The organism is Xenorhabdus sp. SGI246 (assembly GCF_040838225.1).
Classification (GTDB): domain Bacteria; phylum Pseudomonadota; class Gammaproteobacteria; order Enterobacterales; family Enterobacteriaceae; genus Xenorhabdus; species Xenorhabdus indica.
In genome coordinates, this window is sequence record NZ_JBFPEZ010000042.1 from 1 (window position 1) to 49,527 (window position 49,527).

At 42.2% G+C, this 49,527-nt stretch carries 42 protein-coding genes and 1 tRNA gene; 19 read left to right on the plus strand and 24 right to left on the minus strand.

Annotation, left to right across the window (positions count from 1 at the left end; translation table 11 throughout):
* Positions 1-372: 372 nt before the first annotated feature.
* The 3 genes from ABLA85_RS10765 to gloB form a co-directional block, all read right to left on the minus strand.
* The gene (locus ABLA85_RS10765) at positions 373-903 is read right to left on the minus strand and encodes a MepB family protein (protein ID WP_367963946.1); all 531 of its coding nucleotides are present in this window, start codon (positions 901-903) and stop codon (positions 373-375) included.
* Positions 904-1,042: 139 nt separating this feature from the next.
* Positions 1,043-2,374, minus strand: coding sequence for a murein transglycosylase D (mltD, locus tag ABLA85_RS10770; RefSeq protein ID WP_367963948.1), 1,332 nt, complete (start codon positions 2,372-2,374; stop codon positions 1,043-1,045).
* A 72-nt stretch (positions 2,375-2,446) separates the two neighbouring features.
* Positions 2,447-3,202 carry a hydroxyacylglutathione hydrolase gene (gene gloB, locus ABLA85_RS10775; RefSeq protein ID WP_367963951.1) on the minus strand — a complete coding sequence of 252 codons (756 nt, stop codon included), beginning with the start codon at positions 3,200-3,202 and terminating at the stop codon, positions 2,447-2,449.
* 48 nt (positions 3,203-3,250) lie between these two features.
* Between gloB and ABLA85_RS10780 the strand changes: the two genes are divergently transcribed.
* A complete protein-coding gene (locus ABLA85_RS10780) occupies positions 3,251-3,967 on the plus strand; it encodes a methyltransferase domain-containing protein (protein ID WP_367963953.1) in 717 nt (238 codons plus the stop codon).
* A 12-nt stretch (positions 3,968-3,979) separates the two neighbouring features.
* On the opposite strand, the gene rnhA is transcribed toward ABLA85_RS10780, so the two are convergent.
* Positions 3,980-4,450, minus strand: coding sequence for a ribonuclease HI (gene rnhA / locus ABLA85_RS10785; protein ID WP_367963956.1), 471 nt, complete (start codon positions 4,448-4,450; stop codon positions 3,980-3,982).
* Positions 4,451-4,513: 63 nt separating this feature from the next.
* Here rnhA and dnaQ point away from each other — a divergent pair, with 63 nt between their 5' ends.
* Both dnaQ and ABLA85_RS10795 read left to right on the plus strand, forming a co-directional pair.
* Positions 4,514-5,257, plus strand: coding sequence for a DNA polymerase III subunit epsilon (gene dnaQ, locus ABLA85_RS10790; protein WP_047683818.1), 744 nt, complete (start codon positions 4,514-4,516; stop codon positions 5,255-5,257).
* 144 nt (positions 5,258-5,401) lie between these two features.
* Positions 5,402-5,478: transfer RNA gene (locus ABLA85_RS10795), tRNA-Asp, on the plus strand.
* A 57-nt stretch (positions 5,479-5,535) separates the two neighbouring features.
* On the opposite strand, the gene ABLA85_RS10800 is transcribed toward ABLA85_RS10795, so the two are convergent.
* Positions 5,536-6,081 carry an N-acetyltransferase family protein gene (locus ABLA85_RS10800; RefSeq protein WP_367963959.1) on the minus strand — a complete coding sequence of 182 codons (546 nt, stop codon included), beginning with the start codon at positions 6,079-6,081 and terminating at the stop codon, positions 5,536-5,538.
* Between the two features lie 88 nt (positions 6,082-6,169).
* On the opposite strand from ABLA85_RS10800, the gene ABLA85_RS10805 reads away from it, so the two are divergent.
* The 5 genes from ABLA85_RS10805 to fbaA all read left to right on the plus strand — a co-directional run bounded on the left by ABLA85_RS10805 (position 6,170) and on the right by fbaA (position 12,651).
* Positions 6,170-6,700 (plus strand): O-acetyl-ADP-ribose deacetylase, encoded by a 531-nt coding sequence (locus tag ABLA85_RS10805; protein WP_367963961.1) that lies wholly within the window; start codon positions 6,170-6,172, stop codon positions 6,698-6,700.
* Between the two features lie 212 nt (positions 6,701-6,912).
* Complete coding sequence (tkt, locus tag ABLA85_RS10810) at positions 6,913-8,907, plus strand: transketolase (protein WP_367963963.1); 1,995 nt, start codon at positions 6,913-6,915, stop codon at positions 8,905-8,907.
* 372 nt (positions 8,908-9,279) lie between these two features.
* The gene (epd, locus tag ABLA85_RS10815) at positions 9,280-10,299 is read left to right on the plus strand and encodes an erythrose-4-phosphate dehydrogenase (protein WP_367963965.1); all 1,020 of its coding nucleotides are present in this window, start codon (positions 9,280-9,282) and stop codon (positions 10,297-10,299) included.
* A 51-nt stretch (positions 10,300-10,350) separates the two neighbouring features.
* Positions 10,351-11,517, plus strand: a complete 1,167-nt coding sequence (gene pgk, locus ABLA85_RS10820) for a phosphoglycerate kinase (protein WP_367963967.1) — start codon at positions 10,351-10,353, stop codon at positions 11,515-11,517.
* A gap of 57 nt (positions 11,518-11,574) precedes the next feature.
* Positions 11,575-12,651, plus strand: coding sequence for a class II fructose-bisphosphate aldolase (fbaA, locus tag ABLA85_RS10825; RefSeq protein WP_367963968.1), 1,077 nt, complete (start codon positions 11,575-11,577; stop codon positions 12,649-12,651).
* 106 nt (positions 12,652-12,757) lie between these two features.
* Here fbaA and dtpB read toward each other — a convergent pair whose 3' ends face one another.
* The 5 genes from dtpB to ABLA85_RS10850 all read right to left on the minus strand — a co-directional run bounded on the left by dtpB (position 12,758) and on the right by ABLA85_RS10850 (position 18,853).
* A complete protein-coding gene (dtpB, locus tag ABLA85_RS10830; RefSeq protein WP_367963970.1) occupies positions 12,758-14,224 on the minus strand; it encodes a dipeptide/tripeptide permease DtpB in 1,467 nt (488 codons plus the stop codon).
* A gap of 931 nt (positions 14,225-15,155) precedes the next feature.
* Positions 15,156-15,557, minus strand: a complete 402-nt coding sequence (locus ABLA85_RS10835; protein WP_367963972.1) for a hypothetical protein — start codon at positions 15,555-15,557, stop codon at positions 15,156-15,158.
* Positions 15,558-15,955: 398 nt separating this feature from the next.
* Positions 15,956-16,474 (minus strand): 4-hydroxyphenylacetate 3-monooxygenase, reductase component, encoded by a 519-nt coding sequence (hpaC, locus tag ABLA85_RS10840; protein ID WP_367963975.1) that lies wholly within the window; start codon positions 16,472-16,474, stop codon positions 15,956-15,958.
* A gap of 21 nt (positions 16,475-16,495) precedes the next feature.
* Positions 16,496-18,058, minus strand: a complete 1,563-nt coding sequence (hpaB, locus tag ABLA85_RS10845; protein ID WP_367963977.1) for a 4-hydroxyphenylacetate 3-monooxygenase, oxygenase component — start codon at positions 18,056-18,058, stop codon at positions 16,496-16,498.
* A 219-nt stretch (positions 18,059-18,277) separates the two neighbouring features.
* Positions 18,278-18,853, minus strand: a complete 576-nt coding sequence (locus ABLA85_RS10850) for a hypothetical protein (RefSeq protein ID WP_367963980.1) — start codon at positions 18,851-18,853, stop codon at positions 18,278-18,280.
* 395 nt (positions 18,854-19,248) lie between these two features.
* On the opposite strand from ABLA85_RS10850, the gene ABLA85_RS10855 reads away from it, so the two are divergent.
* Positions 19,249-20,355: an AAA family ATPase gene (locus ABLA85_RS10855; RefSeq protein ID WP_367963982.1), complete on the plus strand. Its 1,107-nt coding sequence runs from the start codon at positions 19,249-19,251 to the stop codon at positions 20,353-20,355.
* Positions 20,348-21,028: a DUF4276 family protein gene (locus tag ABLA85_RS10860; RefSeq protein ID WP_367963984.1), complete on the plus strand. Its 681-nt coding sequence runs from the start codon at positions 20,348-20,350 to the stop codon at positions 21,026-21,028. The genes ABLA85_RS10855 and ABLA85_RS10860 overlap by 8 nt, the downstream gene beginning before the upstream one ends.
* A 280-nt stretch (positions 21,029-21,308) precedes the next feature.
* Here ABLA85_RS10860 and hpaA read toward each other — a convergent pair whose 3' ends face one another.
* The 10 genes from hpaA to ABLA85_RS10910 all read right to left on the minus strand — a co-directional run bounded on the left by hpaA (position 21,309) and on the right by ABLA85_RS10910 (position 31,323).
* The gene (hpaA, locus tag ABLA85_RS10865) at positions 21,309-22,217 is read right to left on the minus strand and encodes a 4-hydroxyphenylacetate catabolism regulatory protein HpaA (RefSeq protein ID WP_367963986.1); all 909 of its coding nucleotides are present in this window, start codon (positions 22,215-22,217) and stop codon (positions 21,309-21,311) included.
* 28 nt (positions 22,218-22,245) lie between these two features.
* A complete protein-coding gene (gene hpaX, locus ABLA85_RS10870) occupies positions 22,246-23,628 on the minus strand; it encodes a 4-hydroxyphenylacetate permease (protein WP_367963988.1) in 1,383 nt (460 codons plus the stop codon).
* Between the two features lie 239 nt (positions 23,629-23,867).
* Entirely contained in the window at positions 23,868-24,674 is an 807-nt protein-coding gene (gene hpaI / locus ABLA85_RS10875; protein ID WP_367963990.1) for a 4-hydroxy-2-oxoheptanedioate aldolase, read from the minus strand.
* 17 nt (positions 24,675-24,691) lie between these two features.
* Positions 24,692-25,495, minus strand: coding sequence for a 2-oxo-hept-4-ene-1,7-dioate hydratase (gene hpaH, locus ABLA85_RS10880; RefSeq protein WP_367963992.1), 804 nt, complete (start codon positions 25,493-25,495; stop codon positions 24,692-24,694).
* Between the two features lie 22 nt (positions 25,496-25,517).
* Positions 25,518-26,990, minus strand: a complete 1,473-nt coding sequence (locus ABLA85_RS10885; RefSeq protein WP_367963994.1) for an NAD-dependent succinate-semialdehyde dehydrogenase — start codon at positions 26,988-26,990, stop codon at positions 25,518-25,520.
* A gap of 71 nt (positions 26,991-27,061) precedes the next feature.
* On the minus strand, positions 27,062-27,457 hold the full coding sequence (locus tag ABLA85_RS10890) for a 5-carboxymethyl-2-hydroxymuconate Delta-isomerase (RefSeq protein WP_367963996.1): 396 nt from the start codon (positions 27,455-27,457) through the stop codon (positions 27,062-27,064).
* A gap of 12 nt (positions 27,458-27,469) precedes the next feature.
* Positions 27,470-28,345 (minus strand): 3,4-dihydroxyphenylacetate 2,3-dioxygenase, encoded by an 876-nt coding sequence (hpaD, locus tag ABLA85_RS10895; protein ID WP_367963998.1) that lies wholly within the window; start codon positions 28,343-28,345, stop codon positions 27,470-27,472.
* Positions 28,346-28,451: 106 nt separating this feature from the next.
* Entirely contained in the window at positions 28,452-29,918 is a 1,467-nt protein-coding gene (gene hpaE / locus ABLA85_RS10900) for a 5-carboxymethyl-2-hydroxymuconate semialdehyde dehydrogenase (RefSeq protein WP_367964000.1), read from the minus strand.
* Complete coding sequence (locus ABLA85_RS10905) at positions 29,915-30,679, minus strand: fumarylacetoacetate hydrolase family protein (RefSeq protein WP_367964002.1); 765 nt, start codon at positions 30,677-30,679, stop codon at positions 29,915-29,917. The genes hpaE and ABLA85_RS10905 overlap by 4 nt, the downstream gene beginning before the upstream one ends.
* Positions 30,676-31,323, minus strand: a complete 648-nt coding sequence (locus ABLA85_RS10910) for a fumarylacetoacetate hydrolase family protein (RefSeq protein WP_367964004.1) — start codon at positions 31,321-31,323, stop codon at positions 30,676-30,678. Before ABLA85_RS10910 ends, ABLA85_RS10905 begins: the two co-directional genes overlap by 4 nt.
* Before the next feature lie 395 nt (positions 31,324-31,718).
* Between ABLA85_RS10910 and hpaR the strand changes: the two genes are divergently transcribed.
* Positions 31,719-32,168, plus strand: coding sequence for a homoprotocatechuate degradation operon regulator HpaR (gene hpaR / locus ABLA85_RS10915; protein WP_047679839.1), 450 nt, complete (start codon positions 31,719-31,721; stop codon positions 32,166-32,168).
* Between the two features lie 347 nt (positions 32,169-32,515).
* Here hpaR and ABLA85_RS10920 read toward each other — a convergent pair whose 3' ends face one another.
* A complete protein-coding gene (locus ABLA85_RS10920) occupies positions 32,516-33,691 on the minus strand; it encodes an MFS transporter (protein ID WP_367964006.1) in 1,176 nt (391 codons plus the stop codon).
* Positions 33,692-33,929: 238 nt separating this feature from the next.
* Complete coding sequence (locus ABLA85_RS10925) at positions 33,930-34,763, minus strand: MurR/RpiR family transcriptional regulator (protein WP_367964008.1); 834 nt, start codon at positions 34,761-34,763, stop codon at positions 33,930-33,932.
* A 270-nt stretch (positions 34,764-35,033) separates the two neighbouring features.
* On the opposite strand from ABLA85_RS10925, the gene ABLA85_RS10930 reads away from it, so the two are divergent.
* The 8 genes from ABLA85_RS10930 to iolB all read left to right on the plus strand — a co-directional run bounded on the left by ABLA85_RS10930 (position 35,034) and on the right by iolB (position 46,695).
* Positions 35,034-36,545, plus strand: coding sequence for a CoA-acylating methylmalonate-semialdehyde dehydrogenase (locus ABLA85_RS10930; RefSeq protein ID WP_367964010.1), 1,512 nt, complete (start codon positions 35,034-35,036; stop codon positions 36,543-36,545).
* 4 nt (positions 36,546-36,549) lie between these two features.
* Positions 36,550-38,514 (plus strand): 3D-(3,5/4)-trihydroxycyclohexane-1,2-dione acylhydrolase (decyclizing), encoded by a 1,965-nt coding sequence (gene iolD / locus ABLA85_RS10935; RefSeq protein WP_367964012.1) that lies wholly within the window; start codon positions 36,550-36,552, stop codon positions 38,512-38,514.
* Between the two features lie 403 nt (positions 38,515-38,917).
* Positions 38,918-39,904, plus strand: coding sequence for an inositol 2-dehydrogenase (gene iolG / locus ABLA85_RS10940; protein ID WP_367964014.1), 987 nt, complete (start codon positions 38,918-38,920; stop codon positions 39,902-39,904).
* A 102-nt stretch (positions 39,905-40,006) separates the two neighbouring features.
* On the plus strand, positions 40,007-41,695 hold the full coding sequence (locus tag ABLA85_RS10945) for a solute:sodium symporter family transporter (RefSeq protein WP_367964016.1): 1,689 nt from the start codon (positions 40,007-40,009) through the stop codon (positions 41,693-41,695).
* A 66-nt stretch (positions 41,696-41,761) separates the two neighbouring features.
* Positions 41,762-42,895, plus strand: coding sequence for a Gfo/Idh/MocA family protein (locus ABLA85_RS10950; RefSeq protein WP_367964018.1), 1,134 nt, complete (start codon positions 41,762-41,764; stop codon positions 42,893-42,895).
* Between the two features lie 56 nt (positions 42,896-42,951).
* Complete coding sequence (gene iolC, locus ABLA85_RS10955) at positions 42,952-44,910, plus strand: 5-dehydro-2-deoxygluconokinase (RefSeq protein ID WP_367964019.1); 1,959 nt, start codon at positions 42,952-42,954, stop codon at positions 44,908-44,910.
* 28 nt (positions 44,911-44,938) lie between these two features.
* Positions 44,939-45,829 carry a myo-inosose-2 dehydratase gene (gene iolE, locus ABLA85_RS10960; protein ID WP_367964021.1) on the plus strand — a complete coding sequence of 297 codons (891 nt, stop codon included), beginning with the start codon at positions 44,939-44,941 and terminating at the stop codon, positions 45,827-45,829.
* Between the two features lie 35 nt (positions 45,830-45,864).
* A complete protein-coding gene (gene iolB, locus ABLA85_RS10965) occupies positions 45,865-46,695 on the plus strand; it encodes a 5-deoxy-glucuronate isomerase (protein ID WP_367964023.1) in 831 nt (276 codons plus the stop codon).
* A 56-nt stretch (positions 46,696-46,751) separates the two neighbouring features.
* Here iolB and ABLA85_RS10970 read toward each other — a convergent pair whose 3' ends face one another.
* On the minus strand, positions 46,752-48,035 hold the full coding sequence (locus ABLA85_RS10970; RefSeq protein ID WP_367964025.1) for a cytosine permease: 1,284 nt from the start codon (positions 48,033-48,035) through the stop codon (positions 46,752-46,754).
* 26 nt (positions 48,036-48,061) lie between these two features.
* Positions 48,062-48,751 carry a helix-turn-helix transcriptional regulator gene (locus ABLA85_RS10975; protein WP_367964027.1) on the minus strand — a complete coding sequence of 230 codons (690 nt, stop codon included), beginning with the start codon at positions 48,749-48,751 and terminating at the stop codon, positions 48,062-48,064.
* Positions 48,752-49,527 lie beyond the last annotated feature (776 nt).

Consider the following 49,527-nt stretch of genomic DNA (forward strand, 5'->3'; position numbering starts at 1 on the left):
TACCTTAATGGCGATTTGAAAAGTGCTCTTCGCCACTCATCGCCCGCAAGAAATCAGCAAGAATTAGAAAAAAAGACAAAAAGTCATCTCAGGAAGCTGCAAAGAAGAAATAAACATGTTGCTCGCTTTTTTCTGCACCCCAAAATTAATTATGCTGCATGATGGGAGTATGGGTATTTGCACACCGGGTTAATAACTATATCAAGATCTATGTTTTCTTTAGCTCTAATTTCTGCTGTGACAAAATATCCATTTTTATACATAGTATTGTTACCTTTTTTGTTTGAGGTTCTTTATATAACCAAGTTGAAATGATATTTCAAATTATTTTATTAGGATTATATTTTTAAATAGTATTGAAAAGTTACTGTTTTAGATAGAAAATATTTTATTAAACTTTTCAATGGAAAGTAATTGGCTTTCTAAATTTATAAAATATGAAGATTGCCATTTTTGTGTTTTAATTGCTTGTTTTGAATCAGGATATATCCAAGAAGGATACACTCGTATAGCCCTTTTTCCTTCTTTATTTCTAGTGGAAAATATGCCTTGTCTGGTCAGAATATCTGAATCAAACAGGAAGATACCTTTCTGGCTCTCTGAATAGGTTGCTATTATGCAAAAATCAATTTTATCTTTTTGTTCAAACGGCATTATTTCTGCGTTAGGGAAAGGCCTTTTCCACAATGTGACAAAGTAGCCTACTTTGCGTGGAGTAATTTTGGCTTGGCGAAAAAGAATTGATTTTCCACTGAGCCCGAATCGTATCGCTTCATACTCATGGCTTTCATTTTCCCGATAGGGAGTAACACTAAAGTGGTATCCGGCAGCGAGTAGCAGATGTTTGTATATTTCATTGAAGCTATCAGGGAAATTATCTGTATCACTGGCAAATGATGACAAGCTGAGATTCCTTTATTGAACTTGAAATATATTGAGTATATTCGAATTATTATGTGTTTTATACAAGGTTATAAAATCTGGCACAGTAAAAACTCCCTGCCTGAAAGGCAGGAAGCTATACGCTGGTGGATAAGATAAATCAGTTAATATAAAGCGTCAGAGCGATACCGGGTTTAATGTCTTTGATCTTGATGTTTTTATTCCAATTCATCAGATCATTAAGATTTACCCCATGCCGTTTGGCGATGCTGGCAAAGGAATCACCTTTGCGAACCTGATACGTAACAGAATCGCTAGTATTAACCTTCAAAACTTGTCCAACCCTGAGTCTATCAGCGGTCTTCAAGCCATTTAACCTTTGTAGCTGATGGTGGGATGTCTTAAAACGTTTTGCAATTGCTGATAACGTATCACCAGAACGGACAGTATAATGATTCTGTTGTTGTAGCTGATGAATATTTCTGGCAACAGACAGGCGGATATTTTTTAAAACATTTTCATCTGCCAGCGAGTGTTTAAGCTGGCTGGCATTCTCTCTTGGCAACATAATGTAATGTGGCCCATAGGGAGATGTCATACCTTGCTTATAACCAGGGTTATAGGTTTTGATGGAAGTCAGTGATAACCCGGATAACTCAGCAGCTTGTGATAGTGTGATTTGTTGCCCTACTTCAACTTTGGCAAGAGCCTGTTGATTGTTGGGTTTTGGCAATTTAAGGTCAAATTTTTCGTTGTGACGAATAACATTACTGAGCGCCAGTACTTTGGGGACGTAATGCATGGTTTCACGAGGTAATGCTAATGACCAAAAATCTGTCGGTTTTCCCCGCGACTGATTGTCTTTGATTGCACGTATGATCCGGCCTTCGCCGCTGTTATAAGCTGCGATAGTTAATAACCAATCCCCATTAAAACGCACGTTCAAACGTTCAAGAATATCTAAAGCTGCGGTTGTAGATGCAGCGACATCACGACGAGCATCGTACCATTTATCCTGTGTCAAACCATAATGGCGGCCTGTACTGGGGATAATCTGCCACAAACCTGCTGCTTTGGCGTAAGACGTAGCATGAGGATTAAAAGCACTCTCCACTATGGGAAGTAAGACCACTTCCATGGGCATATTTCGTTGATCAATCTGCTCAACGATCCAATATATATATGGCTCTGCTCGTAACGCCACATTTTGGAGATAGCTCTTGTGTCTCAGATAATAATTTTGTTGTTCACGTACCCTGTTATTGTCAGGAATTTCCATCTTCAACTCATCACGGATATGTCCCCACAAATCTTGTTGGGCTGTTGGACTTATCTTCCAGTTTGCAGTCTCGTCTGGCTCTGCAATACCTTCTGCTTTTTGATTAGTCGAAGACATTTTCTGTGTATGCTGCTGGGAGGGAGACTTTGGTTGGAGACCCGATTGACACCCGGCAAGCAAGACAGACGCGAACAAGATCGCTTTTGTCTTCATATTTTCTTTTGATGTATGCCTAAAAGGTGAGCAATCATACTGACCTATTACGCAGAAGACAACCCAACAAAATCAAAATCGATCTTTATAAGCCCTTAATTGCTGAAAAACAGAAGAAAGTGGTATTGAATTAGGTTTAATACCGATATTTTTTTGTAAATCAAGATCGTGACAATTTAGGAAAACGTTAATTTTTCTCTCTGTCTGTAAAGTCGTGGGCACTGTTGCCTGATTGTTTTCGCGTAACTCAATAATTTTTTTATAATAACCGTGAATTGTTTGATTTTCAGGTAATACTGACTGCGCAAATTTCAAATTTGCGGCGGTATATTCATGAGCACAACAAATCAAGGTGTCATCGGGTAGCGATGCAATTTTTTCAAGAGAAGAAAACATTTGTTCAGCAGTCCCTTCGAACAGTCTGCCACAACCTCCTGAAAACAGGGTATCTCCACAAAACAGGTAAGGTGCCTGATAGAAAGCGATGTGACCAAGTGTATGACCCGGTAATGCTATAATCTGAAAAGAGAAATGACCAATATTGATGACATCATGTTCATGGATAATATGGGTTGCCCCTTTACTTCGGGTCTCTTCTGGACCATACACAGGTAATTCAGGATATTGTTTACACAAGCCAGCGACACCACCAACATGGTCGTAGTGATGGTGTGTCAGCAAGATAGCAACGGGAATAAGTTGGTTAGTTGTTAAAATTTCCATGACGGGATGTGATTCAGCAGGATCGATAACGACACAACGTTTGTCTTCATCACAAAGTAACCAAATATAGTTATCTGAAAGGGCGGGGAGCCTGATAAGCTTCATTATATACCTCATTTTAACAATAGCTTTGTAGGTTGAAAGGAAGATGACATGCAATCAGTACATGCAATCAAACAAATAACTCCTCCTGAATCTTGGGCTGAGTTACCTTGGGGGGAATATTACCGTGTCGCTTTGGAACGTCAATTGGAACCGTGGTGGCCAAAAATTTTTGGCTTTCATTTAGTTAAGGTCGGTAATTTAAGTGCAGAAATTGACAGTCGCTCTTGCCTAATCAGCCACCAGGTCAATGTAGGATTGGCAGGAGAAGGTATGGATGTGATTGCCGATCCTCATTATCTTCCTTTCGAAGCGAAATCGGTTGATGCCTGTTTATTGGCTCATATGTTGACTTATAGTGTTGATCCTCATTGGCTGCTTCGGGAAGTGGATCGGATTATGATTGATGACGGCTGGTTGATCATTTCTGGTTTTAATCCAATAAGCTTATTAGGGCTGAGAAAAGTGATTTCACTTGTATGTCGCAGGCAACCTTACCGTGCCCAAATGTTTTCCAGTTTTCGTCAATTGGACTGGCTTCGCTTGCTTAACTATGAAGTTCTTTACCATGCTAATTTCCATGTCTTACCGTGGAAGAGTGGAAATAGTTTCGATGAGCATACGACATCAATAGTTGGTTGTCTGAATGTGATTATTGCCCGCAAGCGGACAATACCTTTAACTATCAACCCTATGCGGGCCAGATTGTTGAAACCTAAATTCAGTAATGCGTTAGGGGCAGCGAAAAATTTTCACCAACGCTATTAATTTCTTATTAGGTCAGTTTTCCTTTTCGATATAGCCATCATCATGTTGGGTCGGGGAATTGGCTGCTGTGCGAGCCAATTCATCACATAATTCATTTTCCCGATGGCCTGTATGCCCTTTAACCCAATGCCAGTCAATATCATGGGATGAAATGGCTTTATCCAGTCGTTGCCACAGATCAACATTGATCACGGGCGATTTGTCCGCTTTTTTCCAGCCACGTTTTTTCCAGTTGTAGATCCATTGGGTAATACCCTGGCGGACATATTGGCTATCGGTGGTCAGAATGACGTTACAAGGTTCTTTGAGTGCTTCCAGCCCGATAATGGCGGCCATAAGTTCCATTCGGTTGTTGGTCGTGCGGAAGTAACCTTGACTTAGTTTTTTTTCCTTTTGTTTATAACGAAGTAAAACACCATATCCACCAGGGCCGGGATTACCGAGACAAGAACCATCGGTGAAAATTTCTACCTGTTTGCTCATATTTGGTAGACTCTTCCTATATTATCTTCAATCAAAACTCTAAGTCTGACACAAAAAAACACTATGAGCACTGCAATTACCCGTCAAATCGTCCTCGATACCGAAACAACCGGTATGAATAAACTGGGAATTCACTACGAGGGGCATAACATCATTGAAATCGGTGCGGTGGAAGTCATCAACCGCCGCCTTACAGGGCGTCATTTCCATATCTATATTAAACCTGAACGCTTGGTTGATCCGGAAGCGTTTGAGGTTCATGGTATCAGTGATGAATTTTTGCTGGATAAACCTAAATTTGCTGATATTGCTGACGAATTTATTGAATTTATCCGTGGGGCTGAGCTGATCATCCACAACGCGACGTTCGATATCGGCTTTATGGATTATGAGTTCAGCAAACTTAATCGTGATATTCCGCCAACCGCGGAATTTTGTACGATTACGGATAGTTTGATGCTGGCAAGGCAGCTTTTCCCCGGTAAACGTAACAACCTTGATGCGTTGTGCGATCGTTACCATATTGATAACTCGAAACGTACTCTCCACGGCGCATTACTTGATGCCGAAATTCTGGCTGATGTCTATCTGGCAATGACTGGCGGTCAGACATCACTGGCTTTTTCGATGGAAGGAGAAGTATCCAACAATGCGCAGGTTGCAGAAATTCAAAAAATCACTCGTCCTCAGGCGGGGTTGAGGGTTATTTATGCTTCTGACGAGGAATTGATTCAGCATGAGTCCCGTTTGGATCTGGTGCAAAAGAAAGGGGGAAGTTGCTTGTGGCGAACAGAACCTGAACAATGACATTGACGGAGAGTATGATAAGTGGGAATTAATTTGCTATTAAGGTGAAAAACTGTGCAAGTGCACTATTTTATTATAAAAAGCGATTGACGGATTGTGCGGGGGCTCGTATTATCCATCCCGTTCTCAACCAGAACGCCCTGCGGTGCGGTAGTTCAGTTGGTTAGAATACCGGCCTGTCACGCCGGGGGTCGCGGGTTCGAGTCCCGTCCGCACCGCCAGAATTTGTAAGCCCTGAGTTAAAAACTCAGGGCTTTTTTCTTTGATTACCAAAGACTTCAAATCAACTTATAGAAATAGGTTGTTGCGGAAAATTCACCGATAGAATTAATAACATAATTTGGGATTTCACCGACTTCAACAAAGCCAAGTTTTCGATAAAGGGCAGAAGCTGGATCATTGGTGCGTGTATCCAACACCAGCAAACTACGCTGGTATTGCTTTGCCAGCTCTTCCAGCTCATTCATTAACATTCTGCCAATCCCACGCTGGCGATAGTCTGTATGTACCATTAGCTTTTCCACATCAGCACGATGCTGTCCATTCTTTTTCCGGCAAAGAGAAAGTTGCACTGAACCTGCAATATGCTCATCTTCCAACGCCACCAACAGTAAACGATGACCAGATACGAGGTCTTCTTCGATATCCTGCCAATAATGTCCTGCTTCATTTGCTTTTAGTGGTGCAATAAAACCGATGGAAGCATCATTTTCGACACAGTTATTCAGTAAGTTAATAAGTTCATCACGTCTGGCATTGATGGAATGCAATAGCATGATGTTTGGGACTGATATTGAACTTAGTGTAGGGTTGGATTTTGTCATTTATTATTAAGTCTGAGATAAGTGATGATTAAATACTATACAAGAGAATTTATTCTGGATATAAGAAAATTATGGGGGAGGTGACGAAATGAGCAGCAACAGAATCAATATCATTCAGGGCGATATCACCACAATTGCGGTTCAGGCAATTGTTAATGCCGCCAACAGTTCTTTGCTAGGTGGTGGCGGTGTTGATGGAGCCATTCACCGTGCTGGTGGAAAATCTATTCTGGAAGAGTGTATGCAAATCAGGGCAAGACAAGGTGGTTGTGAAGTTGGTGATGCGGTGATCACCGGAGCCGGGAATTTACCTGCTAAGTATGTGATCCACACTGTAGGTCCTCGCTGGAATGGAGGAATGCATGATGAACCAGAATTATTGAAAAAGACTTATTTGAGTTGTTTTGAGATTGTTAAACAATACAATATTGCAACTGTCTCTTTTCCTAATATTAGCACAGGCATTTACCGGTTTCCGAAGAAAATGGCAGCAGAAATCGCTTTGGAAACAATTCATTCAAACCTTTCTATTAATCAAAATATATTACAAGTGAATCTTGTTTGTTTTGATGATGAAAATTACGACATTTATCGTTCTTTAACTCAACCTCTTCTTTGAATTATGAAATTATCTCTTATTTGCGCAAACTTACCTCCGATTATGTATTTTCGCTTGAAAATACGTCAAAACAGCGGGGTAAATCAAAGAATTGGTGCCGAACGGAAATTAAGATAGTTTTCGTTTATTGGCATTAATGATTGCGGTTTGTATGCTGCGCTGCGAAAATTAGTTCTAGTTCACTAACGCTTTTATCCGACTTGGAGTAAAGAATGACCACTCGTAAAATCCTTGCGAATGCTATCCGCTTTTTGAGCATGGATGCTGTGCAGAAAGCAAAATCAGGGCATCCTGGTGCACCGATGGGAATGGCTGACATTGCTGAAGTGCTATGGCGCGACTATTTGAACCATAACCCTGCCAATCCTGACTGGGCTGATCGTGACCGCTTCGTATTATCCAATGGTCATGGTTCTATGCTGATTTATAGCTTGCTGCATCTGACTGGTTACGATGTTTCTATCAACGATCTGAAAAATTTCCGTCAACTGCATTCTAAGACCCCAGGTCATCCAGAATATGGTTATACTCCGGGCGTAGAAACGACAACTGGCCCGCTGGGACAAGGTATTGCCAACGCAGTTGGTTTTGCGATTGCGGAACGCACATTGGCAGCGCAGTTTAACCGTCCAGGCCATGATATTGTCGATCACTACACTTATGTATTCATGGGTGATGGTTGTATGATGGAAGGGATTTCCCATGAAGTTTGTTCTCTGGCGGGTACATTGCAGCTAGGCAAACTGATCGCTTTCTATGATGACAACGGCATCTCCATTGATGGTGAAGTTGAAGGTTGGTTCACTGATGACACCGCTGCACGTTTTGAATCCTATGGCTGGCATGTTATTCGTGGTGTAGATGGTCATGATTCTGTTGCAATACAGTCTGCTATCGAAGAAGCTCGTCAAGAAACTGGCAAACCATCTCTGTTAATGTGCAAAACTATTATCGGTTTTGGCTCACCAAATAAAGCGGGCAAAGAAGAGTGTCACGGTGCTCCACTGGGTGACGCTGAAATTGAAGCGACCCGTAAGGCTCTGGGTTGGGAATATCCTGCTTTTGAAATTCCTCAGAATATTTATGCAGAATGGGATGCAAAAGAAGCCGGTAGAGCTAAAGAAAGTGCTTGGGATGTAAAATTTGCCGCTTATGCTGAAGCTTACCCGGAACTAGCCACAGAATTCCGCCGTCGTACCCATGGTGAATTGCCTGCAAACTGGGAAGCTGAATCCAAAGCATTTATTGAAAATCTGCAACAGAATCCTGCTTCTATTGCCAGCCGTAAAGCATCACAAAATGCACTGGAAGCATTTGGTAAAGTTCTGCCTGAATTCATGGGTGGCTCTGCTGATCTGGCACCAAGTAACCTAACTATGTGGTCTGGCTCCAAGCCTCTGAACGAAGTTCAAAGCGGTAACTACATTCATTACGGTGTACGCGAATTCGGTATGTCTGCCATCATGAACGGAATTGCTCTGCACGGTGGTTTTGTGCCTTATGGTGCGACATTCCTGATGTTTGTTGAATACGCCCGTAACGCAGTACGCATGGCTGCACTGATGAAGATCCGTAGCATCTTCGTTTATACCCACGATTCTATCGGCTTGGGTGAAGATGGTCCGACTCACCAGCCAGTTGAGCAAATTGCCAGCTTGCGTGTAACACCAAATATGAGCACATGGCGTCCATGTGACCAGGTAGAATCTGCGGTAGCCTGGAAATATGCGATTGAGCGTAAAAATGGCCCAACTTCTCTGATCTTCTCCCGTCAGAATCTGGCACAGCAGGAGCGTACTGCCGTACAACTGGCGGATATCGAAAAAGGGGCTTATATCCTGAAAGATTGCGCAGGTCAGCCTGAATTAATCCTGATTGCGACGGGTTCTGAAGTTGAGCTGGCAATGAAAGCCGCTGAACAATTGAGTACAGAAGGCCGTAAAGTTCGCGTAGTTTCCATGCCATCTACTGATGTATTTGACAAACAGGATACGGCATACCGTGAAGCGGTTCTCCCTGCTACGGTTTCTGCTCGTGTTGCGATTGAAGCGGGTATTTCTGATTACTGGTTTAAATACGTTGGTATTAATGGTGCTATTGTGGGAATGGACACATTTGGTGAATCTGCTCCTGCTGATGCGCTGTTCAAAGAATTTGGTTTCACTGTTGAGAATATTGTTGCCAAAGCAACGGCGTTACTGAAATAACAAGCAAACCCCTGCCCTGGATAGGTTTTAGAAAATAAACCGGTCTTAGAAACTGAATAGGTTTCAGAAAGCAGCTAATAAAAACGGCTTGCTGAAATGAGGAAAGGGGGAAGAAGCGCATTAGCATCAAACTTTGGGCTAATGCGCTCTTTTTTTCATCAAAATTTTTTCATTATGCTATTAATGATCCTTGCCATTACTCTCTTTTTCTCGTAGTCTTCCCTTATAATAAGCTGAACCGTTTCAGTTATCATAGGCAAAATGTCTTATCTGTCACAATCTGATTAATTTTATGATGAATCATCCGTACAATTTGCAGTTGCTCAGTTATTCTAAGCCGTTGCGTGACCATAGAGAAATTCAGGGAGTAACATGACAATCAGAGTAGCGATTAACGGTTTTGGGAGAATAGGGCGCAGTGTTCTGCGTGCTCTCTACGAAACCGGGCGTCGGGCTGAAATTGCAGTGATCGCTATTAATGAGCTGGCTGATGCAAAAGGTATCGCCCACTTATTGAAATACGATTCCAGTCATGGGCGTTTTGCATGGGATGTACGCCTGAACAATAAAGTATTGCACGTAGGAGATGACAGTATACGGCTGTTTCATCAATCAGATATCTCGAATTTGCCGTGGAAAGAACTGGGTATTGATATTGTACTCGATTGTACGGGGAAGTATGGTGAACGAGTGGATGGAGAGGCTCATCTCACTAGTGGTGCCAAAAAGGTTCTGTTTTCCCATCCGGGAGGCAATGATCTGGATGCAACGGTGGTATATGGTGTAAATCATGATTCATTGGTTGCTGAAGATCGCATTGTTTCTAATGCATCTTGTACAACAAATTGCATTATCCCGATCATTAAGGTGCTGGATGATGCGTTTAACATTGAATCGGGCACGGTAACAACAATTCACGCATCCATGAATGATCAACCAGTCATTGATGCTTATCATTGTGATTTACGTCGAACCCGTGCGGCCAGCCAGTCGATTATTCCAGTCGATACAAAACTCGCTGCGGGGATCACACGTATCTTTCCCAAATTCAGTGATCGGTTTGAAGCCATTTCTGTTCGAGTACCTACCATCAATGTAACAGCGATTGATTTAAGTGTGACAGTCAGTGCTGCCGTTAATGTCAGTGAAGTAAACCAACTACTGCAAGAATCAGCGGTGAGTTCATTTCGTGGTATAGTGGATTTCACTAATTTGCCGCTGGTCTCAACGGATTTTAACCATGATCCTCACAGTGCTATTGTGGATGGTACACAAACCAGAGTGAGTGGAAATCATCTGATCAAAACGCTTGTATGGTGTGATAATGAATGGGGCTTTGCCAATCGTATGCTCGATACAACCCTGGTAATGGCCTCTAAAGGTTTTATGTAATCACAACAGAAGATTGAGTAATTTTATAGAGAATCAATGAGAGGATTCACCATGTCTGTAATTAAGATGACTGATTTAGATCTGGCGGGTAAACGTGTTCTGATACGTGCTGATCTGAATGTGCCTGTAAAAAATGGCAAAGTTACTTCTGATGCACGTATCCGTGCGTCTTTGCCGACGATTGAGGCTGCGTTGAATCAGGGAGCCAAAGTCATGGTTACTTCTCACCTGGGACGCCCGACTGAAGGAGAATACAACGAAGAGTTCTCACTGCAACCCGTCGTTGATTACCTGAAAGGTGCACTTTCTTCTCCTGTTAGTCTGGAAAAAGATTATCTGAATGGCGTTGAAGTGGCGGAAGGCGAATTGGTTGTTCTGGAAAACGTTCGCTTCAACAAAGGTGAGAAAAAAGACGACGAAACGTTATCGAAACAGTATGCAGCATTGTGTGATGTATATGTAATGGATGCCTTTGGTACAGCACATCGTGCTCAGGCGTCAACTCACGGTGTTGCTAAATTTGCACCGATTGCCTGTGCTGGCCCATTATTATCTGGCGAACTGGAAGCCTTGGGTAAAGCACTGCATAACCCGGCTCGTCCAATGGTGGCGATTGTCGGTGGCTCTAAGGTTTCAACTAAACTGACTGTTCTTGATTCACTGTCCAAAATTGCTGATCAGCTTATCGTCGGTGGTGGAATTGCCAATACTTTTGTTGCCGCAGAAGGCCACAATGTAGGTCGCTCCCTGTACGAAGATGATCTGATCCCTGAAGCGAAAAAACTGCTGGAAAGTTGTGATATTCCAGTACCGACTGATGTTCGTGTTGCGACAGAATTCTCTGAAACTGCCGAAGCTATACTGAAATCCACCAGTGAAATTAAAGATGACGAACAAATCCTTGATTTGGGCGATGCATCTGCTGAACGTCTGGCTGAAATCCTGAAAAGTGCTAAAACTATTTTGTGGAATGGCCCGGTTGGTGTTTTTGAATTCCCTAATTTCCGTAAAGGAACCGAAATTGTTGCCCATGCGATTGCAAAGAGCGATGCTTTTTCTATTGCAGGTGGTGGCGATACTTTGGCAGCAATTGATCTGTTTGAAATTGCTGACAAAATCTCTTACATCTCTACTGGTGGTGGTGCTTTCCTTGAGTTTGTTGAAGGCAAAAAACTACCCGCCGTTGTGATGCTGGAAGAACGTGCTAACAGTAAATAAGTTGTAATAACAGGCAGTGAATACTGCCTGTTCAATGTCAATACAGGACCACGTAACATGTCTAAAATTTTTGATTTCGTAAAACCGGGTGTCATCACTGGTGATGATGTTCAAAAAGTCTTTGCTATCGCAAAAGAACATAACTTTGCTCTGCCGGCAGTTAACTGTGTCGGTACTGACTCTATCAATGCAGTGCTGGAAACAGCGGCAAAAGTACGTGCTCCGGTAATCATCCAGTTTTCCAATGGTGGTGCATCATTTGTAGCGGGTAAAGGATTGAAACTTGAAGGGCAGCAAGCCGCAATTCTGGGGGCAATTTCGGGTGCTTACCATGTACATCAGATGGCAGAGCATTATGGTGTGCCAGTGATCCTGCATACTGACCACTGTGCACGTAAATTACTACCGTGGATTGATGGTCTGTTGGATGCAGGTGAAAAGCATTATGCTGAGACTGGCAAACCATTGTTCTCTTCTCACATGATTGATCTGTCAGAGGAATCTCTGGAAGAAAATATCGAAATTTGTAGCCAATATCTGGCACGTATGGCGAAAATCGACATGACGCTGGAAATTGAACTGGGTTGTACTGGTGGTGAAGAAGATGGTGTTGACAACAGCCATCTCGACAGCTCTTCCCTGTATACTCAACCAGAAGATGTGGCTTACGCTTATGAGAAACTGAGTGCTATCAGCCCACGTTTTACCATTGCGGCATCTTTTGGTAACGTTCACGGCGTATATAAACCAGGTAACGTTAAACTAACACCAAAAATCCTGCGCAATTCTCAAGACTATGTTTCTGAGAAATTCAACCTGCCACACAACAGTCTGGATTTTGTCTTCCACGGTGGTTCCGGTTCTACCGCAGAAGAGATTCAGGAAGCCGTCAGCTATGGCGTAGTGAAAATGAATATTGATACCGATACTCAGTGGGCTACCTGGGAAGGTATTCTGAACTACTACAAGAAAAATGAAGGCTATCTGCAAGGCCAGCTAGGTAACCCGGAAGGTGCGGATAAACCGAATAAGAAATTCTATGATCCACGCGTCTGGTTGCGTGCTGGCCAGGTTTCCATGACTGTTCGTCTGGAGCAGGCTTTCAAAGAATTGAATGCGGTTGATGTGCTGTAATTTCCATACTGATTGGCATGGATTCAAGTAGTTTTTTTTAATTCCCGCTCGTTATTTTAATTACCAACGAGCGGGAATTTTGTTTAATTAAACCAAATCAGATGGGTTATGCTTTCGCTCCATCCTTCATAATACGGTTCAGCCACGGCACCATGAAAGCCATAATCACAGCAACAATAAGAGTGGCAATCCCTATTTTTCCAAATACGTTCATATAAAGTGGCAGGGTTTGCAGAGGATCGGTCACGCCTTTTGGTGCGGCGGTGAATGTGGCAACATAACTTCCTAATACTGATGCTGCTGCCTGAGATAAGAACCACATGCCCAGAATAAACCCTGTCAGGTAGCTAGGAACAAACGTTGCTACCATTGCCAGCCCCAGTGCACTGATCATCAATTCCCCGATGCTCTGGAACAGATAAACCAGTACAATAAACCATGGGGAGGTCATGCCTTGTTCATCGGCAAATAAACCCGAAGCGGCGGCGGTCATGAAACCGAGAGAGCACAGGAACATGCCGAAGGTAAACTTTGTGGGCATGGAAAAGTCTTTTCCCTTTGCTCCCAGGCGGGTGTAAACCACAGCCAGGATAGGACTGACCACAATGATCCAGAATGGATTTAGTGCCTGGAAACTGATGGGATTAACATTAAAGCCGAAGATCTGGGTATGGACGTTGTTGATGGCGAAGAAATTGAGGGAAGTCGGCATTTGGTTATACAGGATGTAGAACACAACAGCCTGAAGCATCAAAATAAATGCCACAAACATCTTATTGCGGCCGATCCTGTCCTGTTTGAATGCCTGCCAGAAGAAAATTATTACAACAATGGCTGAAATCGCAATGAGGACAATATTGGCAATGTTGATATTATGCAATAACCATGCACAAACACCAATCATAGCCACTGTACCAAGCAAAACTAAAAACAGGGTTGCATAGTTCAGAGAGGCATGATCTGGTTCAGAGCCAATGTTATGTACCATACGGCGGCAGGCGATATAAACCAGCAAGGCGATAATCAGGCCGATACCACAGATATTATAAGTGACGGCGTAGCCGTATTTATCAGCAATGACAGGGGCAAAAGAAAGAGAAACCAGAGAGCCAAGATTGATAGACATATAGAATAACGTAAATGCACCATCCAGGCGTGGATCTTGGGGCTGGTAACATTTTGCCAGTAGGCTGGCGGGGTTGGCTTTAAAAAGGCCATTACCGACAGCCACGGTTCCCAACGCATAAAAAATCAGCTCAGGTTCCATGATGGAAAGACCAATCATGAAATAGCCTATTGCCAGTACAATGGCACCCAGAACGATAGTTCGCTTTGTCCCTAATAAGTGGTCGCCAACATAACCGCCGATAGAAATCAGGCCGTAAACCAGTGCAGAGAACGCACCGAAGGTGATAAATGCTTGTGTTTCTGAAAAACCAAGTTGTTTAACGAAATAAACAGCAAGAATGCTTTGAACGCCGTAGTAGCCAAATCTTTCCCATAATTCCACAAAAAAGATCATGAAAAAGGGTTTCGGTTGATCCCATAAACCGATTGGAACGGTTTTATTCATAGTCACTGCCTCTGTTAGTTGTCATACTGGTGGACAATACATTCAGAGTTCATACTGTTTTTAACATATGGATAACATAATGTATTGTACGGGTTGTGATTTTGTTTATTTATTCAGAGTGATCGAAAGCGCGGGAGGTTAATATACTAATACAATATCTTCTCAATGGTTGATCACACTAATGTAAAAATTAATACCAGATTTGACGAAATATTCACTAAATTAATAGCGAAAATCATGCATGAACGGTTTGAGTGTTCGCAAATAAATCAATTTGCTGTTTATTTGATCTTTTCTGTTGTTTTTCATCTAAAAATGACTACCCATTAATTAGTATTAAGAAAATGAGATTACAAATATCAATATATTAATTTTTTATTATATGATTAATAATTTTATTTATTTGTGCAGGGATAAAATTTACATTGTTCTGAGGGGGGGGAATGTTAATCTTCCCCAGAAATCGGAGTGCGCTATAGGTAGAATTTTCTCACCATCTTAATGTATCAGAGAAGATCTAAATCTTATAAAAAATTACGCCTTATCGGTAGCCAGGCCTTAGCCACCTGACCAGAACCTTGTTCCTGAACTTTGCCGTGAACATGAGATAAGCAGCACCAGTTTCTATACCAGATCTTTCGCAGATACTTCAATGGCACTAACGTAATATGCTAATTCGTTATGGTCAAAATAGGTTTTATTCTTATTTTTTATGATTTAGTCAAACCCCCAGATCTACTCAACCAAATTGTTAAATAATTATGATAATTGTCAAAAAATTAAATGGTTATTTTCTTATTTCCAACAAAATAAATAATAAGAGATATTATGTATATAATTGAAAAAAACAGATCCGCAGATGTACGATCATTTAAATTAAATAGAGAGAATATAATTGGAATTAAAAATGGAAGACATAATAAAGCAAGACTCAAAATAGAAAAACTTTTATTTGTTTTTTTTCATTTCCTTCTGTTATAAGAATATTTCTTCCTAATATGATGGTAAACCCACTCACAACTCCCCATATGACTCTGTGGATAGCATCAGTACAAACTGATATAGTTATCCATTCTTTTGAGAATAGAAGACAGTTTATTGTTGCTAATAATAATGAACATATAAAAATATTTTTTATTTTACGAATAAAAAAAGATATTGTCATACACCCTATGGATAAACCTATCAGATAAGAAAAAACTGGAATGTACGTATTTAATATTGCTCCTCCTTCTTTCAGTGTGTTATCTATCCAAATGGTCAATCCTGATGAGCCAGAAATATTAGCTATACTTAATAATATGCTAAGTATAACAGCTTTATTGTTTAACATTTTTATTATTTCCTTTGTTGATTTCTTTTGGGGTTTATATTTGACTTAAGGCGGGATTTTACTTTGTAGAAAGATTGACTATTATGCAATTGTTGATAATTTTGCATATTCAATACTATCTTATTGATAGATTATAGTATCTGATTTGCGTATTTATTGAACTTTAAAAAAGTGCTCTTTAGTCACAATAACCGTACTAAAAATAGATATCTCGCCTTGACCATTGACTCAGGAGTATTGTTAATATATAGAACTTGTAAATTTTTTTTCTCAATGAATGATGAAACGACCTCATTTTGTCCTACCTGGAGTCGGTTTCGGTATGTCCTTCGTCTTTTAAATTGCGTTTTAGAAGACGAAGGATATATGTTCAGTAGAATAATATTTCAAATAGATATTTAAACCGCGGTAGCCAAAGTCTTACTCATAACCTGGTGAAAACTACGCTTAAAATAAATTAATCCATGCCCTTCTTCACGAACAATAATCTGTTTTATTTCCACCAGATAAACATTATGAGTACCGATTTCCTGTACCTGTTCAATGCTCCCTTCCAGATTGGCGAGAGTTCCTTTCAGTATTGGCTGCCCTAATGAGCCAGTATGCCAGATATCCCAACTAAAGCGCTCTTCCATATTGGCTTCAGTCATGCCAGCGAAATGGCGGGCCATTAATTCTTGCTCATGATTAAGAATATTGACACACAGCCGACCGTTTCTCTGAAATACCGGATTCATGGCGCTGTTGCGATTAATGCACACCATCAGAGTTGGAGGCGTATCTGTCACAGAGCAGACTGCTGTTGCTGTCATACCGCAACGCCCTGCCGGGCCATCCGTAGTGATAATATTCACCGCAGCGGAAAGGCTTGCCATCGCATCCCTGAAACGCAAGCGATGTTTATTTTTTAAAGACATAATAAGCCTCCTGCTACTGATTTATTTCAGCAGCTTATCTAATAGATTAATATCGTGGTTATTGTGTAAGTGGGGTTTTGTCCAGCCATTAACATCATAGTCAGAGAGACAGCGATCCACTAACTCCGTCATTTTCTTCATATTGCCGGAACCATATGCATGACGCAGACATTGCAGGCGAATTTCATCCTGACTGCCGGCATAATTAATTTCGTACAATTCATGACGTCCACCGAATTCACTTCCGATGGCATCCCACATTAATTTCAAAATTTTAATTCGTTCCACATGATCAATACCATTGGAGCCACGTACATATTTTTCCAGGTACTTATTGATTTCAGGATTGTTCATATCCCGCACGCTGGATGGCAAATAAATTAACCCGCTAGTGACATTACTTTCAATGATGTTTTTAATTTTCGTGTAAGCCATCGGTGCCATAACGCGGTAAGTTTGTATTGCCTTGGCGTCCGGCAGGTAAGCATTACCTTCCCATGGCTTGGCTTCGGCCCACATTGCATCGGTCAGAGACCAAAATAGATTGCGCCATGCCACGACTTCACCGAGATCTGCCTGAACACCACGAAAATCCACGACTCCAGTACATTCGAGACTCTTTTGCAGTAATCCGGTGATAAAGTCCAGTTTTACCGCCAGACGTACACAGGCCTGTATTGGAAACAGACGGGCAAACCCACTCTGGACAGCCCAATTACGAGCACGATCAAAATCGCGATAAATTAACACATTTTCCCATGGGATTAACACCTTATCCATTATGAGAATGGCGTCATTTTCATCAAACCGGCTGGAAAGGGGGTAATCGAAAGGTGAACCTGTGGCTCCCGCCACTAATTCATAGGAAGCACGGGAAATTAATTTAACACCTTCAGAATCCATCGGAGCCACGAACATCAAGGCAAAATCAGGGTTATCGCCGATGACTTGCGCTGAACCAAAACCAATAAAATTAAAGTGAGTCAATGCCGAGTTAGTTGCGACTACTTTGGCACCACTGACAATAATGCCTGCATCTGTCTCTTTTTCTATTTGGATAAAAACATCTTTGACCTGATCAGCAGGTTTATGACGATCAATCGGGGGATTAACTATCGCATGGTTGAAATAGAGCGCGTTTTCCTGGATGCGTTTATACCATGTACGGGCGTTATCAGCGAACTGTCCGTAAAATTCAGGGTAAGCTCCTAACGCACAGCAAAATGCCGCTTTATAGTCAGGAGTGCGGCCCATCCAGCCATAACTCTGGCGTGACCATTCTGCAATAGCATCGCGTTGTTGGCGGATATCATCGGGGCTGGTCGCGAAACGGAAGAACTTATGGGTATAACCGCCACTGCCAGTATCCGTATCCCAACAGAGTACATCATGGGTTTCTGGGGCATGCAGGGCATCATACAGTTGACCGATAGAGGTTGCCGCATTGCGAAAAGCGGGATGTGTAGTGACATCCTTAACTCGTTCGCCATAGATATAAATTTCCCGTCCATCCTGAAGGGAATTCAGGTACTCTTTGCTGGTTAATGGGCGTTTATGATCGGCTCGCAAATCTTCTGGTCTCATGGCTACCTCATCATTCCTAAACCTCCCATTTTGATTTGTTATCCTAATGGGAGGTTAAGTGTTAATTTTATGTTTCTTTTATAGGGTTGATTGAAGCGATTGAGAGAGAAGACTTGAAGAGACTTTCAGGAGATACGCTGGTACTTTTCGATAAAATTGGGCTGTTTACTGCGTAAATGTGATCGAGCTTGTATTTTAGAAGTAATGAGTTTTTTATTGTTATAATAAATTACAGAAGTGATGTGGTGGAATATCGCGTCCATGGCGATAACGTAAGATTAATTCACCGTCGAATGGGATATTTTGATCGTAGCAGTAGCTTGGATACGCACAATTACTCCATGGGTCACAAATTACAGCTTCTCGGTTCCATGTATCGGGCTTTTTTGTGTTTCCCTGGCACCTGCCAATCACAACAATTGTATGTCCGTCTTTTCCTAGATCATCAATATCGACATCAAACAGATCGAGAGGTTCTACTCCTTGCATTTTTAGATAAGAGAATGCGACGATAGCTTTTTCTCCGCAATTACCCAATCGGTATTCTATGGCGGCAGCGCTGGTGAGAAAAATGTGTTTTCTGTTATGGTCATAAGTTTGCCTGTTGTTAGAAACTTCATTAAGCCTTGCATGGGTTGACATTCTTATAGAATACAATTGTTTATTTAATTCATTGCTCAGTTTTTTCTGCTCAACTGTTTGAGTTGGCAATTGATTTGGAGAAGTAATACCAATGTTAATATTCACATAATTGATGGCTTTTCTTGCTAAAAAAATATTCCTGGATAATGACATAGCTATATTTCTCCAGAATAAAAAATGATGAAAGGGATAATTAACTATTTTTTATCAGTGATTGGGGTTCAGAGCATGTTTTGCTTCTATCAATATTTTGATTATGCTGCATGAGATTTTCAGCCTACCATTTCAGAATTAGTGAGGCAATTAATTACTGAGGTGGCAGTATATCCTTTTCCCGATCATGAACCCAATAGTTAGATTGCTAAAGCAGGAAATTTATCACAACATCTAATCATTGGAAGCATGACCCCGAAAGGTACGCTTCAGAGAATAGTACTTCAGCTATCAGCGGGTTATGTTAACATTGAAGATAACTGTGTTGATGCATGATTGAATCGAGAGTTACCCCCTTGTCTGATACTGAAGTAAAGCATTTCAAAGGAGGAGATATGACAACATCTTTAGATAAGCTCACGATTAAAGGGTTTAAATCAATCCATGAGCTGAGTGAATTTGAACTTAAAAACTTAAACGTGATTGTTGGCGCTAACGGCGCAGGTAAAAGTAATTTGATCTCCTTTTTTAAAATGCTGCGGGCATTAATAGACGGCACATTAAATCGCTATGTACGCGATAGTGGTGGCGCTGGCGATTTACTCTTTAATGGTAATAAAGTCACACAGAAAATGGAGTTTGAAACTCGCTTCGGGGAAAGAGGATTTCGCTTTAAATTGGTCCCCACGCCAGCAGATAGCTGTGCGATTGAAGATGAAGCACGCTATTACTCAAAAAGTGCTAGCAAATGGTGGGAATTGGGGGATAGCGATGATGGCAGATCCAGAATGGTCGCTGAAATCGAGAATAATTCCTCTGATGCACCGTATTCAAAACCTGTCTATGATGCCATCGCTTCCTGGCAAATTTACCATTTTCACGATACCAGTGCGACAGCGGGAATGCGAAAATATGAAATTATTCAGGATAACAAAACATTACGTACAGATGCTTCTAATATTGGCGCATTCTTATTAAAACTCAAAAATGAGGCGCCAAATGAGTACAAATCGATTGTGAATGCCATCAGGTTAGTCACTCCGTTCTTTGATAACTTCATTCTGGAACCGCGTCAAAGTGGTTTAAAAGAAGACGTTAACATTAGCTGGACGCAAAAAGGCTCAGATTATCCAATGCAGCCTTATCACTTATCAGATGGTTCAATACGCTTTATTTGTCTGGCAACGGCATTATTACAACCCAATCCGCCATCGACGATTATTATTGATGAGCCTGAGCTGGGCTTACATCCTGCGGCTATTGTTATCCTTGCAGAGTTAATTCAACTGGCGGCTCAGCGTACCCAAGTCATTATCGCCACTCAATCTCCTATTTTAATCGATCAATTCTCTGCTGAAGATATTGTCATTGTGAATCGTAAAAAGGGCGCTTCACGTTTTGAGCGTTTAAATGGAGAAGATTTTTCTCAATGGCTCGAAAACTATTCTCTGGGTGAATTATGGGCTAAAAACGTCATTGCCGGAGGGCCGACTTATGAGTAATTATATCGAAGTCATGGCCATCGTTGAAGGTAAGACAGAACAGATATTTATTGAAAAGATACTTCAACCTTATCTGGCTGAGAAAATGATTTTCATCTCTGCCACACAAGTTTCTAAACCCGGACAAAAAGGTGGAGATGTGCGTTTTTCAAGAGTCAAGAAAGACATTGAGATGCATCTGAAACAACGTCCAGATACCTATGTCACCACATTTATTGATTATTACGGCACCAATGAATGGCCGGGATTAGAAACGTTAAATAGACAATGGGAACCAAAGAAAATCGCTGAACATCTGCATCTGTCAACACAGGATGAAATTTATCAATTCTTATTCGCACAGAGAGCAGGTGAACGTTTTATTCCCTACATCGTTATGCATGAATTTGAAGCTTTGCTTTTTAGTGACAAAGAGATACTTGCCAATGAGTTAAATATCCATGTACAAGAGGTAGATCAAGTTCTTCGGGAGTGTGGAGAACCGGAATCGATTAACAATAGCCCACAAACGGCGCCTTCAAAGCGGTTGGAAAAATGGTCAGAAAATGGAACATTTGGCAAAACGACAACAGGAATAGCTATTGCCGAGAAAACAGGCATTCCTAAGATGAGAGAAAAATGCCCGTTATTCAATGAGTGGCTATGTAGGCTTGAAATATTAATGACCATTTAAAAGCAGAAGGTTGTGCCATTTGTGTTGGGTTTCTCTCTTTAGTTGATTTGGAGAAGTAATACCAATGTTAATATTCACATAATTGATGGCTTTTCTTGCTAAAAAAATATTCCTGGATAATGACATAGCTATATTTCTCCAGAATAAAAAATGATGAAAGGGATAATTAACTATTTTTTATCAGTGATTGGGTTTCAGAGTGTGTTTTGCTTCTATCAATATTTTGATTATGCTGCATGAGTTTTTCAGCCTACCATTTCAGAATTAGTGAGGCAATTAATTACTGAGGTGGCAGTATATCCTTTTCCCGCCAAATGCTCGGAGAACACCCCACCAACCGATTAAAAAATCGGGCAAAATAAGCCGGGTCTTTAAAACCGAGTTGGTATGCCACGTCAAATACAGGACTGTCACTGAACAATAATAACCGTTTAGCTTCCCGTAATAGCCGGTCAAAAATCAATCTTTTTGGTGGTCGGTTGGCAAACCGACGACACATATCTTTCAGACGTGACTCCGTGACGCCCAGTTTTTGGGCGTATTCCGGTACAGTAAGATGTTGACGATAATATTGATCAATCAATTGATTAAAACGCTGGAATAGTTTTAATTCTCCTCTAACTCCACCGGAATGGTGATCATCAAGGGGGATGCTGCGTAACAGGAAGGTAAACAGTGATTGTGCTAAAAAAGCCAATGATTGCTCGCGGCCAGCAAATTGGTTGGCAGACTCACGCCCGATCAGTGCCCAATAGTGGTTGAATGTCTCTAATTCATCAGGTTTATCCACGATGGAAAGGCAAATAGCAGGAATATCGATAAACTCCCGATGGAGAGGATAGAGAGAATTAAGCAGTGGTGTAATTAATTCCTGACGTACTGTCAGGACATAACCGTCGGTATCTTCTTGCGTAAAAAATGCGTGAGGAACGGAAGGAGGAGTCAGGATAAACAACGGAGCCTGTACGGAGTAGCGAAGATCATCTAATTGTAATTCTATCCGGCCTGTTACCAGATAATGAAGCTGAAAAAAACCATCATGGCGATGCGCTTGCATATCACGCCCAAAAAAAGCAGCCATGCGACCGAAAGTCTGATAGTGCACATCATCTGATCCCTGTGTTTCATCATAATCCTTGCTGATATCAATATTAGCAATGGTGGTTTTGCTCATATGGGTGTCTGACATTAATTTCTTCCCTTAATTGAGATTGTCATCAGGAATGTGGTTGATGGGGCGATGATACCGCCTGTGGTTTCGACTTTTTCATTGGGATCAACAAGACTATCAGAGCTCCGATAATGAGTAACACAGCAACAAAATAGAGTCCAGAGTCAAAACTACCGGTCTGATCTTTCAGCCACCCGATCAATAATGGACTAATGGCAGAACCCACATTTCCGGTGGCATTGATCACGGCGATCCCGATAGCACGCGCACGCAGGCTGATGGATTGATCGGGGGTTGTCCAGAATACCGCCATGGCAGTAAAGGAGCCGGTTGATGCCATGATGATCCCCAAAAGCTGCACCAGACTGTTGTTTGTCAGTGAAGCCAGTATCCAACCTAAGGCGGCAAACAGATAGGGAAGTACCGTGTGCATTTTACGTTCTTGCAGGCGATCGGAACGGCGACTCCAATAAATCATACCCAAAATGGTACAGAACTGCGGAATAGCCGTTAGCAGGCCAATAACTACATGGCTGCTTTCCTGATTGAAACTCTGCATAATTTGTGGCGTCCAGATATTAATGGCGCTCAGAGTATTGGTCAGACAGAAATAAGCGAAGGTGTACATCAGGACAACCGGGGTAAAAACCTCACGCCACAGGCTGGTTTTTGTTTGTGAATTCTCGGCCTGGGCCAACGAAATTCTATCGTTCTCTATCATCTCTTGAAGGCATTTTTTATCCTCGTTTGTCAGCCAGTTGGCTTTTTCCGGTGAATCATCCAGATAAAACCAGACAACAATGCCGAGTAAAACAGAGGGAAAGCCTTCCAGAAAAAATAGCCACTGCCAGCCACGCAGATCCCAAATTCCATCCATTTCCAGAATATAACCGGAAGCCAGTGAGCCAAATGCCATAGTAACAGGCATTGCGATCATAAACAGGGCATTAGCACGGGCGCGATAATAGGCGGGAAACCAATAGGTCAGATAGACCAGAATGCCCGGCAGGAAGCCAGCTTCCGCAATACCAACCAGCATACGCAGGATATACAAACTGGTAGGGCCAGTGGCAAACATTGTGGCAGTAGAGGCAATACCCCACAGAACCATAATTGTGGCAATCCAGCGTCTGGCACCTACAATACTCAGCATGATATTGCTAGGAATACCGAAAGCCACGTAAGTAACGTAAAACAGTGTAGCAGCCAGCCCGAACATGGTAGATGTAAGGCCAAGATCTTTTCCCATCGTTAAACCGGCAAAGCCAATATTAATGCGATCCAGAAAAGAAAATATAAACAGGATAAATAAAAACAGGATCAGGCGGCGAAATAATTTATTGATAACGTTTTGTTGTTGGGCGGTAAGTTGTTTATGTGGGTAAGCTGGATTATCGGATTTTGCTATGACTTCAGGTGAACTGCTCATTGTTGTTACCTTTTTTTATAATTAGTTATTTTTATCAATAGTTTTTTATGAATCGAGCTTTATATGGATATTTAACTTGTTATAAACAGGCTATTTTTATAGATACCCTTTTTATAGATAGAGAAGGAACGACAACCGCGATGGCAGATGCTGCGATTAGCATCTGCCCGGTATACCCTGCATGTTGAATTTATTGAGTATAGAAAACACAATTCCGGCTTGGCAAAAATATGCGGAATTTAATAAATACTGTTTGCAGATGATGTGATATTTTCCTGTCCCTTGCCAAAGCGGGCCGCTAATGAACTGACTGCTCCTGTCAACAATGTAATATCGACACCGACAGCCATAAACTGCACCCCAAGCTTCAGATAATGTTCCGCAGTTTCAATATTGGTCATCAGAATCCCCGCCGCTTTGCCTGCGGCTGTGATTTGGGTAATAGTCTGTTCAATCGCTGCCTTAACGTCAGGATGTTGGAGATTGCCAGGATATCCCATATCTGCACTGAGATCGGCCGGGCCGATAAATACGCCATCGACACCATCGACTGCCAGGATTTCGGCTAAATTATTCAAAGCCTCACGCGTTTCCACCTGAACCAAGACACACATTTCTTCATTGGCGCGAGCCAGATAATTGGAAATGTGGTTCCAGCGTGAAGCTCTTGCCAGTGCACTGCCTACACCACGAATACCTTCAGGAGGATAGCGGGTTGCCCGTACTGCTTCGCGTGCCTGTTCAGCATTCTGAACCATTGGCACTAGCAATGTTTGAGTACCGATATCCAGTAGCTGTTTAATAATGACAGGATCATTCCACGGTGGACGGACAATAGGCTGGCTTGAATAAGGAGCTATTGCTTGTAGCTGACTCAGAATTGAAGGAATATCATTAGGGGCGTGTTCTCCATCAATCAATAACCAATCAAAACCTGCACTTGCCAGAATTTCGGCGCTGTATGAACTGCAAAGCCCAAGCCATAAACCAATTTGTGGCTGCCCCGATTTCAGGGCTTGTTTAAATCTATTTGTTAGCTGATCCATATATGCACCTTAAAATCTTAAACAAAGTGACAACTGACGGAGCCCAGTACGCCATAATCCACATGAAATGTATCGCCCTTACGGGCAGGGACAGGGCGGGTGAAAGAGCCGCTAAGAATGATCTGACCAGCTTCAAGTTGAGCACCATGCGAAGCCAGTTTATTAGCCAGCCATGCGACTCCATTGGCAGGATGATCAAGAACCGCCGCAGCGACACCTGATTCTTCGACGATACCATTGCGATAGAGTAGGGCGCTGACCCATCGCAAATCCAGTTCATCGGGTTTAATAGGACGCCCACCCATAATGACGCCACCATTGGCTGCATTATCAGAAATCGTATCCAGCACTTTGCGCGGACGCTGGGTTTCGGGATCAATGTTGTGACAGCGGGCATCGATCAATTCTAACGTCGGAATAACGTAATCTGTCGCATTATAAACATCAAACAACGTACAGTTTGGGCCGAGTAGCGGTTTTGCCAGTACAAATGCCAGCTCGACCTCAATACGCGGCACAATAAAACGGTCGCAGGGAATATCACTGCCTGTCTGAAAAAACATATCATCCAGCAGTGCGCCATAATCCGGTTCATCAATTTGCGAACTGGCTTGCATGGCTTTGGAAGTCAGGCCAATTTTATGCCCCTTCAACACCCGGCCTTCTGCAATTTTCATACCGACCCATTCACGTTGAATGGCGTACGCATCCTCAATGGTTATTTCTGGATAATCCAATGAGATTTGTCGGATCTGCTTACGGTCTTTTTCTGCCTGGTATAAACGGCGCGCAACCTGTGATACGACTTCTTGTTGTAGCATAGTATGTTAAACTCCTTCGGGTTTATAACCCTCCGAAACAGAGGTATTTCACTTCCAGATAGTCTTCTATACCGTAACGTGAACCTTCACGTCCCAAGCCAGACTGTTTTATGCCTCCGAATGGCACAACTTCGTTAGAAATTAAACCTTCATTAATACCCACCATGCCGCTCTCCAGGGCTTCAGCCACCCGGTAGATCCTGCCAAGATTGCGGGAGTAAAAGTAAGCGGCCAGGCCAAATTCCGTATTGTTAGCAAGACGGATTGCTTCTTCTTCATTGCGGAATTTGAATAGGGCAGCCAAAGGGCCGAATGTTTCTTCATGGTTGATTAGCATTGTTTCGTCAACATCAGCCAGCACGGTTGGTTCGAAGAACAGTCCACCCAGTTTGTGTGATCGACCACCAGTAAGGAGCCGTGCACCACGGGAAACAGCATCATTAACATGAGCTTGTACTTTATCGACCGCTGTCTGATTAATCAGAGGCCCTTGCTGTGATGTGCTGTCATTAGCCGGCCCGACCCGTAATCGTTTAACCGCCTGAGTCAGACGTTCAGCAAATGCCTCATAAATATTTTCCTGCACTAAAATCCGGTTGGCACAGATACAGGTCTGCCCGCTATTACGGAATTTTGTAGTCATGGCACCTTCTACCGCAGCATCCAAATCGGCATCATCAAAGACAATGAAAGGTGCATTGCCACCTAATTCAAGGGAGAGTTTTTTCACCGTATCGGCACTTTGTGCCATCAGTAACTTACCTACACGAGTTGAACCAGTGAAAGAGAGTTTGCGCACGATAGGACTAGAGGTCAGAACTTCACCAATGGCTTTGGCATCCATCCCCGTGACAATATTAAAAACACCAGCCGGAACACCCGCTTGCTCTGCCAGTGCAGCCAGAGCCAGTGCAGAAAGCGGAGTTTCTGCGGCAGGTTTCAATACAATAGTACAACCTGCTGCCAGTGCCGGGCCGACTTTACGGGTGATCATGGCATTGGGGAAATTCCACGGTGTAATAGCCGCGACGACTCCGATAGGTTGCTTGATAGTAGAAAGACGACGTCCTGGCATCGGGGAGGGGATAGTCTCCCCATAAACCCGCTTACCTTCTTCTGCAAACCATTCGATAAAACTGGCACCATAAGCTATTTCTCCCATCGCTTCAGCTTGAGTTTTTCCTTGCTCCATACTCAACAATTCGGCCAGAGTATTCTGGTTATCCATAATCAGATTGAACCACTGCTTGAGTATCTGACTACGCTGTTTAGCTGTTAAAGCGCGCCATGCAGGAAGCGCGTTTTGAGCCGCTTCAATAGCGCGATGAGTCTCTGCTGCGCCCATGTCACTGACATTGGCGATGATGTCACCATTGGCAGGGTTGGTAACTGCGAAGGTTGCTTGATTATCCGCATCAACCCACTGCCCATTAATATAAGCTTGTTGACGCAATAATAAGGTATTAGATATTAAAGTATCGAAATAGTTTGGCATGGTTTTCTCTCTATTTAACAAAAAGGTGAACTGGATTTTCTGAATTAATTAACCTTAAGTCATGCTGTTCATCATGTCTGATCGTTTGCCTGAAACAGCTTATGAACGTTATTGGATTTATAATTCAGTATCGGATCAAGTTCTTCTATCGTGAAAGAGAGACCAAGATAACGCTGTGCCATTAAATCAGCAAAATGGGTTTTGATGAGCGAAAAAAGCCTCTCCCCGACTTTCTGGCGATCTTCAAGGCTGCGTCCTGCACCAATTTTTAGTGTCATGTGAACAAAGGCATAGTCCTGTTTGCCATCCGCCATTTGCCATGTATCCAACCAAATTGCCCGGCTGCGGATACCCCCCAGAGGGAAAATACCTGAGTCTGCAAGCAACTGATTTACTTTGGCAAACAGTTCCGGTAAGTTGGCTTCTTTGCGAATGTTTTCGGTACATTCAGCGTAAAAATGTGGCATGGTTAACTCCTGTCAGAAGGTAGTTGTCCGATGAACAAAATCGGGTAACGGGAAAACGGCGTTCACTTGTCCTGTCCCTGAGCTGGCAAATAATTCGGTAAGAAACTCGACCTTACCATCGTATTTATCCCAGCCAAGCAACCCAAGTAACATGACGGTATCGTGCATATTGCCTTCACCACGGCAATAGTGGGCATATTCAGGCAGCATTTTGCAGAATTCCTTGAACTTGCCGTCCTTCCAGAGTTCCACGACCCGACGATCCATTTGTTCATCAAACTCACGGGTATAACTGTTCATTCCTTCTTCAGCACGTTGATCATCAATGAAACTGTGAGACAGCGAGCCACTTGCCAAAACTGCGACTGTACCATCATATTTTCCAATCGCTCGTAAAATAGCCTCTCCTAATTTACGGCTATCTTCAAAAGCATGAACGGTACAAAAGGCAGAAATCGAAATCACTTTGAAATGGCGGTCACTATTCATATAGCGCATTGGAACCAATGTGCCATATTCCAGTTTCAGACTTGGGATTTCATGTGATTGCGCGCGAACGCCCATTCTACGGGCTTCTTCTGCAATAATTCGGCCCAGTTCGGGATTGCCGTCATACTCGTAACTCATATCGCGAATAAAGTGCGGCAATTCGTTACTGGTATAAATACCGGAGAAATGTTCTGCGCAGTTAATATGATAGGCACTGTTTACCAGCCAATGGGTATCGAACACAATGATGGTATCAACACCCAACTCTCGGCAACGTCGGCTGATTTCTTTATGCCCGTCAATTGCACTTTGTCTGCAACCGTGATGTTTGCCCGGTAATTCGGACAAGTACATAGAAGGTACATGTGTAATTTTTGCTGCTAACGCTAACTTGCCCATAAATCCTCACTTAATATCAGGATGGTGAAACGTGGTTAACGCTGGAATTGATGACATTTTTCCCGTGTCAAAAACCTCAGTCCGGGTTAAAGCTTTCAATTCTGAATCAAAGCCCCCAGCGAGGAATCGAATGATTTCCCATTGAAATACAAACATTTTTCACTTCAGCAAAAACTTCAAAACTGTATTCGCCACCTTCACGTCCGACACCTGAGGCTTTCACGCCACCAAATGGCTGACGCAGATCGCGTACATTCTGAGAATTGACGAATACCATGCCTGCTTCAATACCATGGGCCAATCGCAGGACTTTGCTCACATCCTGTGTCCAGATATAAGACGCCAAACCGTATTCCACGTCATTAGCCATACGCAGCCCATCTTCTTCACTCTTGAATGGCAGCAGACAAGCAACAGGGCCGAAGATCTCTTCTTGCGCTACACGCATCCGGTTATCTACATCTGCCAATACGGTCGGACGCAGGAAATGACCATCTTTCAGGTGATCAGGCAGATCGGTGGGTTTATCCGGACCTCCTGCCAGCAAGGTTGCCCCTTCTTCAATGCCAAGGCGGATATAACCGGAAACCTTTTCCCAATGTTGTTGACTAATCAGGCTGCCGACTTGTGTATTCAGATCCTGCGGATCGCCGATACGCAGCCGATTGGCACGTTCAGCAAAGCGTTTAACAAATTCAGGATAGATACTTTCCTGAATAAAAATACGGGAACCTGCTGTGCAACGTTCACCATTAAGCGAAAAAATAGTGAATAGAGCAGCATCTAATGCACGTTCAATATCGGCATCTTCAAAGATCAGCACTGGAGATTTTCCGCCTAGCTCCATCGAATATTTTTTCAGCCCTGCATTCTGCATAATCAGGCGACCAGTTGCTGTTCCGCCAGTAAAAGAGACGGCACGAACATTCTGATGTTTTACCAGAGTATTCCCTGCTGTATTGCCGTAGCCCTGTACTACATTCAGCACCCCTGCTGGAATACCCGCTTCCAGCGCCAGTTCGCCTAATCGGTCGGCTGTGAGTGGCGAAAGTTCGGACATTTTCAAAACGGCGGTGTTTCCCAATGCCAGACAAGGAGCGACTTTCCATGTAGCGGTCATAAAAGGTACATTCCATGGGGAAATCAGTGCACAAACGCCCACAGGTTGGAGCAGTGTATAATTGAGCATCTTGTCATCAACGGGATACGTTCGCCCGTTCATCTGCTGACAGATTTCAGCAAAGAAATCGAAATTGTGGGAAGCGCGTGGAATAAGTACATTTTGTGTCTGGTGAATTGGCAGACCGGTATCCTTGGTTTCCATTGCGGCAATATCAGGAACATTCTGGTCAATTAACTCACCTAAACGGCGCATCAGGCGCGCACGTTCTTTCATTGGAGTATTAGCCCATTTTGGAAAGGCGTCTTTGGCGGCGGCAACTGCCTGATCAATTTCCTCTTTTCCTCCTGAAGCAACTTCTGCCAACACATCTCCGGTTGCAGGATTTGTCGTTTCAAAATAAGTTTTACTGCTAATGTTCTTGCCGTTAATCCAGTGGTTAATGATGGTCATGACAAACTTTCCTCATATTCTTGCTGGCTGACAATATGATTTACCAAACGTCCGATGCCTTCGATTTCCACAATGACTTCATCACCGGGAACGACATCGGATAGCCCTTTAGGGGTGCCTGTAGCAATCATGTCCCCCGGCTGCAACGTCATAAAGTCACTTAAGTAGGCGATCAGGAAGGGAATATCGAAGATCAAATCTGCGGTTGTACCACGTTGGCGTAGTTCACCATTGACCCAAGTGCTCAAGGTTAGATTATGAGGATCAGCGATTTCATTTTTATCAACAATCCACGGGCCGATTGGCGTTAATGTATCGCGGCTTTTTACGCGCAGATTAGGGCGATAATAATTTTCCAGATAATCCCGGATAGCGTAATCGTTACAGAGGGTATAGCCGGCAACGTAATTCATCGCATCTGCTCTGGAAACTTTATGAGCAGGTTTACCCATCACGACAACTAATTCTGCCTCATAATGCATATATTCCACATTGTCAGGGCGGACAGAAACCTGACGATGGCCTGTGAAGCTATTGGCTGCCTTGATAAATACCAGAGGTTCTTCCGGCGGTTTAAATTCCAGCTCGGTTGCATGATCGGCATAATTTAGACCCAATGCGAATAGTGTTCCATTGGCGGGGGGAAGCCAAAAAACATCAAGTTCGTTGACTTTGCTACCATCGGGAAGCAACACATTTTCCTGTTCATCAACAGTGACATGAAGAACTTGGCCTTGATAATGGACTCTGGCGTGTCTCATGCTTGACCTCCAGCCAATACAACGGTGTTTTGTAAAGTTGGGAAGCCATCGGCGTTGATAGTGACGGTATCATTGGGGTGGAGAGTAACACGCTGATGTGGGGTTCCCAGCAGAATGACATCACCTTCTTCTAAGGTGGCAAAATCACTTAATGCGGACAAAAGTTCTGACGATGAGCGGACCAGATCTTTTGTTGACCAACGGTCAACTTCCTGACCGTTGATTTCGGTTGTGATCTCAAGTGAATCCACGTTTCTTGTACTGATCATCAGGCCGATTGGGCAAAAGCCATCCCGGCATTTTGCTTTTATGGCAGGGCGATAAAATGACGTCTCTGGCAAGCTGACTTCATTTGCCAATGCATAACCGGCAATGTATTGCCCTGCGTCTTGAACGGAAACTTTGCGGGCGAGTTTGCCAGCCTTGTCTGTACCGATAAATAGCGCCAGCGTTGCGCCACTTTGTACCGTTTCGCCAATAGGATGAGGAATGATATCACCGGAAGCGATAATCGTGTTGCGAGGTTTGATAAACCAAATTGGAGTTTGAGGTGGTGTGTTATAAGGTGCTTTGTGAAATGCCTTGCACCAAAAATCAAGCTGACTATTATGGTTAAGAGCGACAGCAAAAACGGTGCCTTTCATTAACAACTCCTTGAAAGCTGAGCGACGTAAATACGTATCGCAAGAACAATTATTAATATATTAATAAACCAAGTTCTGATAACGTTCAATATGTTAAGGTAATTGTTAATTTTAATTGTGATCTGTGTAACAACATTCTGCCGCTGATTATTTTTAACACATAAAGATCAAGCCGTTATATTATCTATCAAGGTCATTTGGTATTTCATTTAACTTTTTGTTAACTTTCTATGGCAAAATAATTTTATTTATTTGTTAATATTGAATTCTTTTCCCTTTGTGGATAGTTATGAGCATGTTAGTCTTTTTGCCGTTAATGTTGTCTATAATCGGTAGCGTGCGCGTTCAACTTATAGAGAATTACCCGTAGTTAACTTTAAGAGTCACCTTTAATTATGCATGAATCCTTGACAATAGCATTGCTTCAAGCTCGGGAAACTGCGATGAGTTTTTTCCGTCCGATATTGAAGAGTTATAATTTAACTGAGCAGCAATGGCGCATTATTCGCGTACTTGCGAGTAGTCGTTCGATTGATTTTCATGATTTGGCCAATCTTACCTGTATCTTACGTCCTAGCTTGACGGGTATTCTGACTCGCATGGAGCGTGATGGTCTGATCTTTCGTTTAAAGCCTATGAATGATCAACGAAAATTATATGTTTCTTTGACTCCGGCGGGTCAAGAACTGTATGAAGAAGCAAAAGGAAAAGTTGATGAAGGTTATGAGGCAATTGAAGCTGCCTTCTCTCCAGAAAAATTAGCCCAACTTTTAGGATTATTGGATGAGCTTATTTCTATCGGAAATCGTTCTCAGGACGATATTGATGAAAATGAAGAACAGTAAAGATAGATGTGTATTAATATATTAATTAATTGACACTTTAATGATAAGAGAAAGAGCACCGGAATAAACTGGCTGTGATTTTCTGAGCAGTTTATTGCGGTGGTTTCTCTATTTTTTGGTAAATTTAATCAATTGTCAGAACTTATTGATTTTGTTTATGGTTCATAAAATATATTTATGCTAAAGCTTTTCTATGACTATTTTTCTATGGCTATTATGTATGGAATAACTCATATTCAATATTGGAGTTAAATATGCCGAAGCAAAAATAATACACGAGTGATATTCCAAATTGTTATTTATGATATTTATTTTAGGTTAAACATTTTTTATCACATATTGTGAAATTATTTTCTCAATATCTTTGTATACGTTTTCTTGTGGGCGATGAAACCTGAAATGACAGCCAGCAACAATGCCATAGAAGCCAGTAAACCACCAGTCAGATTGAGAGTAGAATAACTATAATTAGCTGCGATAATGACCCCGCCTAACCATGCTCCTACGGCATTACCCAAATTGAAAAATCCAATATTGACAGAAGAAACGAGATTAGGTGCACCAGCTTCTTGGGCTTTATCCATCACCAGGCGCTGAATGGGTGATACTGTGGCAAAACCAAGTGCAGCCATAAAGAATATGCTCAGACAGGCAATAAATGGATTGTCGCCGGAGAGCCAGAATATAAACAAAACGAAAGCTTGTAACCCTAGAGTCCAATATAGTAATGGCATCATGGCCTTATCTGCCAGTTTTCCACCAACAATATTGCCAAAAAAGAATCCCAATCCTAATACTACAAGGATCCATGTGATTGCACTTTCAGGTAATCCTGCAACATTGGTCATTAATGGTGCAATATAAGTAATAGAAGTAAAAAAAGCAGCAGGCCCCAAAACAGTAATCCCCATGGCCAGCAGGACGTGAATATTGGTAAAAGCTAACAACTCCTTTTTGATGCTGGCAGGGGCTTGTTGATTGAATTTAGGCAATAATTTTAAGATACCAAGTAATGCGATAATGCCGATAACGGTAATGATGGCAAACGTGACTCGCCAGGAAATGGCTTTTCCTATCCATGTACCAAGAGGTATTCCAACCAAATTAGCGAGCGTCATACCACTGAACATAAATGCGATAGCGATTGTCTTTTTATCTTTTGGCACCAGTTCTGCCGCAATAATCGCGCCTATTCCCATAAAAGCACCGTGAGTCAGTGAAGCAACGATACGACCAATAATAGCCAGATAAAATGTTGGGGATAAAGTCGTCAGTGTGTTTCCTATAATGAATAATACCATTAACATAGCGAGCATCTTTTTCCTCTCTATGCGCCCACCCAGAATAATTAAAACAGGTGCCCCAATAAATACGCCGAGTGCATAACTGGTGACCATATATCCTGCTGTGGGTATTGATATACTAAAGTCAATGGCAATTTCCGGAAGCAAACCCGCGATAATAAATTCAGTCGTGGCGATCCCAAATGTTGCTAAAGCTAGAACCCAAATAGCTGCCGGCATGGAGTGCTCCTGATCAGAGAATGAATAATAGGGTTATTATTAAAATCAGTTATTATTATCACAAAGTGTATTTATTTCTGAATGCGAAGAATGCTAACTTATATCAATATATTCACATAGCATTCAATTTGGAAGTAGCTGAAAACTAATTAAATGAATACAAAATAATAATAGTAGTACTCTATATCCTTCGTCTTTCAAGTTGCCACCAATAAAGCGGCAACTTGAAAGAAATCACTTATCCTGCATTTTCTTTCTTGTAAGCTAAAGCAACGGCTAATGATTGCATCAGACATAGCGTGGCTGATTGAGAACGGAACGCATCGACTTTTGCCTCTTTCACCACAAAGCAAATGTCACTGAAACTTGCCAGTGGGCTGATCTGGCTGTCAGTAATCACAATCTGCTTTGCTCCTGCCTGTGCTGCTTTTTCACTGACCATTACCGTTTCTTCGGCATACGGTGTAAAACTGATGGATACCACAACATCACCAGCACCGATCATGTTCATCTGTTCGCGAAACATTCCACCCAAGCCATCCACCAACAAGGGACGGCACTCCAAATGACTCAGAGCATAAGTAAAGTATGATGCGACGCTGAAAGAGCGGCGTAACCCGATAATGTAAATATTGTGAGCATTAGCCAATAAATCTACTGCTTTATTTAAATCCTCCACAGGAGTGCGGGCGGCAAGTTGTTGAATGGCTTGTGCGTTAGAATGGGCAAATTCCTGTAAAATATGTTGTGGATCTTCCGGTTTCTGCTTATTGCCATCCAATGCCTTGAACAGGCGTGCCCTGTCTGTATAACTGGCTGTTTCTTCTACCAAATTCATACGAAATAATTGTTTCATTTCATTGAACCCGCTGAAATCAAAAGCATTGGCAAAGCGAATAAGCGTAGAAGGTGGAACATTGGCCTCTTTTGCGATAACTGCAACAGTATCAAAAGCTACGCTATTGGTATTATCTAAAACGTACCGTGCAACTTGCTGTAACCGTTTACTTAACTCATCATAACGCGAGCGGACTTGTTCTTGCAGTTCATGCAGATTCGACGCAGCAGACATAATGCCTCCCTAAGAAATTGTAATGAAATGGATAATTCATTCATCGCAGGCAAGCCTGTTAAATGCAGGCGAAGATGTTCGCAAGTTGCCACTGTCTAATGAATGTAATTGCACAAAAATAGCGTGTTGATCACATTAATAAAATGGTATTCCAATTCAGATTGAAAATGAAATATATATTTCATATATCTGTAGCATCGTGATTCAATTCATAATGATTCAACTCATCTTAAATGGTTAACCTTATAATTGTATTGAGAGAGGCTCAGAATGGAACAGATTAAAAATTTTATTGGCGGGCAACTCATTGGTAGTCAAAGTGATCGTATTTCATTTGTGTCTAACCCGGCGACAGGACAGTCAATTCGTCAAGTTGCCATGAGCACAGTCCAAGAGACTCAATCAGCTATTGGTTCTGCTCACCAGGCCTTTAAGGAATGGTCTAAAACCCCACCATTGAAAAGAGCCAGGATCATGTTCAAATTTAAGTCATTACTTGAAGAAAATCAGGATTGGCTAGCTTGTTTGATTTCTGAAGAACATGGAAAAATCTATTCTGATGCTGTGGGGGAATTGACTCGTGGCCTTGAGGTTGTCGAATTTGCCTGTGGTATTCCTCACTTACAGAAAGGAGAACATTCTGCCAACGTGGGCACAGGCGTTGATAGCCATTCCCTGATGCAACCACTGGGCGTTTGTGCAGGAATTACTCCATTTAATTTTCCGGCAATGGTTTCAATGTGGATGTTCCCGATTGCATTAGCGACGGGAAATACTTTTGTCCTGAAACCTTCTGAAAAAGATCCTTCTCTCTCAATCGAACTGGCTAAATTATTGCAGCAGGCTGGTTTGCCGGATGGGGTATTTAATGTTGTACAAGGAGATAAGGAAGCCGTTGATGTATTGCTGACTGATCCTCATGTTAAAGCGGTGAGTTTTGTTGGTTCTACACCGATTGCAGAATATGTTTATGCCACGGCATCCGCACATGGCAAGCGTTGTCAGGCATTGGGGGGCGCGAAAAACCATTGCATTCTTATGCCGGATGCCGATATGGAGATGGCCGCGAACGCCATTATCGGGGCAGCCTTTGGCGCAGCAGGAGAGCGTTGTATGGCATTGTCTGTTGTTCTGGCGATTGGGGATGAAATTGCAGATGAGCTGGTAGCAAGACTTCAGAATCAAATTGATAAAATGGCTATCGGTGCAGGAGTCACCGAAGGCAGGGAAAATGACATGGGGCCAGTTATCTCTGAGCAACATAAGGCTAAAATTTGTCATTACATTGGCAGTGGTGTAGCCCAGGGAGCGAAATTGCTGGTGGACGGGCGTGAATATCAGGTTCCTGATTATGAAAATGGCTATTTCGTCGGGCCTACCCTATTTGATTATGTCACGCCAGATATGAAAATCTATCAGGAAGAGATATTCGGGCCAGTGTTGTCTATTGTTCGCGTACAGGATTATGCAACAGCCCTGAGATTGATTAATCAGCATGAATACGGTAATGGTGCTGCTATCTTTACCCGTGATGGGGAAACTGCCCGTCAGTTCAGCGAAGATGTACAGGCTGGTATGGTGGGCATCAATATACCTATTCCTGTGCCGATGGCATTTCATAGTTTCGGAGGCTGGAAGCGCTCCATTTTCGGTCCACTGAATGTGCATGGTAATGATGGTGTACGTTTCTATACTCGGATGAAAACAGTAACCAGTCGCTGGCCGGCCAGTGTGCGTCTGGAGCACCATGACAGCAGCTTTATCATGCCAACGATGGAGTAATATTATGAATACATCAATAACGCATGCACAGGCAACAAATACACAAAAGATGACAATGGCTCAAGCTCTGGTCAAATTTCTCAATCAGCAATATATCAATGTTGACGGGGAAGAATTTCCCTTTATTTGTGGCATCTTCACCATATTTGGTCATGGTAATGTCGTGGGATTAGGGCAGGCGTTAGAGCAAGAACCGGGACATCTCAGAGTTTATCAGGGGTGTAATGAACAGGGGATGGCGCATATTGCCACCGGTTTTGCCAAGCAGAAAAAACGCCGACAGATTTTTGCTGTAACCTCTTCTGTTGGGCCGGGGGCGGCCAATATGGTTACAGCCGCCGCTACAGCAACTGCGAACCGTATCCCGTTACTATTGTTACCGGGAGATACTTTTGCATGTCGTCAGCCTGATCCGGTTTTACAGCAGGTTGAACAGTATGGTGACGGCACCATCAGCACTAACGATTGTTTTCGTCCTGTTTCGCGCTATTGGGATCGCATTTCCAGACCTGAACAATTGATGAGTGCAATGATCCACGCTATGCGAGTATTAATTGATCCGGCAGATACAGGTGCAGTGACTATCTGTTTACCACAGGATGTGCAGGGGGAAGTATGGAATTACCCTGATTACTTCTTCCAGAAACGAGTACATCGTCTTGAACGCCGGCCTGCTACTTTGCGCCGTATTCAGGATGCCGTAGAGCTTATCCAGCGTAAGAAAAGACCGTTGCTGATTTGCGGGGGCGGAGTCCGTTATTCTGATGCTCATGTGGCTTTCCGTCAGTTCGTTGAAACTTTCAATATTCCATTTGCTGAAACACAGGCAGGTAAAAGTGCTATTGTCGCAACACATCCCTTGAATTGTGGTGGGATCGGTACAACGGGTTGTCTGGCAGCAAATTTGCTGGCTAAAGAAGCTGATCTAATTATAGGTGTTGGTACACGTTTTACTGACTTTACTACCGCATCAAAGTCTTTGTTCCAAAATCCGCAAGTTGAATTTCTTACAATTAATGTAGCAGAATTTGATGCCAGTAAGCTGGATGCGGTCGCAGTTATTGCTGATGCCAGAGAAGGGCTGAATGCGATCATTCAGGCATTGGTAAAAACGGCATGGCGTTCTGACTGGCAGCAGGAAATTATGCAGGCAAAAGCAACCTGGCAACAAGAACTATCACGGTTGTTTTCCATACAGTATCAGGTTGGGGACAAACCGGAAATTGCGGGTCATCTGGATGATAAATTAAATGAATACAGTGAAACATTGCAGACTAACCTGACTCAGACACGGGTACTAGGCCTGATGGATCATCATCTGGAACCTAATGCCATTATTGTTGGCGCAGCGGGTTCCTTGCCGGGAGATTTACAGCGATTGTGGCAGCCTAAAGAGCCTGATACTTATCACCTTGAATACGGTTATTCCTGTATGGGGTATGAAATAGCAGCAGCACTAGGGGCAAAACTTGCCTGTCCGAACCAACCTGTTTATGCAATGGTTGGGGATGGATCTTATATGATGTTACACAGTGAGTTACAAACAGCGATTCAGGAAAACATCAAGATTACCGTGTTGTTGTTCGATAATGCCGGTTTTGGTTGCATTAATAACTTGCAAATGAGTCAGGGTATGGGGAGTTTTGCGACAGAAAATCGCTATCGTAATCAACAAAGTGGTCAATTAGATGGTGTACTTGTACAGGTAGATTTTGCTAAGAACGCAGAAAGTTATGGCTGCAAAAGTTACCGGGTACATAACGAACAGCAACTGATTGCTGCTTTGCAGGATGCCAGAACACAACCCCGTGCAACTTTAATCGATATTAAAGTGCTGCCAAAAACCATGACCCATGATTATGAAGCATGGTGGAGAACAGGAACAGCACAGGTTGCAGACAGCCTTGCCGTTACAACGGCGGCTGAAAATATCAGGCAGTATGTGGAGAAATATACTCGTCAATATTAATCTTCTTGCGATGTAGTCCCTGCAATATGGTTTGATACTTCCTGTCTGGAGGTAAAACGAACCATTCTATGTTGGATATGGAAATTTCATTTCATATCCAACCACGTCATTGTCATAGTTTGTTGATCACGGTTTATTGAACACACTGTATTCTTTTAGCCATGCCTTAGTGGAATGATTTTTTTATATTATTCTATGATTTTAAAGTGAATTTAAATTGATCATCCAATGAAATAGCACTTTTTTCGTGACAGGTATAACACTAATTGCAGCTTTTTCATCACAAAATGCTAACCACTTCTAAAAAATAAAATTTTCAAATAAGATAAAATTGAAATAAATATTTTAATTGATATATTTTTATCCACCCCAAAAGCAGATACCGAGGTATCAAGGAGCATTTATGTTCAATATTGCATTATTTGGCGCAGGTAGGATTGGGCAAGTTCACGCGGCTAATATTGCCAATCATAGAGAAACTTGCCTTTATTCTGTGATTGACCCTTATCAGACAAATGCTGAAATACTGGCACAGAAATATCAGGCTAAAATACAAACGACAGAAGAAGCGATGGCTGATCCCAATGTGCATAGTGTTCTTATTGCATCAGCAACAGATACGCATGCTGATTTGATCGAACTGGCGGCTCGACACAATAAAAAGATTTTCTGTGAAAAACCGGTTCACCTTGATCTTGAGCGGGTTCAACAGTGCCTTGCTATAGTCAAACAGTTTCAGGTTCCTCTGTTTGTCGGTTTCAACCGTCGATATGATCCTCAGTTTCGTCGAATGAAAAATTTATTCCATTCCGGCAAAATTGGTAAAGCAGAATCTCTGCTTATCACATCCCGTGATCCTTCTCCTCCGCCTGCTGAATATATCCGGGTTTCTGGTGGTATGTTCAGGGACATGACCATTCATGATTTTGACATGGCTCGTTTTATTATCGGTGAAGAACCCTGTGCTATTTATGCACAAGGCAGTAATTTGGTCGATCCGGCCATTGGCCTGGCTGGTGATATTGATACTGCGTTTGTTGTTATGAAGTTTCCTTCAGGAACTATGGTAACCATCTCCAACAGCCGTCGTTCAGGGTATGGTTATGACCAACGCCTTGAGTTACATGGTGAAAAAGGCTTGCTGACGGCAGGTAACATTAAGGAAAACAGCGTGGAATTTTGGGGAGAAAATGGATGCCTTTCTGCCAAACCTGAACATTTTTTCCTGCAACGTTACCATGAGGCGTATATCGCGGAATGGGACCATTTTGTTGATGTTATGGCAGGCAGGGCCACTGCCGAAACCACGGGTTTTGATGGTGCACAAGCATTGTACCTTGCTGATAAAGCACTTGAATCCTTACTGACTGGTAAGGAAATTAAATTATAAACAACAGAATTTTATAAAAATAAGAAAGATTATTTTTTCAGGAAAACCGTTTTCTTGTCGGCCTATTGTTGCCTTTTGGCAGCAAATCAGGGGGAGGAATATATGTCAGCTTTTCTTTCTTTTGTTGGTTTTACCCTGCTGGTTGCTGGGATTGCTTATTATAAAACAAGGAACAAACATTTAATTGATTCCACTGAAGGGTATTTTCTAGGTGGGCGCTCTCTGACCGGAGTTTATATCGGCAGTTCCATGTTATTAATGAACCTATCCACAGAACATCTGATTGGCTTGAATGGATTGGCGTTCAGAACAGGGTTTATTGTTATGGCATGGGAAGTTATAGCTGCGTTAACTATTGTGCTATTTGCCATTTATTTTTTGCCAAAATATTTAAAATTGGGTATCTCAACAATTCCTGAATATCTGGAGCGACGATTTGATAAAAACACATTGCTGATTACCTCAATTTTATTTCTGGCAATGTACGTTATTTCGTTACTGCCTATTGTCTTATATACCGGTGCTATCGCACTGGAAAGTTTATTTCAGGTTTCTCAGATATTTCAGGTCGATAAAACTACGGCATTATGGATTATGGTCTGGGGTGTTGGCGGGCTTGGGGCTATTTACGCTATTTTTGGTGGTATTAAAGCAATTGCAGTTGCCGATACCCTTAATGGTATCGGATTAATTATCGGTGGTGGGCTTGTTACTATTTTCGCTTTATTGTACGTAGGCGATGGCAGTGCATGGAAAGGCCTGACCGACGTTTATCAGGCACATCCTGATAAATTTAACTCCATTGGTAGCGAAGATTCACTTGTTCCATTCTCAACCTTGTTCACAGGATTGATCATTTCTAACATGTTTTTCTGGTGTACTAACCAATCTATCGTACAAAAATCACTGGGTGCAAAGGATCTGGCAGAGGGGCAAAAAGGGGTGATGTTATGTGCTGTGTTGAAGCTTATTATCCCGTCTATCATTATCTTACCCGGCGTTATCGCATTTCATATCTTCAATGGGCAAATAGATAACCCGGATAATGCCTATCCTGCATTAGTGCAATTAGTTTTGCCTAAAATATTGGTTGGCTTTTTTGCCGCGGTTGTTGTCGGAGCTGTATTCTCAACATTCAGTGGAGGGCTGAACTCTTCCGTTACTCTGTTTATTGTCAATATTTACAAACAACGAATTAATCCTAATGCCAGCGAAGCACAGACGGTTGCAGTGGGTAAATATCTGGGCATTGGGCTGGCATTGCTAACCATGATTATTGCGCCACTTGTTGCTAATGCACCGGATGGTTTGTTTTACCTGATCCAGCAATTACAGGGGATTTTCAACGCTCCGATTCTCAGTGTTGTGCTTGTCGGGTTAATGACAAAACGTGTTCCTCCGATTGCTGCAAAACTGGGTCTGTTGTTTGGCATGTCGGCTTATATTGTCTGTAACTTTATCCTGCACATCAATATCCATTTCTTCCATTTGGTCGGTATCCTGTTTGTACTGAATGTTATTTTCATGCTGACGATTGGCTATTTCTTCCCTGCTGAAACTTATCAAGAAGTATATACAAAACAAGTAGATATCACACCATGGTCAATGGTGAAACCAATGGGATGGTTGATTACTCTGGCGGCAATATCAATGTATGTTTTTCTGGCACAGAACGTGCCGCTATATGTGCTGACATTCTACTATGTGTTTGCTGCCGGGATCTTGGGTTACGTCTTTTATCAAATCAGTAAGGCATTGTTTAAATGCCCTATTCACAGGAAAAGTGCATAGAAAAAACCAGACCCAGACAAAAAAGACATAAAAAAACCTGAATAATGGAATCGGAGAATAAATAACATGAAAGAGATTCGGATTGGGTTAATTGGCGCGGGTTATATTGGACGTTCCCATGCTATCGCTTATGCACAAGCGCCTACAGTATTTCCACTAAAAGGGAAACTGATACGTGAAATGATTGCAGGAATAACCCCTGAACTTGCTCAGACTCACGCAAAAGAACTTGGTTTTCTGCGTTCAACCGGAGATTGGCGGGAACTGGTTGCTGATCCAAACGTTGATGTGGTTGATATATGTACGCCTAATTTCTTGCATAAAGAAATGGTATTAGAAGCCATCAAGCATGGCAAACATATCTATTGTGAAAAACCGCTGGCTTTGAACTCCCAGGATGCCAAAGAAATGATGGTAGCAGCGACAGATGCGGGAGTGAAAACGTTGGTAGGTTTTAACTATATGAAAAACCCTACAGCGCAGTTAGCAAAAGAAATTATCTCGCAGGGTGAAATCGGTGAGATCGTGCACTTTTACGGCACACATAATGAGGATTATATGGCAGATCCTTTGAGTCCGATTCATTGGCACTGCTTTAAAGATAAAGCTGGTTTGGGAGCACTTGGTGATCTTGCCGCTCATATTATCAATATGGCGCAGTATCTGGTGGGGCACATAATAACTGTTTGTGGTGATCTGGAAACAGTAGTGAAAACACGCCCTGAAAAATCCGGTTCTCCAGTGTTAGTTCCCGTTGAAAATGAAGATCAGGCACATGCGATGGTACGTTTCGATACAGGAGCAATGGGCTTGATTGAAACTTCCCGTATTGCCTGTGGCCGCAAAATGGGGCTGAGTTATATCGTGACAGGTACTAAAGGTACTCTGAGCTTCACTCAGGAACGAATGGCTGAATTGAAACTATATCGACATGATGAACCGGCAAGTCGTCAGGGGTTCAAAACGATTCTGGTTGGGCCGGAACATCCGGATTACGCGCCTTTCTGTAATGGTGCCGGCCATGGCATTGGTTTCAATGACCAGAAGACGGTGGAAGTCAGGGATTTGATTGATGGCATCGCTCAGGATCAGGCTATTTGGCCTGATTTTACTGAAGGTTGGAAAGTCTCCCGTATTTTAGATGCGATTGTACGCTCTCATGACCAAAAACGTTGGGTTAACGTTTCTGAAATTAATTAAATCTCGCAGTTAGCAAAATTGGTTTTCAAAACGCATACTTGTTAAGAGGCAGAGTGATGGAGCAACATAAAAAGTTTGATGTTATCTGCATGGGGCGTATTGCCGTTGATCTATATGGCCAGCAAATAGGCGCCCGTCTGGAAGACATGAGTAGTTTCTCTAAATACCTTGGTGGTTCTTCCGGGAATGTAGCCTACGGCACTGCGCTTCAGGGATTAAAATCATCCATGTTAGCCAGAGTTGGTGATGAACATATGGGGCGTTTCTTACGTGAAGAACTGGAGAGAGTGGGATGTGATACTAGCCATTTGATCGCAGATAAAGAGAGGCTCACGGCTTTAGTGTTACTCGGTATTAAAGATAATGAAACTTTCCCACTGATTTTCTACCGTGATAACTGTGCTGACATGGCTATTACCCGTGATGATTTCAGCGAAGACTATATTGCATCCGCCCGTTGTCTGGCAATTACGGGAACACATCTTTCCCATCCACAAACCCAAGATGCAGTGTTGACAGCATTACAATATGCCCGTCGCAATGGGGTAAAAACGGTACTTGATATCGATTATCGCCCCGTATTATGGGGACTGACATCACTTGGTGACGGAGAAACCCGTTATATCGCTTCAGAGCAGGTCACACTACAATTACAGAAAGTGCTTTCTCAATTTGATCTGATTGTAGGAACTGAAGAGGAATTTCATATTGCAGGCGGCTCTAAAAATACTATTGACGCCTTGCGTTGTGTCAGGGAGCGAAGTAAAGCAACACTAGTCTGCAAACGTGGGGCATTAGGCTGTTCTGTGTTTACCGAAAATATTCCTGATATTCTTGATGAAGGAATCACAGTACAGGGAATTAAAGTAGACATACTAAACGTCTTGGGGGCTGGTGATGCCTTTATGTCTGGCTTGCTACGGGGATACCTTAATAATGAAAGTTGGGAGCAGAGCTGCACGTATGCGAATACCTGTGGTGCATTAGTGGTTTCCCGTCATGGTTGCGCGCCAGCGATGCCAGATAAAACTGAGTTGGATAATTACCTTGTACGTTCTGCGGAAGTTCATCGCCCTGATTTAGACATTCATCTAAACCATCTCCATCGTATTAGTGGCCGTCATAAACTTGGTGGTCGTCATAAACAGTGGCAAGAGTTGTGTGTTATGGCATTTGATCACCGTATCCAGTTTGTAGAAATGGCCCGTAAGGTTAATGCCAATCTTGATCGCATTCCACAATTAAAAAAATTGTTATTCCGCGCCAGTCAGGAAGTGAGTACAGAAGCCAGTCTGGAAGGTCATACCGGAATATTGTGTGACAGCACTTTCGGGCAGGATGTTCTTAATGCAGCGACTGGAAAAGGACTATGGATTGGGCGTCCGATTGAATTACCGGGTTCCCGTCCACTGCGCTTAGAGCATGGTGATATTGGTTCACAGCTTATCCGTTGGCCAAGGGAACATATCGTGAAATGCCTGGTATTTTTCCATCCTGAGGATGCTCATTCTCTGCGTTTGGAACAGGAAAGAACAGTTCAGGAAATTTATGCAGCCTGTTGCCAGTCTGGTCATGAATTATTATTGGAAGTGATCTTACCATCGGGTATGACGCATTCTGATGAGCTTTACTTGCGCGCCCTCCAGCGTTTTTACAATCTCGGCATTAAGCCGGATTGGTGGAAATTACCCCCTATGCAGCCCACGACTTGGGATCAAATTGAAAAATTAATTACTCAGCGAGATCCTCATTGTCATGGAATTGTGCTCCTTGGTCTGGATGTTTCTGAGGAGATATTAAAGGCAGGTTTTAACGCTGCGGCGGGTAAATCTATTATCAAAGGTTTTGCTGTTGGGCGCACGCTGTTTGCTAAACCATCCCTGAAATGGCTGGCTGGTGAAATTGATGATCAAACACTCATCCTGCAAGTAAAAACAAATTATAACAATCTGATTAGTTACTGGCGTCAACGTGGTAGTGAAGAAAAAAGCTGGAGCTTAACTTACTCTCACTGATTTACTTTCACCTTACAGGAGAACCATCATGGCTGTTCAACTTGGCATTAATCCTCTGACATGGACTAATGATGATCTGCCTTCTCTGGGCGCAGAAACCCTGTTGGAAACTTGTTTGGCAGAAGGGCGTCAGGCAGGATTTGCGGGTTTTGAACTTGGTAATAAATTTCCCCGCCATTCACATATATTAGGGCCAATTCTGGCTTCCCATGATTTGCAATTGGTGTCTGGTTGGTATTCAGGGAATTTATTGACGCACAGTGTTGCAGAAGAAATTATGGCCGTTCATCCACATTTAACCTTGCTACGTGAACTGGGTGCAAAGGTGATGGTCTTTGCAGAAGTGACCCACTGCATACATGGTAAACAGGATAAACCGGTGCATTTAAGGCCTCTTTTCCCGGCAGAACGCTGGCAAGAGTATGGAGAAAAGTTGACAGAATTTGCCCATTATACTCAATCCCAAGGTGTTCAGATTGCCTATCACCATCATATGGGCACAGTGATAGAAAGTGCAGAGGACATTGATAATTTGATGAAAAACACGGGGGAAGCCGTGGGACTATTACTGGATACCGGGCATTTAACCTTTGCCGGAGATGATCCACTAACCGTAGTAAAACGTTGGAGTAAACGAATCAATCACGTACATTGCAAAGACATACGTCTGGATGTGCTGAAAGATGTCAAAAATCGAAAAATGAGTTTCCTAAATTCAGTATTAAGTGGCGTTTTTACTGTGCCTGGTGATGGTTGTGTGAATTACCCGGATATTTTTAATGTATTAAAAGCCAATGACTATCATGGTTGGCTGGTTGTTGAAGCAGAACAGGATCCTGCTGTTGCTCATCCACTGACGTACGCCACACTGGGGTATAACAATTTGTCACGTTTCGCCAGAGAGACAGGGTTGATTTAAAACGCTGACAGTAAAAATGACCTTGAGGTAAGCACATGTCTAATTTGCTATCAAAATATCATAAGCCTGATCAGCACAAGCGGACGCAACATATCACACCAGAAATAGCGAACTGGGGATATGTTCATTTTGATGTTTATGAACTGAATGCGGGAGAGTCAATAACATTAGCGTCTTCGGAAAATGAAACTTGTTTAGTATTGGTTGCAGGAAAAGCGACTGTGGTTGTTGCCAAACAAAGATTCGAGCAGATTGGTGATCGTATGAGTCCATTTGAGCGTAAAAAACCTTATGCTGTTTATGTTGCACCGCATGAAACAATGGAAATTGTCGCTCACACTCATCTTGAATTGGCTGTTTGTCAGGCAAAAAGTAAAGGGAATTATTCCACCCGATTGATTACACCACAGGATATCGGTGCTGAACAACGTGGTAACGGTAACAACCGTCGTTATGTCCATAACATCCTGCCGGCTCATCAGCCTGCTGATAGTTTATTGGTGGTTGAGGTTTATACTGATGAAGGCTGTACCAGCTCTTACCCTAGCCATAAACATGATACCGATAATGAACCACAGGAAACCTACTTAGAAGAAACTTATTATCACCGATTAAATCCACCACAAGGTTTTTGTTTACAGCGTGTTTATACTGATGATCGCTCACTGGATGAAACAATGGCGGCATATAACAAAGATGTTGTTATGGTGCCGGAAGGGTACCACCCAGTAGCGACTATTGCTGGGTATGACAGCTACTACCTGAATGTGATGGCAGGGCCAACGCGTAAATGGTTATTTACTTGGGAAACAGACCATCAATGGGTTAATGGTGAAGCTTATGCTGAAAAGCATGCCAGCCGTTAGGGGCGGGTATTCGATTATTGCTCCCCAAATAGGGAGCAATACATCAAGAATTATCATTATGGAAGGCGTTTAAAGGTACATTTAATTAACCAATAAACTATACTTGCCATCAATAATGAATTAATTGTTGGCACTCCCCATTCAATAGTTAATCCAATAACACTACCGACAATACTGGCGAATATTGCTGCCCAGCCGATAGTCGGAGTTTCGTCTGGAAGATTACCTTTCTGCTTACTTTCATCTAATACGTTGCGATAAGAGCGCAAAATGTAATAATCAACTAACATTACTCCCAATATCGGTGGGAAAACAACACCAAGTACAGTAAGAAAATCTACAAACCGGTCTAAGATACCGAAAATAGAAAATAAAGTTCCCAATATTCCAATTATGATTGTTGTTGGAGGATAGCGTAATTTTTTACCGGTGATACCTTCGACAGCATTAATAATTCCCAATGATGAAGAGTATAAGTTCAGATCATTCACTCTTAATGTTGAACATACAACAACGAATAAACCTGCACCACCTGTGGCTTGTGACATAATGGTAACGACATCAGCAGTACTTAATGTTTTCGCGATTAAAATTGCCAGCCCATTAATGACAAATTCACCAGCAATAATTGTCAGCAAAGTGATCCCAAGAACATGTTTTCCTGATTTAGTATAGCGTGTCAGATCTGGAGTCATCAGACTGGCAACAATTGCCCCCCCAACAACTATCGTAATACCTGCACTGATAGTCAGAGTTTCACCTGAATGAGGCAGTTTTAAAAGCCCATACCAACATTGGCCTGAATCGCCTGATAATACGCTGGTGGAGATATAGGCAACCAGAAGAATAAACATGGGTACAGCAATTCTGGCAGTAAAGCGTAATGCCCTAAAACCAAAAGCGACTAATGTCGTTAATAATGTGCCGGATATTGCCGCAGAAAAACCAAATCCGAGTTTACTCCCGGAAGCAAAGTTAAGAGATTTAGCAAAAATAGCATTTTGGATACCAAACCAGCCTAATAGACTGACAGCAATAACGAGGCCAATTAATACCGAACCTATTCGACCAAAACCACACCACCGCGCCAGTAAACTGCCGGATAGCCCCTCTCGCATACCTGCAAAGCCAAGCCCAAAAGTAATAATACCAAAGAGCAGGCTGCCGATAAAAATAACAATAAATGCATCTGTCAGTGCCATGGAGTTGCCGAGGACAGCACCAAGCATAAACTGATCTAATGCTGTTAACATGCCCATATGTACGATAGCCACGCTCAGCAGAGATAGACGCTGTTGTTGTGATATTCTGCTAAGTGGGTAGTCTTCAACTTTAATCATGATATTCAGTTATTCTTCGATATAATTCAGATAAAAAGGATACCTTTTGTTACTAGGCGTTCAGGGATGTAGTTGTCTAGATGTAAATGTTTACAAAACTCTTCAAACTGTTGGAGAGAATGGACATTAGCTTTTTGGTAGATGTTGTATATTCGGTTTTCTATCGTTTTATGGCTAACATTGTAGATCTTGGCTATTTCCTTATTTGAAAATCTATGCAGCATGAAAAAAATGATATCGAGCTCAGCCTTGGTAAAAAGGTTTGTGTTGATTTCGGTTGTCAGGATGCTAGGTTTTTTTTGGTTGATATATTGTAATGGAGACAATGTATTAAGTGGCTTGGCATTCCAAACTATCCAAATACACTTTTTATCATCGTTATACACAGGAAATTTTTCACTGATAAAAGGTGTTAAACAGTTTCTGCCGAACCAATAATGAGTTTCTATGACAGAAACTCTATCTTGTGCTTCTTCCGTTCTTTTATCATGCTCAGTGAGATCCCCGGCTAGTTCAGCCCAATCAGCAGGGAATTCGTTATCAAACTTTCCTTCTATATCAAATTGTAGAGGGGTATTAGTATATAGATAAGCCGCCTTGTTCATATAGACATGGCGTGAATTCAAATCTTTAATACCCCAAGGTTCACTAAGATGTTCCATCATGGCTATCAATCCCTTCAAATAGGAACCATCATCTTTAAAAGATAAATTCATATATGTGCCACATCGTTAGACATTTTAAATATCCTTATATATTTTTCATTCATAAAGTTATTTATTTTATTATTTCATGACGAAATCAATGTCCTAATTTAGCTGCTATCATTTTTTAAACCTTACTTCAAGAGTGTTTTTCACCTGTTTAAGTTTATATCAAAAACGCTTATATTTAACTAAAGGGACAGAAGAGCGAGAAATTCACCGTTCCGTAATACTTTATGTTCCTATCTATTTGATATTATTAAAAAAATATAGCGTCCGTTAGGGCATTACCAGGGAAATTTACCTACACTTATGTTTTGATATAAAAGGAAGCATGCGAGTTTTTTCTAGATATCTAGAAAACTGTTCTCTTCAGCATTTATCTTCAAAATATGTAAGTCTCATAAATATTATTATTTAAATAATTTCACATATAAATAACTTTGTTTTTACTTGGTTTAAATTTGTTGGCGGTTTTCAGTAATTTCATTTTGGTTGTTTTTGTTTGTAGTGAAAAAAATAGCATGCTGAAAACCACAGATTGTTTTTTCTAAGGTGTATGATGATATATAAAATACTTATAAATGAGTAGGCAATTTTGGACCTCTAACCTTATTAGATTGCGTGCTGTTATTTAGCAAAAAAAAATCCATCTGTCATCTAGTAAGTATTCTTATTAGACCAGAATAAAATATGGAGAGGTTTTTTTATATGAATAGATACTTTTTACTTTAAAGAGGTGGTCATGTATTGAATGGTTAGATCACCCGCTAAACGTAGTTTTCACG

Excerpts from the sequence above, each read along its gene's own strand:
- ABLA85_RS10860 (WP_367963984.1), top strand. The coding sequence starts at position 20,348 with ATGAGTAATTATATCGAAGTCATGGCCATCGTTGAAGGTAAGACAGAA.
- ABLA85_RS10905 (WP_367964002.1), bottom strand. The coding sequence starts at position 30,679 with ATGAGACACGCCAGAGTCCATTATCAAGGCCAAGTTCTTCATGTCACT.
- pgk (WP_367963967.1), top strand. The coding sequence starts at position 10,351 with ATGTCTGTAATTAAGATGACTGATTTAGATCTGGCGGGTAAACGTGTT.
- ABLA85_RS10925 (WP_367964008.1), bottom strand. The coding sequence starts at position 34,763 with ATGTCTGCTGCGTCGAATCTGCATGAACTGCAAGAACAAGTCCGCTCG.
- fbaA (WP_367963968.1), top strand. The coding sequence starts at position 11,575 with ATGTCTAAAATTTTTGATTTCGTAAAACCGGGTGTCATCACTGGTGAT.
- ABLA85_RS10950 (WP_367964018.1), top strand. The coding sequence starts at position 41,762 with ATGAAAGAGATTCGGATTGGGTTAATTGGCGCGGGTTATATTGGACGT.
- iolE (WP_367964021.1), top strand. The coding sequence starts at position 44,939 with ATGGCTGTTCAACTTGGCATTAATCCTCTGACATGGACTAATGATGAT.
- ABLA85_RS10975 (WP_367964027.1), bottom strand. The coding sequence starts at position 48,751 with ATGAATTTATCTTTTAAAGATGATGGTTCCTATTTGAAGGGATTGATA.
- hpaB (WP_367963977.1), bottom strand. The coding sequence starts at position 18,058 with ATGAGACCAGAAGATTTGCGAGCCGATCATAAACGCCCATTAACCAGC.
- ABLA85_RS10890 (WP_367963996.1), bottom strand. The coding sequence starts at position 27,457 with ATGCCACATTTTTACGCTGAATGTACCGAAAACATTCGCAAAGAAGCC.
- ABLA85_RS10910 (WP_367964004.1), bottom strand. The coding sequence starts at position 31,323 with ATGAAAGGCACCGTTTTTGCTGTCGCTCTTAACCATAATAGTCAGCTT.
- hpaA (WP_367963986.1), bottom strand. The coding sequence starts at position 22,217 with ATGTCAGACACCCATATGAGCAAAACCACCATTGCTAATATTGATATC.
- dnaQ (WP_047683818.1), top strand. The coding sequence starts at position 4,514 with ATGAGCACTGCAATTACCCGTCAAATCGTCCTCGATACCGAAACAACC.
- iolD (WP_367964012.1), top strand. The coding sequence starts at position 36,550 with ATGAATACATCAATAACGCATGCACAGGCAACAAATACACAAAAGATG.
- epd (WP_367963965.1), top strand. The coding sequence starts at position 9,280 with ATGACAATCAGAGTAGCGATTAACGGTTTTGGGAGAATAGGGCGCAGT.
- ABLA85_RS10805 (WP_367963961.1), top strand. The coding sequence starts at position 6,170 with ATGAGCAGCAACAGAATCAATATCATTCAGGGCGATATCACCACAATT.
- hpaD (WP_367963998.1), bottom strand. The coding sequence starts at position 28,345 with ATGGGCAAGTTAGCGTTAGCAGCAAAAATTACACATGTACCTTCTATG.
- ABLA85_RS10885 (WP_367963994.1), bottom strand. The coding sequence starts at position 26,990 with ATGCCAAACTATTTCGATACTTTAATATCTAATACCTTATTATTGCGT.
- rnhA (WP_367963956.1), bottom strand. The coding sequence starts at position 4,450 with ATGAGCAAACAGGTAGAAATTTTCACCGATGGTTCTTGTCTCGGTAAT.
- hpaX (WP_367963988.1), bottom strand. The coding sequence starts at position 23,628 with ATGAGCAGTTCACCTGAAGTCATAGCAAAATCCGATAATCCAGCTTAC.
- iolG (WP_367964014.1), top strand. The coding sequence starts at position 38,918 with ATGTTCAATATTGCATTATTTGGCGCAGGTAGGATTGGGCAAGTTCAC.
- ABLA85_RS10930 (WP_367964010.1), top strand. The coding sequence starts at position 35,034 with ATGGAACAGATTAAAAATTTTATTGGCGGGCAACTCATTGGTAGTCAA.
- iolB (WP_367964023.1), top strand. The coding sequence starts at position 45,865 with ATGTCTAATTTGCTATCAAAATATCATAAGCCTGATCAGCACAAGCGG.
- iolC (WP_367964019.1), top strand. The coding sequence starts at position 42,952 with ATGGAGCAACATAAAAAGTTTGATGTTATCTGCATGGGGCGTATTGCC.
- ABLA85_RS10920 (WP_367964006.1), bottom strand. The coding sequence starts at position 33,691 with ATGCCGGCAGCTATTTGGGTTCTAGCTTTAGCAACATTTGGGATCGCC.
- hpaI (WP_367963990.1), bottom strand. The coding sequence starts at position 24,674 with ATGGATCAGCTAACAAATAGATTTAAACAAGCCCTGAAATCGGGGCAG.
- ABLA85_RS10850 (WP_367963980.1), bottom strand. The coding sequence starts at position 18,853 with ATGTCATTATCCAGGAATATTTTTTTAGCAAGAAAAGCCATCAATTAT.
- hpaR (WP_047679839.1), top strand. The coding sequence starts at position 31,719 with ATGCATGAATCCTTGACAATAGCATTGCTTCAAGCTCGGGAAACTGCG.
- hpaC (WP_367963975.1), bottom strand. The coding sequence starts at position 16,474 with ATGTCTTTAAAAAATAAACATCGCTTGCGTTTCAGGGATGCGATGGCA.
- hpaH (WP_367963992.1), bottom strand. The coding sequence starts at position 25,495 with ATGCTACAACAAGAAGTCGTATCACAGGTTGCGCGCCGTTTATACCAG.
- ABLA85_RS10970 (WP_367964025.1), bottom strand. The coding sequence starts at position 48,035 with ATGATTAAAGTTGAAGACTACCCACTTAGCAGAATATCACAACAACAG.
- gloB (WP_367963951.1), bottom strand. The coding sequence starts at position 3,202 with ATGAAGCTTATCAGGCTCCCCGCCCTTTCAGATAACTATATTTGGTTA.
- ABLA85_RS10945 (WP_367964016.1), top strand. The coding sequence starts at position 40,007 with ATGTCAGCTTTTCTTTCTTTTGTTGGTTTTACCCTGCTGGTTGCTGGG.
- dtpB (WP_367963970.1), bottom strand. The coding sequence starts at position 14,224 with ATGAATAAAACCGTTCCAATCGGTTTATGGGATCAACCGAAACCCTTT.
- ABLA85_RS10780 (WP_367963953.1), top strand. The coding sequence starts at position 3,251 with ATGCAATCAGTACATGCAATCAAACAAATAACTCCTCCTGAATCTTGG.
- ABLA85_RS10855 (WP_367963982.1), top strand. The coding sequence starts at position 19,249 with ATGACAACATCTTTAGATAAGCTCACGATTAAAGGGTTTAAATCAATC.
- mltD (WP_367963948.1), bottom strand. The coding sequence starts at position 2,374 with ATGAAGACAAAAGCGATCTTGTTCGCGTCTGTCTTGCTTGCCGGGTGT.
- ABLA85_RS10835 (WP_367963972.1), bottom strand. The coding sequence starts at position 15,557 with ATGTTAAACAATAAAGCTGTTATACTTAGCATATTATTAAGTATAGCT.
- tkt (WP_367963963.1), top strand. The coding sequence starts at position 6,913 with ATGACCACTCGTAAAATCCTTGCGAATGCTATCCGCTTTTTGAGCATG.
- ABLA85_RS10800 (WP_367963959.1), bottom strand. The coding sequence starts at position 6,081 with ATGACAAAATCCAACCCTACACTAAGTTCAATATCAGTCCCAAACATC.
- hpaE (WP_367964000.1), bottom strand. The coding sequence starts at position 29,918 with ATGACCATCATTAACCACTGGATTAACGGCAAGAACATTAGCAGTAAA.